Annotated in this window: 54 protein-coding genes, 1 pseudogene and 1 riboswitch (2 of these 56 cut by a window edge); of the genes and pseudogenes, 28 read left to right on the top strand and 27 right to left on the bottom strand. The window is 68.1% G+C overall.

All coding sequences use genetic code 11. The annotated features are described in order from the left end of the window. The 6 genes from AA983_RS13580 to AA983_RS13555 all read left to right on the top strand — a co-directional run. On the top strand, window positions 1–812 hold the end of the coding sequence (locus AA983_RS13580; RefSeq protein ID WP_047312811.1) for a cation-translocating P-type ATPase. It extends 1,459 nt beyond the left edge of the window; only the last 812 of its 2,271 coding nucleotides appear in the window; its start codon lies beyond the left edge, outside the window; it ends in the stop codon at window positions 810–812. A gap of 49 nt (window positions 813–861) precedes the next feature. Beyond that, window positions 862–1,203 carry a hypothetical protein gene (locus AA983_RS13575; RefSeq protein ID WP_047312810.1) on the top strand — a complete coding sequence of 114 codons (342 nt, stop codon included), beginning with the start codon at window positions 862–864 and terminating at the stop codon, window positions 1,201–1,203. Between the two features lie 148 nt (window positions 1,204–1,351). Continuing rightward, window positions 1,352–1,948 (top strand): YdhK family protein, encoded by a 597-nt coding sequence (locus tag AA983_RS13570; RefSeq protein WP_047312809.1) that lies wholly within the window; start codon window positions 1,352–1,354, stop codon window positions 1,946–1,948. A 90-nt stretch (window positions 1,949–2,038) separates the two neighbouring features. Next, window positions 2,039–4,204, top strand: a complete 2,166-nt coding sequence (locus AA983_RS13565) for a heavy metal translocating P-type ATPase (protein ID WP_047312808.1) — start codon at window positions 2,039–2,041, stop codon at window positions 4,202–4,204. An 11-nt stretch (window positions 4,205–4,215) separates the two neighbouring features. Further along, window positions 4,216–4,551, top strand: coding sequence for a metal-sensitive transcriptional regulator (locus AA983_RS13560; RefSeq protein WP_225910762.1), 336 nt, complete (start codon window positions 4,216–4,218; stop codon window positions 4,549–4,551). Window positions 4,552–4,647: 96 nt separating this feature from the next. Next, window positions 4,648–5,310 (top strand): CueP family metal-binding protein, encoded by a 663-nt coding sequence (locus AA983_RS13555; RefSeq protein ID WP_231579616.1) that lies wholly within the window; start codon window positions 4,648–4,650, stop codon window positions 5,308–5,310. Between the two features lie 480 nt (window positions 5,311–5,790). Here the strand turns inward: AA983_RS13555 and AA983_RS13550 are convergent. From AA983_RS13550 to AA983_RS13540, 3 genes and pseudogenes are all read right to left on the bottom strand, one after another. Beyond that, window positions 5,791–6,311 (bottom strand): annotated as a pseudogene (locus AA983_RS13550) (TrmH family RNA methyltransferase); the annotation flags it as partial. Window positions 6,312–6,334: 23 nt separating this feature from the next. Continuing rightward, on the bottom strand, window positions 6,335–7,111 hold the full coding sequence (locus AA983_RS13545; RefSeq protein WP_047312806.1) for a sulfite exporter TauE/SafE family protein: 777 nt from the start codon (window positions 7,109–7,111) through the stop codon (window positions 6,335–6,337). A gap of 99 nt (window positions 7,112–7,210) precedes the next feature. Then, window positions 7,211–7,996, bottom strand: coding sequence for an ABC transporter ATP-binding protein (locus AA983_RS13540; protein ID WP_047312805.1), 786 nt, complete (start codon window positions 7,994–7,996; stop codon window positions 7,211–7,213). 173 nt (window positions 7,997–8,169) lie between these two features. On the opposite strand from AA983_RS13540, the gene AA983_RS13535 reads away from it, so the two are divergent. From AA983_RS13535 to AA983_RS13525, 3 genes are read left to right on the top strand one after another with little or no spacing between them, the layout of a single operon-like run. Beyond that, entirely contained in the window at window positions 8,170–8,811 is a 642-nt protein-coding gene (locus AA983_RS13535) for a GntR family transcriptional regulator (protein ID WP_047312804.1), read from the top strand. A 57-nt stretch (window positions 8,812–8,868) separates the two neighbouring features. After that, window positions 8,869–10,155: an MFS transporter gene (locus tag AA983_RS13530; protein WP_047312803.1), complete on the top strand. Its 1,287-nt coding sequence runs from the start codon at window positions 8,869–8,871 to the stop codon at window positions 10,153–10,155. Window positions 10,156–10,180: 25 nt separating this feature from the next. Beyond that, window positions 10,181–10,942 carry a hypothetical protein gene (locus tag AA983_RS13525; RefSeq protein ID WP_038568232.1) on the top strand — a complete coding sequence of 254 codons (762 nt, stop codon included), beginning with the start codon at window positions 10,181–10,183 and terminating at the stop codon, window positions 10,940–10,942. 64 nt (window positions 10,943–11,006) lie between these two features. On the opposite strand, the gene glgA is transcribed toward AA983_RS13525, so the two are convergent. Next, window positions 11,007–12,218: a glycogen synthase gene (gene glgA, locus AA983_RS13520; protein ID WP_047312802.1), complete on the bottom strand. Its 1,212-nt coding sequence runs from the start codon at window positions 12,216–12,218 to the stop codon at window positions 11,007–11,009. Between the two features lie 63 nt (window positions 12,219–12,281). Here glgA and glgC point away from each other — a divergent pair, with 63 nt between their 5' ends. From glgC to cphA, 4 genes are read left to right on the top strand one after another with little or no spacing between them, the layout of a single operon-like run. Continuing rightward, window positions 12,282–13,535: a glucose-1-phosphate adenylyltransferase gene (gene glgC, locus AA983_RS13515; protein WP_047312801.1), complete on the top strand. Its 1,254-nt coding sequence runs from the start codon at window positions 12,282–12,284 to the stop codon at window positions 13,533–13,535. Between the two features lie 43 nt (window positions 13,536–13,578). Next, a complete protein-coding gene (gene serB, locus AA983_RS13510) occupies window positions 13,579–14,802 on the top strand; it encodes a phosphoserine phosphatase SerB (RefSeq protein ID WP_129663497.1) in 1,224 nt (407 codons plus the stop codon). Window positions 14,803–14,812: 10 nt separating this feature from the next. Beyond that, on the top strand, window positions 14,813–15,703 hold the full coding sequence (locus AA983_RS13505; protein ID WP_047312799.1) for a cyanophycinase: 891 nt from the start codon (window positions 14,813–14,815) through the stop codon (window positions 15,701–15,703). A gap of 30 nt (window positions 15,704–15,733) precedes the next feature. Further along, complete coding sequence (cphA, locus tag AA983_RS13500) at window positions 15,734–18,583, top strand: cyanophycin synthetase (RefSeq protein ID WP_047312798.1); 2,850 nt, start codon at window positions 15,734–15,736, stop codon at window positions 18,581–18,583. 119 nt (window positions 18,584–18,702) lie between these two features. On the opposite strand, the gene AA983_RS13495 is transcribed toward cphA, so the two are convergent. Genes AA983_RS13495 through fabG form a run of 3 tightly spaced genes read right to left on the bottom strand, consistent with a single transcriptional unit; the run spans window position 18,703 to window position 22,185 of the window. Further along, the gene (locus AA983_RS13495; protein WP_231579615.1) at window positions 18,703–20,598 is read right to left on the bottom strand and encodes a Mur ligase family protein; all 1,896 of its coding nucleotides are present in this window, start codon (window positions 20,596–20,598) and stop codon (window positions 18,703–18,705) included. 58 nt (window positions 20,599–20,656) lie between these two features. Continuing rightward, entirely contained in the window at window positions 20,657–21,418 is a 762-nt protein-coding gene (gene fabI / locus AA983_RS13490; protein WP_047312797.1) for an enoyl-ACP reductase FabI, read from the bottom strand. 56 nt (window positions 21,419–21,474) lie between these two features. Further along, the gene (gene fabG / locus AA983_RS13485) at window positions 21,475–22,185 is read right to left on the bottom strand and encodes a 3-oxoacyl-ACP reductase FabG (RefSeq protein WP_047312796.1); all 711 of its coding nucleotides are present in this window, start codon (window positions 22,183–22,185) and stop codon (window positions 21,475–21,477) included. A gap of 135 nt (window positions 22,186–22,320) precedes the next feature. Here fabG and AA983_RS13480 point away from each other — a divergent pair, with 135 nt between their 5' ends. The 4 genes from AA983_RS13480 to AA983_RS13465 all read left to right on the top strand — a co-directional run bounded on the left by AA983_RS13480 (window position 22,321) and on the right by AA983_RS13465 (window position 24,578). Beyond that, on the top strand, window positions 22,321–22,662 hold the full coding sequence (locus AA983_RS13480) for a DUF3099 domain-containing protein (protein WP_052947150.1): 342 nt from the start codon (window positions 22,321–22,323) through the stop codon (window positions 22,660–22,662). After that, window positions 22,634–22,873, top strand: a complete 240-nt coding sequence (locus AA983_RS13475; RefSeq protein ID WP_047312795.1) for a hypothetical protein — start codon at window positions 22,634–22,636, stop codon at window positions 22,871–22,873. The genes AA983_RS13480 and AA983_RS13475 overlap by 29 nt, the downstream gene beginning before the upstream one ends. A gap of 73 nt (window positions 22,874–22,946) precedes the next feature. After that, on the top strand, window positions 22,947–23,795 hold the full coding sequence (locus AA983_RS13470) for an SURF1 family protein (RefSeq protein WP_047312794.1): 849 nt from the start codon (window positions 22,947–22,949) through the stop codon (window positions 23,793–23,795). 12 nt (window positions 23,796–23,807) lie between these two features. Then, window positions 23,808–24,578 (top strand): SDR family oxidoreductase, encoded by a 771-nt coding sequence (locus AA983_RS13465; RefSeq protein ID WP_047312793.1) that lies wholly within the window; start codon window positions 23,808–23,810, stop codon window positions 24,576–24,578. Window positions 24,579–24,727: 149 nt separating this feature from the next. Here the strand turns inward: AA983_RS13465 and AA983_RS13460 are convergent, their stop codons facing one another. Together AA983_RS13460 and AA983_RS13455 are read right to left on the bottom strand one after the other, a co-directional pair. Continuing rightward, the gene (locus tag AA983_RS13460; RefSeq protein WP_047312894.1) at window positions 24,728–26,584 is read right to left on the bottom strand and encodes an ABC transporter ATP-binding protein; all 1,857 of its coding nucleotides are present in this window, start codon (window positions 26,582–26,584) and stop codon (window positions 24,728–24,730) included. 51 nt (window positions 26,585–26,635) lie between these two features. Then, window positions 26,636–28,234 carry an ABC-F family ATP-binding cassette domain-containing protein gene (locus AA983_RS13455; protein ID WP_047312792.1) on the bottom strand — a complete coding sequence of 533 codons (1,599 nt, stop codon included), beginning with the start codon at window positions 28,232–28,234 and terminating at the stop codon, window positions 26,636–26,638. 164 nt (window positions 28,235–28,398) lie between these two features. Between AA983_RS13455 and AA983_RS13450 the strand changes: the two genes are divergently transcribed. Both AA983_RS13450 and AA983_RS13445 read left to right on the top strand, forming a co-directional pair. Next, on the top strand, window positions 28,399–29,367 hold the full coding sequence (locus AA983_RS13450; RefSeq protein WP_047312791.1) for a neutral zinc metallopeptidase: 969 nt from the start codon (window positions 28,399–28,401) through the stop codon (window positions 29,365–29,367). A gap of 113 nt (window positions 29,368–29,480) precedes the next feature. After that, window positions 29,481–29,668, top strand: a riboswitch (cyclic di-AMP (ydaO/yuaA leader). Between the two features lie 4 nt (window positions 29,669–29,672). Next, on the top strand, window positions 29,673–30,146 hold the full coding sequence (locus AA983_RS13445; RefSeq protein ID WP_052947149.1) for a C40 family peptidase: 474 nt from the start codon (window positions 29,673–29,675) through the stop codon (window positions 30,144–30,146). Between the two features lie 183 nt (window positions 30,147–30,329). Here the strand turns inward: AA983_RS13445 and AA983_RS13440 are convergent, their stop codons facing one another. Genes AA983_RS13440 through AA983_RS13405 form a run of 8 tightly spaced genes read right to left on the bottom strand, consistent with a single transcriptional unit; the run spans window position 30,330 to window position 37,017 of the window. Then, a complete protein-coding gene (locus tag AA983_RS13440) occupies window positions 30,330–30,725 on the bottom strand; it encodes a metal-sulfur cluster assembly factor (RefSeq protein ID WP_225910765.1) in 396 nt (131 codons plus the stop codon). Next, on the bottom strand, window positions 30,722–31,204 hold the full coding sequence (gene sufU / locus AA983_RS13435; protein ID WP_047312790.1) for a Fe-S cluster assembly sulfur transfer protein SufU: 483 nt from the start codon (window positions 31,202–31,204) through the stop codon (window positions 30,722–30,724). Before sufU ends, AA983_RS13440 begins: the two co-directional genes overlap by 4 nt. Window position 31,205: 1 nt before the next feature. Continuing rightward, entirely contained in the window at window positions 31,206–32,501 is a 1,296-nt protein-coding gene (locus AA983_RS13430) for a cysteine desulfurase (RefSeq protein WP_047312789.1), read from the bottom strand. A 2-nt stretch (window positions 32,502–32,503) separates the two neighbouring features. Next, the gene (sufC, locus tag AA983_RS13425) at window positions 32,504–33,274 is read right to left on the bottom strand and encodes a Fe-S cluster assembly ATPase SufC (RefSeq protein WP_047312788.1); all 771 of its coding nucleotides are present in this window, start codon (window positions 33,272–33,274) and stop codon (window positions 32,504–32,506) included. Window positions 33,275–33,312: 38 nt separating this feature from the next. Then, on the bottom strand, window positions 33,313–33,642 hold the full coding sequence (locus AA983_RS13420; RefSeq protein ID WP_047312787.1) for a non-heme iron oxygenase ferredoxin subunit: 330 nt from the start codon (window positions 33,640–33,642) through the stop codon (window positions 33,313–33,315). Next, complete coding sequence (gene sufD, locus AA983_RS13415; protein ID WP_047312786.1) at window positions 33,639–34,859, bottom strand: Fe-S cluster assembly protein SufD; 1,221 nt, start codon at window positions 34,857–34,859, stop codon at window positions 33,639–33,641. The genes AA983_RS13420 and sufD overlap by 4 nt, the downstream gene beginning before the upstream one ends. Next, window positions 34,859–36,277, bottom strand: coding sequence for a Fe-S cluster assembly protein SufB (sufB, locus tag AA983_RS13410; RefSeq protein ID WP_047312785.1), 1,419 nt, complete (start codon window positions 36,275–36,277; stop codon window positions 34,859–34,861). Before sufB ends, sufD begins: the two co-directional genes overlap by 1 nt. Continuing rightward, window positions 36,274–37,017 carry a metalloregulator ArsR/SmtB family transcription factor gene (locus AA983_RS13405; protein ID WP_052947148.1) on the bottom strand — a complete coding sequence of 248 codons (744 nt, stop codon included), beginning with the start codon at window positions 37,015–37,017 and terminating at the stop codon, window positions 36,274–36,276. The genes sufB and AA983_RS13405 overlap by 4 nt, the downstream gene beginning before the upstream one ends. A 161-nt stretch (window positions 37,018–37,178) precedes the next feature. On the opposite strand from AA983_RS13405, the gene AA983_RS13400 reads away from it, so the two are divergent. Together AA983_RS13400 and AA983_RS13395 are read left to right on the top strand one after the other, a co-directional pair. Continuing rightward, window positions 37,179–37,931: an ABC transporter ATP-binding protein gene (locus tag AA983_RS13400; RefSeq protein WP_047312890.1), complete on the top strand. Its 753-nt coding sequence runs from the start codon at window positions 37,179–37,181 to the stop codon at window positions 37,929–37,931. Next, complete coding sequence (locus AA983_RS13395) at window positions 37,928–38,698, top strand: ABC transporter permease (protein ID WP_231579614.1); 771 nt, start codon at window positions 37,928–37,930, stop codon at window positions 38,696–38,698. The genes AA983_RS13400 and AA983_RS13395 overlap by 4 nt, the downstream gene beginning before the upstream one ends. Window positions 38,699–38,797: 99 nt before the next feature. On the opposite strand, the gene AA983_RS13390 is transcribed toward AA983_RS13395, so the two are convergent. Further along, window positions 38,798–39,613, bottom strand: a complete 816-nt coding sequence (locus AA983_RS13390; protein WP_052947146.1) for an FAD-dependent monooxygenase — start codon at window positions 39,611–39,613, stop codon at window positions 38,798–38,800. A gap of 11 nt (window positions 39,614–39,624) precedes the next feature. Then, the gene (locus tag AA983_RS15700; RefSeq protein WP_197079024.1) at window positions 39,625–39,945 is read right to left on the bottom strand and encodes a hypothetical protein; all 321 of its coding nucleotides are present in this window, start codon (window positions 39,943–39,945) and stop codon (window positions 39,625–39,627) included. A 60-nt stretch (window positions 39,946–40,005) separates the two neighbouring features. Between AA983_RS15700 and AA983_RS13385 the strand changes: the two genes are divergently transcribed. After that, a complete protein-coding gene (locus tag AA983_RS13385) occupies window positions 40,006–40,950 on the top strand; it encodes a heme A synthase (RefSeq protein WP_197079023.1) in 945 nt (314 codons plus the stop codon). An 84-nt stretch (window positions 40,951–41,034) separates the two neighbouring features. Here the strand turns inward: AA983_RS13385 and AA983_RS13380 are convergent, their stop codons facing one another. Then, complete coding sequence (locus AA983_RS13380) at window positions 41,035–41,997, bottom strand: heme o synthase (RefSeq protein ID WP_255352633.1); 963 nt, start codon at window positions 41,995–41,997, stop codon at window positions 41,035–41,037. Window positions 41,998–42,132: 135 nt separating this feature from the next. Here AA983_RS13380 and tkt point away from each other — a divergent pair, with 135 nt between their 5' ends. From tkt to pgl, 6 genes are read left to right on the top strand one after another with little or no spacing between them, the layout of a single operon-like run. Further along, entirely contained in the window at window positions 42,133–44,283 is a 2,151-nt protein-coding gene (gene tkt / locus AA983_RS13375) for a transketolase (RefSeq protein ID WP_047312783.1), read from the top strand. A gap of 8 nt (window positions 44,284–44,291) precedes the next feature. Then, on the top strand, window positions 44,292–45,413 hold the full coding sequence (gene tal / locus AA983_RS13370; protein WP_047312782.1) for a transaldolase: 1,122 nt from the start codon (window positions 44,292–44,294) through the stop codon (window positions 45,411–45,413). Continuing rightward, the gene (locus AA983_RS13365; RefSeq protein ID WP_047312781.1) at window positions 45,410–47,041 is read left to right on the top strand and encodes a glucose-6-phosphate isomerase; all 1,632 of its coding nucleotides are present in this window, start codon (window positions 45,410–45,412) and stop codon (window positions 47,039–47,041) included. The genes tal and AA983_RS13365 overlap by 4 nt, the downstream gene beginning before the upstream one ends. Continuing rightward, window positions 47,038–48,585 (top strand): glucose-6-phosphate dehydrogenase, encoded by a 1,548-nt coding sequence (gene zwf, locus AA983_RS13360; RefSeq protein ID WP_047312780.1) that lies wholly within the window; start codon window positions 47,038–47,040, stop codon window positions 48,583–48,585. The genes AA983_RS13365 and zwf overlap by 4 nt, the downstream gene beginning before the upstream one ends. Continuing rightward, the gene (locus AA983_RS13355) at window positions 48,582–49,514 is read left to right on the top strand and encodes a glucose-6-phosphate dehydrogenase assembly protein OpcA (protein ID WP_047312779.1); all 933 of its coding nucleotides are present in this window, start codon (window positions 48,582–48,584) and stop codon (window positions 49,512–49,514) included. The genes zwf and AA983_RS13355 overlap by 4 nt, the downstream gene beginning before the upstream one ends. Beyond that, window positions 49,507–50,250 carry a 6-phosphogluconolactonase gene (gene pgl, locus AA983_RS13350; protein ID WP_047312778.1) on the top strand — a complete coding sequence of 248 codons (744 nt, stop codon included), beginning with the start codon at window positions 49,507–49,509 and terminating at the stop codon, window positions 50,248–50,250. Before AA983_RS13355 ends, pgl begins: the two co-directional genes overlap by 8 nt. A 103-nt stretch (window positions 50,251–50,353) precedes the next feature. Here the strand turns inward: pgl and secG are convergent, their stop codons facing one another. From secG to rapZ, 7 genes are all read right to left on the bottom strand, one after another. Further along, window positions 50,354–50,596 carry a preprotein translocase subunit SecG gene (gene secG, locus AA983_RS13345; RefSeq protein ID WP_047312777.1) on the bottom strand — a complete coding sequence of 81 codons (243 nt, stop codon included), beginning with the start codon at window positions 50,594–50,596 and terminating at the stop codon, window positions 50,354–50,356. Window positions 50,597–50,745: 149 nt separating this feature from the next. Then, complete coding sequence (gene tpiA / locus AA983_RS13340; protein WP_047312776.1) at window positions 50,746–51,546, bottom strand: triose-phosphate isomerase; 801 nt, start codon at window positions 51,544–51,546, stop codon at window positions 50,746–50,748. Between the two features lie 102 nt (window positions 51,547–51,648). After that, on the bottom strand, window positions 51,649–52,845 hold the full coding sequence (gene pgk / locus AA983_RS13335; RefSeq protein WP_047312775.1) for a phosphoglycerate kinase: 1,197 nt from the start codon (window positions 52,843–52,845) through the stop codon (window positions 51,649–51,651). A gap of 7 nt (window positions 52,846–52,852) precedes the next feature. Continuing rightward, the gene (gene gap, locus AA983_RS13330) at window positions 52,853–53,860 is read right to left on the bottom strand and encodes a type I glyceraldehyde-3-phosphate dehydrogenase (protein ID WP_047312774.1); all 1,008 of its coding nucleotides are present in this window, start codon (window positions 53,858–53,860) and stop codon (window positions 52,853–52,855) included. 236 nt (window positions 53,861–54,096) lie between these two features. Further along, window positions 54,097–55,074: a DNA-binding protein WhiA gene (gene whiA / locus AA983_RS13325; protein ID WP_047312773.1), complete on the bottom strand. Its 978-nt coding sequence runs from the start codon at window positions 55,072–55,074 to the stop codon at window positions 54,097–54,099. A 141-nt stretch (window positions 55,075–55,215) separates the two neighbouring features. Further along, a complete protein-coding gene (yvcK, locus tag AA983_RS13320) occupies window positions 55,216–56,193 on the bottom strand; it encodes a uridine diphosphate-N-acetylglucosamine-binding protein YvcK (protein WP_047312772.1) in 978 nt (325 codons plus the stop codon). Next, window positions 56,190–56,938 carry the 3' portion of an RNase adapter RapZ gene (gene rapZ / locus AA983_RS13315; RefSeq protein ID WP_225910766.1) on the bottom strand. Its footprint extends 124 nt past the window's final position, so 749 of the gene's 873 nt are visible here — the last part of the coding sequence; its start codon lies beyond the right edge, outside the window; its stop codon occupies window positions 56,190–56,192. The genes yvcK and rapZ overlap by 4 nt, the downstream gene beginning before the upstream one ends.

The following is a 56,938-nucleotide window of genomic DNA, read 5'->3' as shown; positions in this document are numbered from 1 at the left end:
CGATCGCCCAGGCCATCGCCAAGGGCGCGGTCGGGGAGATCGGCCAGCTGCCCTCCCCGGAGGACTTCGCCAACATCGAGGGCAAGGGCGTCCAGGGCGTCGTCGACGGCCGCGGCGTGCTCGTCGGCCGGGAGTCCCTGCTGGCCGACTGGTCCCAGCACCTCTCCGGCGACGTCGCTGCTACTAAGGCCGCAGCCGAGGACGAGGGCAAGACCGTCGTCGCCGTCGGCTGGGACGGACAGGCCCGCGGGATTTTCGTTGTCGCCGACGCCGTCAAGGCCACCAGCGCCGAGGCGATCCAGGGCCTGAAGGACATGGGCCTCACCCCGGTCTTGCTCACTGGCGATAACGAGGCCGTGGCTCGCCGGATCGCCGCCGAGGTCGGCATCGAGAAGGTCATCGCCGAGGTCCTGCCCAAGGACAAGGTCGACGTCGTCACCGGACTCCAGGACGAGGGCAAGGTCGTCGCGATGGTCGGCGACGGCGTCAACGACGCCCCGGCGCTGGCCCAGGCCGACCTAGGCCTGGCGATGGGCACCGGCACTGACGTCGCCATCGAAGCCTCCGACATCACCCTCGTGCGCGGGGACCTGCGGGCCGCGGTCGACGCGATCCGACTCTCCCGCAAGACCCTCGGCACGATCAAGACCAACCTGTTCTGGGCGTTTGCCTACAACGTCGCGGCCATTCCGGTCGCGGCGCTGGGCATGCTCAACCCCATGCTCGCAGGCGCGGCGATGGCGTTCTCGTCCGTCTTCGTCGTCGGCAACAGCCTCCGCCTGCGCGGGTTCCGCAGCGTTGCCAGGCAGTGACGCCGCAGAATCGACCATCATCCGAATACACGAAAGGCATTCACCGAGAATGAGCAACGAAGACCAGGCATTCACCAGCTGCTGCAGCACCTCCCGTGCAACCGAGACATCCGCAGCCGAGGAACCTGTCAGCGACGGTTCCAGCTGCTGCGGCACGACCGGCGCAGAGAACCACGCCGCCGATTCCGGCCATCGCGAAAACCTCCTCGTCGAAGGAAGCGACGACGTGACCACCTGCCCCGTCATGGTCGGCAATCCGGTCAACAAACAGGACGCCGAAGAAAAGGACCTCTTCCGCGACTTCGACGGGCAACGCTACTGGCTCTGCTGCCCAGGCTGCGGACCGACCTTCGACTCCGACCCAGCCAAGTACGCCGCCAACATGGCCTGATCCTTCGACGCCCCGGGGCTGCAGCATCACTGCTGCCGCCCCGGGGCGACTAAAGCATAGCTGAGCGATTCCACGCCCACCGATCGACATTTGACCCATACCCCAGAGGGGTATAATGTTGATCGGGCCAGAATGAATAGGAGATTTTATGCGTAAGCGCCTCATGACCACCGTCGCCGCGGGAGTGCTCGGCGGAGCACTCGTGCTCTCCGGCTGCAGCACCGGAGGGGATCAGGACCAAGCGACCCCCTCGTCGACCAGTCAGCACGAGGGCCACGGGAGCAGTGGCGGCAGTTCTGACAGCGGCGGGATGGAGCATCCGATGGACGGCGGCCCCGCCCCCGAGGGCATCGAGAAGGCTGCGTCGCCGAAGTACCCGGTCGGCACCGAGGTGACGCTCACCGCCGACCACATGGAGGGAATGGACGGCGCACCGGCCACCATCGCCGGCGCTTTTGACACGTATACCTACGCGGTGAACTTCACGCCCACCACCGGCGGGGATCCGGTCAAGGATCACAAGTGGGTCGTGCAGGAGGAGATCGAGGACGCCGGCGACCAGCGAATCGCCGACGGCACCGAAGTCACCCTGGAGGCCGAGCACATGGAGGGCATGAAGGGCGCGAAGGCGACCATCGCCTCCTCCACCGACGAGACCGTCTACATGGTCGACTACGAGTCCGACGGCATGACGATGACCAACCACAAGTGGGTCGTCGAGAGCGAGATCAAGCCGGCCTCCTGAGCCGGTCGCCCCGGGCCCATTCAAGGTCCGCGGCGAGACACGACCCGATCGAAGGAAAGACCGGGGAAGAACGAGGGGAAGCGAAGAGCAATGACGGACCCGAACGCGCACCAACATCACCACGACGCCGTCGCGACCACCGAGCTCGGCCACGGGGACGGCGCGCACGGCGAGCACGAGGGCCACGGCGAGCACGAGGGCCACGGCGAGCACGAGGGCCACGGCCAGCACGACGACCACGCAGCGCACGGCGGCCACGGCGGTCATGCCGGCCACGGTGACCACGTGGGCCAGTTCCGTCGACTGTTCTGGATCAACCTCGTCATCGCCGTCCCGGTGGTCGCGTTCTCCCCGATGTTTGCCATGCTCCTGGGCTACTCGGTGCCCGGTTGGGCGGGCTGGGTCGCCGCAGTCCTCGGCACCGTCATGTACGCCTGGGGCGGCACCCCGTTCCTCACCGGTGCGATCAGCGAGCTGAAGAGCCGCCAGCCGGGGATGATGCTGCTCATCGCGCTCGGCATCACCGTAGCGTTCCTCGCCTCCTGGGCCGCCACTCTCGGGCTCGTCCACCACGAGCTCGAGTTCTGGTGGGAGCTGGCGCTGCTGATCGTCATCATGCTGCTAGGCCACTGGATCGAGATGCGTTCCCTGGCCCAGACGACCTCGGCGCTGGACTCCCTGGCCGCGCTGCTGCCTGACGAGGCCGAGCGCGTCGAGGGCGACGACGTGGTCAAGGTCGACCCCGCCGACCTCCGCGTCGGTGACCTCGTCATCGTCCGCCCCGGCGGCAGCGTCCCCGCCGACGGCACCATCGTCGACGGCCGCGCCGATATGGACGAGTCCATGATCACCGGCGAATCACGCCCCGTCGCCCGCGGCGAAGGCGAGAACGTCACTGCTGGCACCGTGGCCACCGACTCCGGCCTGCGCGTGGAGATCAGCGCCACCGGCGACGACACCGCCCTGGCCGGCATCAACCGGCTCGTGGCCGAGGCGCAGGGCTCCTCCTCCCGCGCCCAGCGCATTGCCGACCGCGCTGCCGCCCTGCTGTTCTGGTTCGCCCTCGGTGCGGCCCTGATCACCGCAGTCGTTTGGACGCTGTTCGGGCTGCCCGACGACGCGGTCATTCGCACCATCACCGTGCTCGTCATCGCGTGCCCCCACGCGCTGGGTCTGGCGATCCCGCTGGTCGTGTCCATCGCCACCGAGCGCGCCGCCCGTGGCGGCGTCCTGGTCAAGGACCGCCTCTCCCTGGAGTCGATGCGTCAGGTCGACGCGGTGCTCTTCGACAAGACCGGCACTCTGACCAAGGGCGAGCCCACCGTCACCGGCGTCGAGCCGACCGGTGCGCTGGATGCCGACCAGGTCCTCGCCCTGGCCGCCGCGGCCGAGGCCGACAGCGAGCACCCGCTCGCCCAGGCCATCGTCGCTGCCGCCAAGGAGAAGAGCCTCGCTATCGAGGCGGCCAGTGGATTCACCTCCTCCCCGGCGGTCGGCGTCACCGCGGCTGTGGCCGGCCAGGAGATCCGCGTCGGCGGACCTCGTCTGCTCGAGGAGACCGGGCAGGACGAGATCGACGCGGCCGACGCGTGGCGGGCCGAGGGCGCGATCATCCTGCACGTCCTCCGCGACGGCCAAGTGATCGGCGGCCTCAAGCTCGCCGACGAGGTCCGGCCCGAGTCCCGCGACGCCGTCGACGCCCTCCATGAGCTCGGCGTTGAGGTCGTCATGATCACCGGCGATGCCGAGGCCGTGGCGAACGAGGTGGGCCGCGAACTCGGCATCGACCGTGTCTTTGCCGGCGTCCGCCCCGAAGACAAGTCCGCAAAGGTCGCCGCGCTTCAGGACGAAGGCAAGAAAGTCGCCATGGTCGGCGACGGCGTCAACGACGCCCCGGCGCTGGCGCAGGCCGACGTCGGCATCGCCATCGGCGCGGGCACCGACGTCGCCATCGCCTCGGCGGGCGTCATCCTCGCCAGCTCCGACCCGCGCAGCGTGCTCTCAGTTATCCAGCTCTCCCGTGCCGCATACCGTAAAATGAAGCAGAATCTGTGGTGGGCTGCCGGGTACAACCTGTTCTCTGTACCGATCGCGGCCGGCGTGCTCGCACCTATCGGCTTTGTCTTGCCGATGTCGGTCGGCGCGATACTGATGTCGATCTCCACCGTCGTCGTCGCGCTCAACGCCCAGCTGCTGCGCCGCATTGACCTCACCCCCGAAGCCAGCACCCGCTCTGTCCTGGAGCGCCAGAAGTGAAGGCCACGCCCATGACCAACGACACTGCAACCGATGAGACCGGCACCGACACCGGGGCCCACCAGCACGGTTACATCAGCGACAAGGACCGCTACCGCAACCGCATGAAGCGCATCGAGGGCCAGGCCCGCGGCATTACGAAGATGATCGACGACGAGAAGTACTGCATCGACATCCTCACCCAGGTCTCTGCCCTCACCCGGGCCCTTCAGGGGGTGGCGACCGGCCTGCTCGATGACCACCTCAAGCACTGCGTGCTCGACGCCGCAAAACAAGGTGATGAGGACGCGGCCATCGCCAAGATCCAAGAAGCCACCGATGCTATCAACCGGCTCGTCCGCTCCTGACGCCATCGGATTCAGCCTCGCGCAGTAGTGAGCTGCGCTTCGCCTTGCCCTCGGCCCCTGGGCGCGATCGCGAAGGCGGAGATCGGGCCTGACGTCATGAACACGATCTACCCGAGAGAAGAGCTCGACATGTTCCCTTCACTTTCCGCACCGAACCGGCCTCCCAGAAGCCGGCAGGGACTCGGCGCGACCATAACCGCGATGGCAGCCAGCGCCGTCCTCCTACTCAGCGGCTGCGCCGGTGCTGACCCCGGTCCCTCTTCTTCCGCAGGATCCGATCAGTCCCTGCTGACCGAGCACGGCCTCGATGGCCTGGACGCCCGGGAAATCATCAAGCGCCTTGACACGATGCCGGTCACAGACCGCTCAACCGAACTCATGGCCTCGATCAAAACCGACGAACTCGTCCTCACCGACAATCAGAACAACCAAACCACGCTGCCGATGCCAAAGGAAGACTTCTACATCTCAGTCGCCCCATATACCGAGCAGACCCACGAGTGCTACTTCCACAGCCTCACTACCTGCCTCGGCGAGCTCGCCAACACTGACGTCGACGTCACAGTGGTCAACGCGGCATCCGGCAAGACCATCCTCGACGCAACACTCACGACTTACGACAACGGATTCATCGGACTCTGGCTGCCCCGCGGCATTCACGCGACGCTCACGGTCAGCACCGAAGACCGCACCGCGAAGCAGGACATTTCGACCCGCCTCGACGACCCCACCTGCCTAACCGCCCTCCAGCTGACTTGAGGTCCGGACCTCGTGCTCCTCGGCCTCGTCGACAGATCAGGCGTCTGGACGGTCCAATCCTCGGTCTTCCCCGAGAGTCTTGCCGACCTGAGGCTCCACCAGAGAGCTAGCTTCAGGGTCGTCGGAAGGCGCGAGCACATCGGGCTGATGCCGCGTCGACCAGGACCAGCCTGTGCTAACTTGAGAGCACTTCATCCCCCACGCCTCTCCACGATGCGCACTTGGGGGATTTTCTCTGGCCATGTCCTCAAGCTCAGACTTGTCGGTGCTGAGCCTTGCCGAGCTCCGCCAGTACCCGGCCTGGATTCTTGATCAGGTCGAACAGGCTGCTCGCCCGGCGCGCCCACCGCGCTGGGTCGTCACCCTCAGCAAATGCGGCAGCCGAGGCGAACTGGTCATGGAGGTTGACTGGCAATCGGTCAGCCAGCTCCGCACCGAGCTCGCCAGCGAGGCCGGCTCGAGGAGACGAGGCCGCAAGAACTGGAAGACGGTCCCCATCGAGGCTCGGATTGCTCGTCGGCACAACGGGTCGTCGCAACGTGGAGTCACGAGGAACGCTTCGACGCCAGTCGCGCGGAGGCATTACGAATTAGAGCACCGACCTTCGTGTGATCGACGATGTCCTCGAGCACCACGACGCGGCGGGCCCCACGGAGCAACTCCGCGGGGTCGGCGAGGGCCGGACGATTCATCGACGCAAGCGCTCCGCGGTGGAGGTGAAAGCCGGTCATCGACTCGATGACGTCGGCCTCCCCCACGTAGACCGGAACGCCTTGGGCCTCGGCGTCGGCGACGACGTCTGCCAGGTCGGTGAGCCAGCGCTCGCCCATGAGGAAGCTGCGAGGAACGTCACCCCGGGAGAGTGCCCGGCGGATGACCTTCTCGCTCTCGGCGATGTAGAGGCCACGCTCGGTCTCGAGCTTCTTGCGCAGCGCGACGTCGGTGAGGCGGAAGTAGTCGGCGACGCGTTCGTCGTCGGGGCTCGTGATCTCGATCGGCACCGCACAAGGGTACGCGGGCGGGATCAGCGCAGGATGTTGACGATCGCGATGATGCCGATGACGGTGATGAGGACGCGCAGGACCCACGGGTTGAGCTTGCGCCCGACGCGCGCTCCCACGAAGCCGCCGACGAGGGCGCCGATGCCGACGAGGGCCGCCACAACCCAGTCGATCTGGTCGGTCGCGACGACGATGAACGTCAGGGCTGCGACGCCGTTGACCACCGTGCCGAGAACGTTCTTGATGCCGTTGATCTCCTGCAGCGGATCAGGCAGGAGAACGCTCATGAGGCCCATGAGGATGATGCCTTGGGCCGCGCCGAAGTAGCCGCCGTACATACCGGCCACGAAGATTCCGACGGCCAGCGCGACGAGGCGGGGCCCCGCGAGCGGACGCGTGGGGTCGGCGTCCTCGTGTGCTTTCGCGGCCTTCTTGTTGAGCCACGGTCCGGCAAGCACGAGGAGCACGCCCAGCGCGATGAGCACCGGGACGATGGCGTCGAAGGCCGACTCGGGAAGTACGAGCAGGAGCAGCGCGCCGACCACGGCACCGAAGAAGGAGAACGGAACGATCCGCTTGAGGCGGGCGGCCTTGCCGCGCAGTTCCTCGCGGTAACCCAGAGTGCTCGTGATGCCGCCGGCCACGAGTCCGATCGTGTTGCTCATATTGGCCGTGACGGCCGGGTACCCGAGGGCGAGAAGAGTAGGGAAGGTGACGAGGGTGCCGGAACCGACGACCGCGTTGATCATGCCGGCAGCCATACCCGCCGCGATGATGGCGAGCGCTTCCCACAGACCCATGTCGACATCCTTCTCACGGCCACGAGGAGGGGCGCGTGGGCACGGTTGGGCCGTGGGTGCCGCACACGGACGAAGGCGGGCGGCCTTCGCACCAAGGGATCAGCGAGCGGCTCGGGCGCTCCAGCGTTCACCGTGCTGCTCGAGTTCGAGCGGCATGCCGAAGGTCTCCGACAGGTTCTCCGCCGTGAGGGTCGACTCGATCGGTCCGGCCGCCACGACACGCCCCTCGCGCAGCATGAGGATGTCGGTGAAGCCCGGCGGGATCTCTTCGACGTGGTGCGTGACGAGGACGAGCGCCGGAGCGTCGAGGTCCTCGGCGAGTGTGCTGAGGCGACCGACGAGATCTTCACGGGCGCCGAGGTCGAGCCCTGCGGCGGGTTCGTCGAGGAGCATGAGCTCCGGGTCGGTCATGAGAGCGCGGGCGATGAGAACGCGCTTGCGTTCACCTTCGCTCAACGTCCCGAAGCGACGCTCGGCGAGGTGCGAGACACCCATCTCCTCGAGCAGTTCCGCAGCACGGCCGTGGTCGAACTCGTCGTATTTCTCCCGCCAGCGTCCGACCATGCCGTAGCTGGCCGTGACGACGACGTCGGAAACCTTCTCCGCGTTCGGAATACGGTCGGCGATCGTGGCGGCCGACAGGCCGATACGCGGACGCAGTTCGAACACGTCCACGGCGCCGAGCACCTCGCCGAGGATGCCGGCCACACCGGCACTCGGGTGCATCCGCCCGGACGCGATGGACAGCAGCGTCGACTTACCGGCGCCGTTGGGGCCGACGACGACCCAACGCTCGCCCTCCTCGACGTCCCAGTTGATGTCGTCGAGCAGCTTATGCGCGCCGCGCGTGACACCGACCCCGGAGAAGGACAACACATCGCTCATACCCGTGACCCTACTGACTCGACGGGGTCGAATGCTACGCGACACGGCACGGATGACGTCGTGGACGCGCCTGACGCCCAGCCGACACGGGTGTAAGCTACAACTTGTATCTATGTTGCGTCGAACGCCTGCAAGCGTGGGCAGCACATCGACCACTTGAACGAGGAGCGAGCATGAGCGAGCCGAAGATCTCCGCGGCCGACGCGGTCTACCGCGAGGTGAAGGGCTGCATCCTCGACGGCTCGATCGCCGGGGGCGCCCTCATCAGCGAGGGTGAGATCTCGGAGCTGCTCGACGTCTCCCGCACCCCCGTGCGCGAGGCGTTCGTCCGGCTGCAGGCCGAGGGGTGGATGACGCTGTACCCCAAGCGCGGCGCGCTCGTGCGCGCCGTTGAACCGCGCGAGGTGCGTGACATCGTCGAGGCGCGCATCGCGGTGGAGTCGCGTGCGGCGCGCAGCGTCGTCGAGGCGCAGGAGCACCGCGACGTCGCCATCGATCTCGGCGAGATCCTGCGCCGTCAGCGCCAGAGCCTCGAAACCGGCGACCACGACGACTTCACCGAGACCGACTGCGTCTTCCACACCCACCTCGTCGCCGCCGGCGGCAACGCCATCCTCACCGAGTTCTACGAGCGTCTCGGGGAACGTCAGCGCCGGATGGCCGCGCGCATCCTGTGGAAGGACGACCGCCGCTGCCGCGACGTCCTCACCGCCCACGCCCGCCTCGTCGACCTCGTCGCCGCGGGAGACGCGACCGGTTTCGAGCAGGAGCTGACGGCGCACCTGCACCACTCCTACGACGGACTGCTCCCCTGAGCCCTCCGACCACACGAGTTTCGCACCACTCACCCACACCCGACGAAAGGCCCCCGCGTGTCACTCGACACCCCGATCCGCACCACCAGCCACGAACGCGTCACGACGAGCGTCGACAGCCCCCAGCGCGCCGGCGCCGGGGGCGCGCGTGCCGCCTGGCTGCCGGTCGGGGCGGCGATGTTCACCGTCGCGTGGGGTGGCAATCAGTTCACGCCGCTGCTCGGGCTCTACCGTGACATCGACGCGCTCTCGACGGGCGCCGTCGACCTGCTGCTCGGTGCGTACGTCCTCGGCATCATGCCCGCGCTACTGCTCGGCGGGCCCGCCTCGGACCGCTGGGGCCGTCGCCCGCTCATGCTGCCCGCGCCGATCCTCGCGATCATCGCGTCGGTGCTGCTCGCCGTCGGCTCCGGCTCGCCGGCCGTGCTCTTCGTAGGCCGCATCTTCTCCGGCCTGGCGCTCGGGCTCGCCATGGTTGTCGGCGGCTCGTGGATCAAAGAACTGTCGAACCCCCCGTTCGACGCCGAGGCCGACGCCGCCGCGGGCGCGCGTCGCGCCTCCATCAGCCTGACGGCCGGATTCGCGCTCGGCGCCGCCACCGCAGCGGCGCTCGCGCAGTTCGCGCCGCTGCCCGCAGAGTTGTGCTACCTCGTCCACCTCGTCATCACGGCGGCGAGCTATGTGCTCCTGACGCGCGCCCCCGAGACGCATGCCGCGCAAGAGATGCCGGGACGCTTCCTCGACGACCTGCGCGTGCCCGCTGCGGGCCACCGTCGCTTCCTGTTCGTCGTCCTGCCGATGGCGCCGTGGGTGTTCGGCTGCGCGGGATGCGCCTATGCCGTGCTGCCCGCCGTCATGGGTGATCGCACCGGCTCGTTCGGCATCGCCTTCTCGGGCCTGCTGTGCCTTGTCGCGCTCGGCTGCGGGCTGTTCATCCAGCAGGTCGGCAAGCGCTTCGACGATGTCAGCTCCGCGCGCGCCATCATCATCGCCCTGACGATGACGCTGCCCGGCCTCGGCATCGCCGCACTTGCAGCGCGCCTCGTCAGCCCGTGGCTCGCGCTCGTCGCGGCCGCCGTCCTCGGTCTCGCCTACGGCATGCTGCTTGTCTCCGGCCTGCAGGAGGTGCAGCGCATCGCCGGTCCCGAGGACCTCGCGGGGCTGACGGCTGTCTACTATTCGATCACCTACCTCGGCTTCTTCGTGCCCGCCGCGCTCGCCGTCGTCAGCCACTGGCTGAGCTACCCCGTGATGTTCGTCGGTGGCGTCGTGCTCGCCGCGCTGAGCCTCGGCGTCGTCCTGATGTTCTCGCGCAAGCACCTTCCGACGGCTCTGGCGCACTGACCCGTCGCCACTAGGCTGGGCGATCGTGTACGAACTGCCTGCCTCCGTGCGTCTGGCCCTGTGGGCCACGCACGCCATCGCCGCCGATCGCCCGCTCAGCGAGGCGATCGGCGCCGCGCTGCCCGACGTCGACGCCGTCGAGGGTGGCCTGCCGCGCCTCGAACTGTGGCGTGACCTCGGCGAACGCATCGTCTGCGTCGACCTGCCCCGCCCGGGGGTCCACGGCGGGTTGCTGCCGCCCGGCGGACCCGCGACTCAGGCTGCGATCGAAGTCGGAGAATGCCTGTTCGTGCCGTCGCTCGGCGGGGTGCTCGTGCCGCGGCTGGAGTATTACGGGCCGGCCGGCGACGAGGGCCTCAAGCTCACGCTCGAACCGCACGACAGCGACCCGGTGCCGATCCACCGCCTCGAGGCACTCGCACTGGCCGACATCGACCGACGCTTCCGCGAGGCGTTGCTGGCGCACGTCGGGGTGCTCGAATCCCTGCACATCGCACCGTTCCTCGGCTCCTCGGCCCGCGAGCGCGTCGACGAACGCCTCGACGGCGCGCGCTGGGCGTTGCCACCGGGCCTGCACCCGCGGGCGATGCGCATCATCACGACGGCCGGCCTCGTCGTCGCCGCCCTCGACGAGGCGCTGACGACGAGCGGCGGCCTCGACGCGGGTAGCGTCGCAGCGCGCGAGCGCACGCTGCGCTCCCTGCTCGACGAGGCCGAACTCGCTCTCGCACAGGCCGCGACGGCGGCTGCCATCGGCCTCGCACACGACGCTGCCCGCCCTCGATGAGGACGGGCAACGTTGATCGCGCGTTGCGGTGTGCTCAGAGCGGAGTGTCTCCGGCAATGATGTATCAGGCCGTAGGGGAGCCTTCGAGGACCGTCGCGTAGACCTGCTGGGTGCGCTCGGCGATCGCGTCCCACCCGAAGTGCTCGACGGCGCGCTGACGCCCGGCTCGACCCCGTCGGCGGGCCTCTTCGACGTCGGAGGTCGCCTCGGTGAGGGCGCGGGCCAGATCGGCGACGAACGTATCGGGGTCGACGGGCGTACCCGTTCCGTCGTTCACCTGCTCGATCGGCACGAGCCAACCGGTCTCGCCGTCCACGACGACCTCGGGGATTCCCCCGGTGGCCGTGCCGACGACGGCCGCCTCGCACGCCATTGCCTCGAGGTTGACGATGCCGAGCGGCTCGTAGACGGACGGGCACACGAAGCAGGTGGCCTGTGACAGCAGCGCGACGACTTCGTGGCGGGGCAGCATGTCGGGGATCCACACGACGCCGTCACGGCTCTCACGCAGTTCGGCGATGAGGCCCTCGACCTCGGCAAGGATCTCGGGGGTGTCCGGGGCGCCGGCACACAGCACGAGCTGCACGTCGGCGGGAACGTCACGCATGGCGCGCAGGAGGAACGGCAGGCCCTTCTGCCGGGTGATGCGACCGACGAACACAATGCTCGGGCGGCCGGTGTCAACGCCGTGGCCGCACACGATCTCCAGCGCCTTCTCGGAGTGATCCGGCGCCCAGGCGTCTGCGTCGATGCCGTTGTGGACGACGTGGACCTTGCTCTCGTCGAGCTGGGGGTAGCTGCGCAGCACGTCGCGTCGCATGCCGTCGGAGACCGCGATGACGGCGGCGGCACCCTCGTAGGCGGTGCGCTCGATGAACGAGCTGAGTGCGTAGCCGCCACCGAGTTGCTCCGCCTTCCACGGGCGCATGGGCTCGAGGCTGTGCGCCGTCACGACGTGCGGGACGCCGTGGAGCATCGAGGTGAGGTGCCCGGCGAAGTTGGCGTACCAGGTGTGCGAGTGGACGATGTCGGCACCTTGGGTGGCCGGCACCATCGTGAGGTCCACCCCGAGTGTCTTCAGCGCGCCGTTGGCCTCGGCCAACTGCGGCAGATCGGGAAATCCGTCGGTGTCGGCCTCCCCCACCGGTTCGCCGAACGCCCGCACCTTGGTCTGCGTGCCTGTCACTCGCAAGGCCTTGACGAGTTCGGCGACGTGGACCCCGGCGCCGCCGTAGATGTTGGGCGGGTATTCCTTCGTCAGGATGTCGACTCTCACGGGACAAGACGGTAGTCCCTCCGGGGGTGTGATGAAAGACACGATCCGCCTATTGTCAGTCGCATGCCAAATCGTGGAGGCCCCAAGGTCCTAGCCATCGTTCTCGCCGGCGGCGAGGGCAAACGCCTCATGCCCCTGACCGCGGACCGGGCCAAGCCCGCCGTGCCGTTCGGTGGAATCTACCGACTCATCGACTTCGCGTTGAGCAACCTCGTCAACAGCGACTACCTCCAGATCGTCGTGCTGACCCAGTACAAGTCGCACAGCCTCGACCGCCACATCACGACGACGTGGCGGATGAGTTCCTTGCTCGGCAACTACGTCACGCCCGTCCCGGCACAGCAGCGCGTGGGCAAGAACTGGTACCTCGGTTCAGCCGACGCGATCTACCAGAGCCTCAACCTCATCTACGACGAGAAGCCCGACTACGTCGTCGTCGTGGGCGCCGACCACGTCTATCGCATGGACTTCGCCGACATGGTCGAGGCGCACATCGCCTCCGGCGCCAAGGCGAGCGTCGCCGCGATCCGTCAGCCCATTTCCCTGGCCGACCAGTTCGGCGTCATCGACGTCGACCCCGAGGACCCGTCGCGCATCCGGGCCTTCCTCGAGAAGCCCACCGACCCCCAGGGCCTGCCGGACAGCCCCGACGAGGTGCTCGCCTCGATGGGCAACTACGTCTTCACGGCGGACGCACTGATCGATGCCGTCACCCGCGACGCGGACCTCGAGGGCAGCAAGCACGACATGGGCGGCGACATCGTTCCCGCCTTCGTCGACCGGGGCGAGGCCTACGTCTACGACTTCAAGGACAACACGATCCCCGGCGCAGAGGACCGTGACCGCGGCTACTGGCGCGACGTCGGCACCATCGACTCCTATTACGACGCGCACATGGACCTCGTGTCGGTCCACCCGATCTTCAACCTCTACAACGACGACTGGCCCATCCACACGACGTCGGGCATGAGCCTCCCGCCGGTGAAGTTCGTCCACGGCGAGCACGGACGCACGGGTACGGGCGTGAACTCGCTCATCTCCCCCGGGTGCATCATCTCCGGCGCCACGGTGAGTCGGTCGGTGCTCTCGCCGAACGTGCGCGTTCACTCGTTCAGCGACGTGGATTCGTCCATCCTCCTCGACGGCGTCGACGTGGGCCGCTCGTGCATCATCCGACGCGCCATCATCGACAAGGGCGTGCACCTGCCCGAGGGCACGCACATCGGCCTCGACCACGAGCAGGACCGCGCTCGCGGGTTCACCGTCACGGAGTCGGGCATTGTCGTCGTCGGCAAGGGCACGGTCATCACGTCGTGAGCGGCGGATGCACGCGAGAGTGGTTCACGCTATGAATGGGGTTGTGACGAACGACAACCCGCGTACCGACCTCATCGGCCTGACGTTCCAGGGCACCGACTTCCCGGGGCTCTTCCACGAACTGGCCGATGCGATGACCCGGTTCGGCGTCGAGATCATCGACGTCGGGCAGGCCGTGCTCGGCGGGAGCATCACGCTGTCCTTCCTCGTCTCCTCCCAGCATCCGGAGGACTTCGAGGTCGAGATGCGCCGCCTCGCCGAACTGCGTGGCCTCTCGCTCACGCTGACGCCCGGCATGGCGGATGACGTGCACCGCCTGCCCGGGCGCGCCGTCGTCACGCTGCTGGCGGACACCGTGCCGGCCGAGGCACTGGCCGAGATCTCCGCCGAAGTCGTGCACCACGGCGGAAACATCGACCGGGTGCGTCGTCTCGCCCGTACCCCCGTGACGGCCATCGAGCTCGATGTGTCCGGTGTCGAGGTCGTCGAGTTGCGACGCCGCGTGGCCGAGGTCTCGGCGGAGAGCGGCTGTGACGCGAGTGTCGCCGCTGCCGGTTTGGCGCGGCGAGGGCGACGTCTCGTCGTCATGGACGTCGACTCGACACTCATCCAGGACGAGGTCATCGAGATGCTCGCGGCCCACGCAGGCCGTGAGGCCGAGGTCGCCGAGGTGACCGAGCGGGCCATGCGCGGCGAACTCGACTTCGCCGAGTCCCTGCACGCACGTGTCGCCGCTCTCGAAGGGCTTCCGGTCGAGGTGCTCGATGACGTCCGCGCCGCGATTCGCCTGACGCCCGGCGCGCGCACGCTGGTGCGCACCCTCAAGCGTCTCGGTTTCACCGTCGGCGTCGTCTCGGGTGGCTTCATCGAGGTCGTGCGCCCCCTGGCCGACGACCTCGGCATCACGTATGCCCAGGCCAACACACTCGAGGTGGCGGACGGCAAGCTCACCGGGCGGGTGCTCGGCGAGGTAGTCGATCGTGAGGGCAAGGCACGCGCTCTCGCGCACTTCGCGCAGAACGAAGGTCTCCCCCTGGAACGCACGGTCGCGATCGGTGACGGAGCCAACGACCTCGACATGCTCGCGCTCGCCGGTCTCGGCGTTGCGTTCAACGCCAAGCCCGTTGTGCGGGCTCAGGCCGATGCCGCCGTGAACGTGCCCTACCTGGACAGTGTGCTGTTCCTGCTCGGTATCAGCCGCGAGGACATCGAAGAGGCCGACAATCTCGACGTGGACTCTGCTGCGATGAGCGGAACGGGCGCCTAACATAGCCCCCATGCCTGAGAACAGCGAGCCCCGTCGATCCCTGCTCATCATCGGTGGGGCCGAGGACAAGATCGGCCGCGTGACCATCCTGCGCCGCTTCGTGCGTCTGGCCGGGGGCCGCAAGTCGAACATCGTCGTCATCCCGACGGCATCGTCGCTGGCGTCCGAGGTCATCGAGGTGTACTCCACCGTGTTCTCGCGCTTGGGGTGCCCCGAGGTCTCGAGCGTCGACCCGCAGACGCGGCTCGAGTCGTCGTCGCCGGAGCTCGTCGAGCGCATCGACAACGCCACGGGTGTCTTCATCTCGGGCGGTAACCAGCTCAAGCTGAGCCAGCTCATCGTCGGCACCCCGCTCGGCGACGCCATGCTGCGCGCCTACGAGCGTGGCGCCGTCATCGCCGGCACGAGTGCGGGCGCCTCGATCATGAGCCAGTTCATGATCTCCATGGGCGAGGAAGGCGTCACCCCTCGCCAGCGTTCCAGCCAGCTCACGCAGGGTCTCGGCCTCGTGCCGGGCGTCATCATCGACCAGCACTTCGACCAGCGCTCGCGCTACGGCCGACTGCTCTCGCTCGTCGCCGGTTCTCCCAGCCTGCTCGGAATGGGCATCGACGAGGACACGGCCGCCGAGATCACGAACGGGCACGAGATGACGATCGTCGGATCCGGTGCCGTCTTCATCGTCGATGCCCGACGGGCGCAGACCGACGCCCATGAAGCCCGCCGTGACGCGCCCTTGCTCGTCACGGGAGCGGTCGTTCACTCGCTCCCGTACGGAGCGACGTTCGACCTGACCACAGCGACCTTGACGGATTTCGTCGAGCAGAACGCCGACGTGGCCGTCACGGCCGCGAAGGATCAGCACGACACCGCCACGGCGGCAGCCGCACTGCGTCACTGAGACGCTGTGCCTTCCACGAGGGAGAACTCCATGACCGTCGTCGAGATCCCGCAAGCTCCCGGGCCCATCGAGCCGAGCCTGCGCATCCGAAGCACGCGTGTCTACCGCGGCCCCAACGTGTGGTCCTACGAGCCGGCGATTCACCTCGTGCTCGATCTGGGCGTGCTCGAGTACTACCCGACGCACGCGCTGCCCGGTTTCACCGAGGCTCTCGTCGAGCTCTTCCCCGGTCTGCAGCGTCACTCGTGTTCGCGCGGGCGTGAGGGTGGCTTCATCGAGCGCCTCCACGAGGGCACCTGGCTCGGTCACGTGGCCGAGCACCTCGCGCTGCAGCTGCAGCAGGAGGCCGGCCACGACGTCCGTCGAGGCAAGACGCGTGGTGTCGAGGACCGCGAGGGCTGGTACAACGTCATCTTCGCCTTCCTCGACGAGAGCGTCGGTCTCGCAGCCGGTGAACTGGCGGTCAACATCGTCAATCACCTCGTGCAGAACAACCCCGAGTTCGACGTCGAGGCAGAGCTCGAGCGGTTCCACAACCTCGTGCAGCGCAAGGCCTTCGGCCCGTCGACGCAGGCCATCATCGAAGAGGCCGTCTCGCGCGACATCCCGTGGACCCGCCTCAACGGCGCCTCCCTCGTCCAGCTCGGTCAGGGCGTCCACGCCCAGCGCATCCGCGCCACGATGACGTCGCGCACCCCCGCCCTCGCGGTGGACATCGCGGGCGACAAGAACCTCACGGTGAAGCTGCTCGGTTCGGCCGGTCTGCCGGTGCCGAAGTCCGACGTCGTGCGCACGATGGAGGGCACCGTCGAGGCGGCCAAGGAGATCGGCTTCCCGGTCGTCGTCAAGCCGCTCGACGGCAATCACGGCCGTGGTGTCTGCCTCAACCTGCAGAACGAGGACGACGTCCGCGAGGCCTACCCGATCGCTCTTGCCCAGTCGCGCCGCGGCGTGCTGCAGGTCGAGTCCTTCGTCACGGGCAAGGACTACCGCTGCCTCATCATCGACGGCCGGATGGCGGCCATCGCCGAGCGCGTGCCCGCCCACGTCATGGGCGACGGCGAGCACACGGTGGCCGAACTCGTCGACATCACGAACGCCGACCCGCGTCGTGGATACGGTCACGAGAAGGTGCTCACGCGCATCAAGGTCGACGACGCCGCCCGCGAACTCGTCGAGGAACAGGGCTACGCGATGGACGCCGTGCCTGAGGCTGGCGTCATGGTGAAGCTTGCCCTCACCGGCAACATGTCGACCGGTGGTATCTCCATCGACCGCACCATGGATGCCCACCCCGACAACGTGGAGATCGCCGAGGAGGCCGCGCGCCTCATCGGGCTCGACGTCGCCGGCATCGACTTCATCTGCCCCGACATCACGGTGCCGGTGCGTGAATCCGGCGGCGCGATCTGCGAGGTCAATGCCGCTCCCGGGTTCCGCATGCACACCCACCCGACGGTCGGGGAACCGCAGTTCATCGCCAAGCCGGTCGTCGACCTGCTCTTCCCGCCCGGCACGCCGTCGCGTGTGCCGATCGTCGCGGTGACGGGCACCAACGGCAAGACGACGACGTCGCGCATGCTCGCGCACGTCATGAAGGGCCTCGGCAAGAAGGTCGGCATGACCTCGACCGACGGCATCATCGTCGACGAACGACTGCTCATCACCCGCGATGCCTCCGGCCCCAAATCGGCCAAGATGGTGCTGCAGAACCCGCGCGTCGACTTCGCCATCCTCGAGGTCGCCCGCGGCGGCATCCTGCGCGAGGGCCTCGGGTACGACCGCAACGACATCGCCGTCGTGACGAACATCCAGAACGACCACCTCGGCATGCGCGGCGTGAAGTCGCTCAAGGATCTGGCCGACGTCAAGCAGGTCATCGTCGAGGCCGTGCCGCGTGACGGTTTCGCCGTGCTCAACGCGGACGACCCGTACGTGCGCAAGATGCGTCGCGTGTGCCGTGGCACCATCGTGTGGTTCTCGATGGACGCCCCGGACAGCCGTGTGCGCCAGTTCATCGACGAGCGTTGCGTGCGCGGCGACCGGGCCGTCGTGCTGGAGCCCACGGACAAGGGCGAGATGATCGTGCTCAAGCAGGGCCGCCGTTCGATGCAGCTCGCCTGGACGCATCTGCTGCCGAGCACGTTCAACGGCGCCGCGCGCATGAACGTGGCCAATGCGCTCGCCGCAGCCGGCGCGGCCTTCGCCGCGGGCGTGCCGCTGCACGACATCCGCCAGGGTCTGCGCACCTTCACGACGAGCTACTACCTCTCCCCCGGGCGCCTCAACCGCATCGAGGTCGACCACGCGGAGGTCTTTGTCGACTACTGCCACAACCCGGCGGGGCTCGAACTGCTCGGCGAGTTCGTCGACCGGTACGTGTCGGGCAAGAACCGTGCCCAGACGGTGCGTCGCACCGTCGTGGTCGGGGCAGCCGGTGACCGTCGTGACCAGGACATCCGTGAGATGGGTGAGCTGGCCGCCAAGTGGTTCGACACCGTCATCATCCGCGAGGACGAGAACCTGCGCCGCCGTGCCCCCGGTGAGGCGGCGAAGCTGATCGAAGAAGGTGCGAGGGCCGCCGCGGAAGCGGGTGGGCGCGCCACGAAGATCATCACCGTCCTCGACGAGCTGGAGGCGACCAACGCGGCGCTCGACGCCGCTCGTCCCAACGACGTCGTCGTCATCTGCGCGGACAAGCACGCGCGCGTCATGGCGACGGTGGAGGAACGTACACACCTCGCGGCCCCCGGTGCGCACACGCAGGACGACCAGCCGGGTGATCCTGACTTCAGCCCGGACGAGCGGTTCGCGAGCGCCGACGTGGATGACCCCGCGGGTGACGTGGTGCCCCCCGTCGCCACCGACACCCAGGGCTGAGCCCAGCCCACGGAAGAAGCCCACGCCCACCGAGTGATTGGTGGGCGTGGGCTTAGGGCGTCAACGGCACGACGGCACGAAAGCACGACGGGCAGCGCCGAGGCGCCGCCCGTGCGTGGTCAGGGCTCGCGATGCGGCAGCGACGTGAGCAACTCGAGCGCGTCGACGAGGGCTGCGGGCGCATGGCCGGCACGCGTCACCTGACGAAGCGCGGCGACCGCGTCGCCGATGTGCCCCTGGACGTCGTCCGGCAGGCCGCTGGTCTCGACCTCCTCGGTGGCGACCCCTCGCGCGGCGCGCGCCTTGCGGTCGATGGTGCGGGCGTCGTCCATGAGGGCGCCGGCCTCGGTGAGCCAGGCGTGGATCTCGGCCTGGTGGCTGTGCGTCATGACGGCGACGACGTCGTCGGCGTGGGCTGCCTCGAGCAGGCCCTGCAAGCCCTCGAGCTCGGTGGGATGACTGGCCTCCGGGCTCACCCCGACGCGCGCGAGGCCGTCACGCAGGTGCCCTTCGAGGTTCTCCATCGAACGACCGCGCAGGTAGTGCTCCTTGTGCACGACGTGCACGAGGTCGGCTCCGCGCCCGGCCATCTCACCGAGGTTGACGAGGATCTCGTCGCTGCGGTCGCCGCCGGTGCCGAGGCCGAGCAGCAGACGCCCACCGGGGGCGACGAGGCCGCGGCCGACGGTCAGCAGAGCCTCCAGACCTCCCTCGTTGTGCGCCATGTCGATGATGACGGTGACCTTCTCGTCGGCCTCGCCCGACTTCGGGGCGGAGTAGACGTTCATGCGGCCGGGGTTGAGTTCGGCGTCCGGCGAGAAGGAGCGCAGGCCCTCGACGACCGCACTGCGCGGCAGGCCGAGGGCAAGGGCGCCCGCCGCTCCGGCGAGTGCGTTGGCGATGTTGTGCGACGAGAGACCCGCCATCGTCATGGGTACGTCGTCGAGTGAGGCGAGCGTGTCGACACCGGCGTCGTCGATGCAGACGATCTCGTTGTCGATGACGGTGAACGCCTTGCCGTGTGCGGCGCGCGCCTCCCGGATGCACGGAGCATCGGGGTCGAGCGTGAAGGCGACGATCTGGGCGGGCGTGCCGACACGCATGGCCCACACGCGCGGGTCGTCCCCGTTGAGCACGCACCATCCGCTCGGGCGGGTGACCTTGGTGATGATGGCCTTGACCTCGGCGAGCTGGTCGACGGTGTCGATGCCGCCGGTACCGAGGTGGTCGGGCGACACGTTCGTCACGACGCTGACGTCGTTGTACGGCACACCCATTCCGCGGTTGAGCAAGCCGCCTCGCGCGGTTTCGAGGACGGCGACCTCGAGGCCGGGGGTGGCGAGCACGGTGCGAGCACCCGAGGGTCCCGAGTAGTCACCCCTCTCGACGTGTTCGCCCATGACGAGCACACCGTCGGTGGAGCTCCACGCCGTCTTGCGCCCTGCGGTCATCGAGATGTGCGAGACGAGGCGCGTGGTCGTCGTCTTGCCGTTCGTTCCGGTGATCGAGATGACCGGAACCTTCGGCTTGGACATGGTTCCGGCGGGGCCCGGTTCGGAGGCGAGAACCGCGTCGGCGGCACGTCGAACGGCGTCGGAGGAGGACACCGGGTCGAGCAGATCGGTGAGAGCCGCAGCCACGGCGCGGCCCAACGCGCGGCCGCGTTCGAGGTGCTTCCAGGGGAAGGCCACGACGTACTCCGAGGGTTCCTCGCCGTGGCGAACCCGGACACCGAGCTGACCCGTGCCGCTCGCAGCGGCAACACGACGCGTGACGACCTCGACGAGGCGCATGACGGCGCGGTCGCGGACGGCAGAACCCTCGTCGCCGAGTCGCGGGCGGCGCGCGCGAAGCAGGGCGAACGCTTCGCTCAGCTGTTCCGGTTCACTGCTCAGCCACCCCGAGACGTCGATCGTCGTCTTGATCGCGGGGCGCGGGAAGTAGAGGTTCGGGCCCTCGAGAACGCGGTTGCCGAGCAGGCGGACACCTGCGGCCTGCGTGCCGTCTGCAGTCATGAAATTCACCCTAGAACGGGTGTGCTTCACCTGCATCCGCCCGACACGGGCTGGACGCCTACTGACCCATCGCGTGGACGCCGCCGTCGACGTGGACGATCTCGCCCGTCGTCGCCGGGAACCAGTCGGACAGCAGTGCCGCGCAGGCGCGCGCGGCGGGCACCGCGTCGGAGACGTCCCAACCCAGCGGAGCACGGTTGTTCCAGGTCTCCTCGAACTGCTCGAAGCCCGGGATCGACTTGGCCGCCGTGGTGCGGATCGGGCCGGCGGCGACGAGGTTGCAGCGGATCCCCTGCGGGCCGAGGTCACGTGCGAGGTAACGGTTCGTCGATTCGAACGCAGCCTTGGCCACGCCCATCCAGTCGTAGACGGGCCAGGCGAACTTCGCGTCGAACGTCAGCCCGACAACGGCGCCGCCGTCCTTCATGAGGGGCTCGGCAGCCTTCGCGAGGGCTTTGAGGGAATACGCCGAGGCGTGCAGTGCCGTCGAGACGTCCTCCCACGTGGCGTCCATGAAGGTGAACGCGCCCTGCGGTGCGAAGCCGATCGAGTGCACGACGCCGTCGAGCGAACCGATGATCGGCTTGAGGCGCTCGGCGAGGGTCTCGAGGTGCTCGGTGTTCGTCACGTCCAGTTCGACCACCTCGACGGGCTCGGGCAGCCGACGGCTGATCGTCTGCGTGATCTTCATCGTGCGGCCGAAGCTCGTGAGAACGACCTCGGCGCCCTCCTCCTGGGCCAGGCGCGCCACGTGAAAGGCGATCGAGGAGTCCATGAGGACGCCGGTGACGAGGAGCTTCTTACCTTCGAGCAGACCCATGGTGGTGCCTTTCGTGCGGGGCGGAGCGGAGTGGAGGATGCGGGCTGGGTCAGTGGTCAGTGGCCCATGCCGAGGCCGCCGTCGACGGGTACGACAGCACCGTTGATGTAGGCGGCCTCCGGCGAGGCGAGGAACGTGACGGCGGCTGCCACCTCATCGGGGCGGGCGAAGCGCCCGGCGGGGATGGCGTCCTTGTAGGCCTTCTGCCGGTCCTCCGGCAGCGAGGACGTCATTTCGGTCTCGATGAAGCCGGGCGCGACGACGTTGGCCGTGATGCCACGGCCCCCGAGTTCGCGAGCAACGGAGCGGGCGAGACCGACGAGACCGGCCTTGCTCGCCGCATAGTTGGCCTGGCCCGGAGACCCGTAGAGTCCGACGACGCTCGAGACGAAGATGAGGCGCCCGCCCTTGCGGCGGATCATGCCGGTCGTCGCGGCGCGGGCGCAGCGGAACGCGCCGGCGAGGTTGGTGTCGATGACACGGTCGAACGACTCGTCGCTCATGCGCATGAGCAAACCGTCGTCGGTGATACCGGCGTTCGCGACGACGACGTCCATGGGGCCGCCGAGCTTCTCCTCGGCCTCCTTGAACGCCTTCTTCACCGAGTCGGAGTCGCTGACGTCGCCCGCAACCGCGGGCATGCCCGCGACGTCCTCACCGGCGCGCGAAAGGATGACGACGGCGTCCCCCTGGTCACGGAACCTCTCGGCGATGGCCAGACCGATACCTCGGTTGCCTCCGGTCACCAGTACGTTGCGGCTCGTCATCCACCCTGTCCTTCGTTCGCAGCATGTCGTGTGGTCGGGCGCGGGCGCGCCGGAAATCAACCTTGTTCAGCAACGTATCCACTACCCCCGGGTACTCCAATTGGGACGAATCGTGGTGAGTCGTAGGCTGGAGCCATGGCACGAGCAGCTTCCTCGCGGACGGGCAAGGGCGAACAGCCCCGCCTCTCGGCGACGAGCCTGCCCGAGTCGGCCGAGGACGACCAGAACCGCCGAATGCGTGGCTACCTCATTTCGATGGCCATCCGGACGGTCTGCTTCATCGCGGCCGTGGCCACCTGGCAGGTCAGCCGCCCGCTCAGTGTCGTGTGCTTCGCTCTCGCTGCCGTACTGCCGTACGCGGCCGTCGTGTACGCCAACGCGACGGGCAAGCGGCGCATCGACCGCATGGGTGCCGTCACTCCCCCTCCGGTGCCTCACAAGGAGATCCATGGATCTGCGGACCGCTCTTCGCGATGACCCCGCCGAGCTGATCTGCAGCGCGAAGGGGTGCCGACGCCACGCGACGTGGGCTCTGCGGTGGAACAACCCGAAGCTGCACGACGCGCAACGACGCAAGGTCTGGCTCGCGTGCGACGAGCACGAGGTGACGCTGCGCGAGTTCCTGTCTCTGCGCGGCTTCTACCGGGACAGCGTCCGGCCCGACGCCCTGGATCCGAACGACGGCTGAGGCGCCTCACGAGAACCTGCTCGTCCCTGGTGCCCGGCGTCAGGGCGGCGAACAGCCCTACTAGGCTGGTGGGGTGTTTCGACTGCTCTCCACCAAACGCTGGCTCACGTGGTTGCTCGTCGCGACGCTGTGGGCCACGATCTGCCTCGTCGCAGGGCGCTGGCAGTGGAATCGCTGGCAGGAGAAGTCGACGATCCAGGAGCGGATCGACACGAACTACGACGCCCGACCCGTCCCGTTCGGTGACGTTCTCGAGGACGGCCGGGCCCCCGCCAAGGATGACGAGTGGAAGCAGGTTCGCGGAACCGGCACCTATCTCGGTGATGTCCGCATGGTGCGCAACCGGCCGGGCCCCGGCGGCGATTTCGGCTACGAGACCGTGGACGTCTTCGCCGTCGACGGCATCAAGGTGCTCGTCGACCGCGGGTGGGTGACCAACGGCTCGAGCGCGGCGAAGCCGAGTTCTGTTCCCGCGTCGCCGCGTGGCCAGGTGACGGTGACCGGTTGGGTGCGGCCGAGCGAGAAGAGCCTCGGCCGTCCGCCGGTCGAAGGCCAGCTCTCCTCGATCTCGACGGCCGACGCCGAGAAGGCCACGGGTGAGCAACTCGTCGACGGCTACGTCCGCATGCGCACCGAGTCGATGCCCGACGGGACGACTCCCCCGCGACCGCAGGCCCTGGAGCGGCCGTCGCAGGGCATGGCGGCCGGCATCAATCTGAGCTACGCCATCCAGTGGTGGCTCGGCATCGTCGCCGGATACGCCTTCGTCCTGATGCGCGCCCGGCGTGAGTACCTCGACGGCCTCGAGACGGCCGATCCCGCGTCCGCCGGCGAGGTGCAGGCACACGACGGCGCGACTGCCGCGCGTCCGAGGCGCGAGAAGAAGCGCAAGCAGCGGATCTGGGACGAAGAGGACGAGTGACAGGATGAAGCCATGGACTGTGGACTGAACGGACGGACGTACATCGTCACCGGCGCCTCCGGCGGCCTGGGCCTCGCGACGGCGAAGGTGCTCGCGGCGGACGGCGCTGACCTCGTCATCGCCTCACGCGACCAGGAGCGGATCGCCGCGGCGGCCGAGCAGCTCCCGACGGGCGCGAACGTGCGCGCGGTCGCGGCTGACCTCGCCGACCGGCAGACCCCCGCTCGCCTCATCGCCGTGGCCAAGGAGAGCTTCGGCCGCCTCGACGGCGCCGTCGTCTCCGTGGGTGGCCCGCCCGCGGGCAAGCTCGGTGACACGACCGAGGAGCAGTGGCGCGCAGCCTTCGACAGCGTGTTCCTCGGCGGTCTGCGCATGGCACGCGCGGTGCTCGACGAACCCTTCGAGCCGGAGGCTCAGATGGCCGTGACGATGGTGCTGTCGTCCTCGGTGAAGTCGCCGATTCCGGGGCTCGCCATCTCCAACGGTCTGCGTCCCGGCCTCGCCATGGCGGCGAAGACGCTGGCTGACGAGTACGGCCCGCGCGGTGGCCGCGTCAACGTCCTGCTCCCGGGGCGTATCGACACCGACCGTGTCCGTTCGCTCGACGCAGGCAGCGGTGACGCCGAGGCCACGCGTGCGAAGAACGAGGGCGCGATTCCGCTGGGTCGCTACGGCACGCCGGAGGAGTTCGGCCGCGTCGCCGCCTTCGTCACCAGCCCGGCGGCGTCGTACCTGTCCGGCATCGCCCTACCGGTGGACGGCGGATCTCTGCGCACCCTCTGACGGCGCTTCCCCGCCTGGGGCCGGCGCCCCCATGGCGGGTCGTTGGCGAGCCGCGAACCCTCGTTGCTCATGGGCGGTGGTCATGACGGCCCCGTCACCACCGGGTGAAGGCGTACGCGGCAAGATGCCCGGGCGTCGGCGACCGGCGTTCAGTCGTCGCTGAACTGCGTGGCGTGCAGGTCGGCGTACAGGCCGCCCGCGGCGAGCAGTTCGGCGTGCGTTCCCTGCTGCACGATGCGCCCGCCGTCGAGCACGACGATGCTGTCGGCGCGGCGAATGGTGGAGAGGCGGTGGGCGATGACGAGCGCCGTGCGCCCCACGAGCGCGTTCGCCAGCGCCGCCTGCACCGCGCGCTCGGACTCGCTGTCGAGGTGGGCCGTCGCCTCGTCGAGCACGACCACGTCGGGGGCCTTGAGCAGCAGCCGGGCGATGGCGAACCGCTGCTTCTCTCCCCCGGACAGCCGGTGTCCGCGATCGCCGACGACGGTGTCGAGACCGTGCGGCAGACGTTCGACGAGGGCCCAGACGTGCGCCGCGCGAAGGGCTTGCTCGAGATCGCGGTCGGTGGCGTCGGGGCGTGCGTACAGGAGGTTGGCCCGCACGGTGTCGTGGAACATGTGCGCTTCCTGAGTCACGACGCCGATGCGCTGGGCGACCGACTCGAGGCTCACCCCGGTGAGGTCGAGGTCCCCGACCAGGACGCGCCCCTTCGTCGGGTCGTACAGCCGGGGTACGAGCGAGGTGAGCGTCGTCTTTCCGGCACCGCTGCGACCCACGAGCGCCACGACGCTGCCCGGTGCGACGTCGAGGTCGATGTCGCGCAGCACGAGCTCACCGGCGTCGCGATCACCGCTCGAGGTCGTCTCGAGCGATGCGAGCGACACGTCATCGGCGCTGGGGTAACCGAACGAGACACCGTCGAAGCGGACGCCGAGCGGGCCCGGCCCGAGGGCGACCGCGTCATCCGCCTCACGGACGAGCGGAGGCAGGTCGAGCACCTCGAAGATCCGCTCGAAGGAGACCATGGCCGCCATGACGTCGACGCGCACGTTCGACAGAGCGGTGAGCGGGCCGTACAGCCGTCCGAGCAGGGCGGCCATGGCGAGCAGCGTGCCGACCGTCATGGTGCCGTCCACAGCGAGCAGACCGCCGACGCCGTAGACGAGTGCGGTGGCGAGCGACGCCATGAGCGTGAGGGCGACGAGGAACATGCTGCGCTGCGTCGCGATGGACACGCCGATGTCGCGCACGCGGGCGGCGCGGGCGTCGTACTGCGCCGATTCGTCGCTGCGCCGGCCGAAGAGCTTGACGAGCAGGGCGCCGGCGACGTTGAAGCGCTCCGTCATCCGTGCGCCCAGTTCGGCGTTGAGAGTCATCTGTTCGCGGGTCAGACCGGCGAGACGACGGCCCAACAGGCGCGTCGGGAGGAGGAACAGCGGCACGAGCACGAGCGCCGCCACCGTGAGCTGCCACGACAGGGACGTCATGGCGACGAGGAGCACGGCGAGGCTGACGACGTTGCTCACGACCGTCGACAGCGTCGTCGTGAACGCCTGCTGAGCGCCCACGACGTCACTGTTGATGCGCGTGACGAGCGCACCCGTCTGGGCGCGCGTGAAGAAGGCGATGGGCTGGGCGAGCACGTGCCGGAAGACGTCGGCGCGCAGGTCGAAGATGAGTCCTTCGCCCAGGCGCGCGGACAACCATCGCTGCACGACGGTCACTCCCGCGCCGAGGACTGCGACGGCCGCCACGGCGAGCGAGAGGGTGACGACGACCTGCCGATCGCGCGGCACGACACCGTCGTCGACGATGTGCTTGAGCAGCAGTGGCGTCGCGACGATCATCACCGCGTCGACGACGACGAGAACGAGGAAGACCGCGATGGTCGAGGTGTATCGCGTGGCGTATCCGCCGACGCGACGCACCGTGCCCGGAGCCAGGCGCTGGTCCTTGACCGTGGCGTCCTTCGACATCGAGCGCATCATCTGCCAGCCCGGGCCCATCATCGACACGGCGCGGCTCCTGACCTCAGCATGCGAACGGTCTCACGTCGATCAGGCGAGGGAGACGAGGTCGGCGTAGTCCGGACCCCACAGGTCCTCGACACCGTCCGGCAGGAGCAGGATGCGTTCGGGGTTGAGGGCCTCCACGGCGCCGTCGTCGTGGCTGACGAGCACGACGGCACCCTCGTAGTTGTTGAGTGCGCCGAGGATCTCCTCACGGCTGGCCGGGTCGAGGTTGTTCGTCGGTTCGTCGAGCAGCAGCACGTTGGCGCTCGAGACGACGAGCAGTGCCAGGGAAAGGCGGGTCTTCTCCCCGCCGGAGAGCACCCCGGCCGGCTTGTCGACGTCGTCACCGGAGAACAGGAACGAACCGAGCACCTTGCGCACCTCGGTCTCGCCCAGCTCGGGCGCCGCGGACTTCATGTTGTCCAGCACGCTGCGGTCGACGTCGAGGTTCTCGTGCTCCTGAGCGTAGTAGCCGATCTTGAGGCCGTGGCCCGGCAGGATGCGCCCGGTGTCCGGGGCGTCGACGCCCGCGAGCATCCGCAGCAGCGTCGTCTTGCCCGCGCCGTTGAGGCCGAGGACGACGACCTTCGAGCCACGATCGATGGCGAGATCGACGTCGGTGAAGATCTCGAGCGAGCCGTACGAGCGCGAGAGCCCCTCGGCCATGAGCGGTGTCTTGCCACAGGGCGCAGGCTTCGGGAAGCGCAGCTTGGCGACCTTGTCCTGTACGCGCTCGCCCTCGATGCCGGCGAGCATCTTCTCGGCGCGGCGGGCCATGTTCTGGGCCGCGACGGCCTTCGTCGCCTTGGCACGCATCTTGTCGGCCTGGGCGAGCAGCACCCCGGCCTTCTTCTCGGCGTTCAACCGCTCGCGCTTGCGGCGCTTCTCGTCGAGTTCGCGCGCCTGCAGATAGGCCTTCCAACCGACGTTGTACTGGTCGATCTCGCTGCGGTTGGCGTCGAGGTGGAAGACCTTCGTCACGACGGCGTCGAGCAGTTCCACGTCGTGGCTGATGACGATGAGCCCGCCGCGGTAGGTCTTGAGGTAGTCGCGCAACCAGATGATCGAGTCGGCGTCGAGGTGGTTGGTCGGCTCGTCGAGAAGCAGGGTCTGAGCACCCGAGAAGAGGATGCGTGCCAACTCGATGCGTCGGCGCTGACCACCGGACAGGGTGCGCAGCGGTTGCTCGAGGATGCGCTGCTCGAGCCCGAGACTGGAGGCGATCGACGACGCCTCGGACTCGGCGGCGTACCCGCCCTGGGCGTCGAACTCGGCATCGAGACGGCTGTAGCGACGCATCGCGCGCTCGCGCACGTTGTCATCGTCGCTGGCCATCGACGCCTCGGCCTTGCGCAGATCGGCGACGATGGCGTCGAGGCCGCGCGCCGACAGGATACGGTCGCGCGCGAGGACATCGAGGTCACCGGTGCGGGGATCCTGCGGCAGGTATCCCACTGCCCCGGAGCTGACCACCTTGCCGGCAGCGGGCAGACCCTCACCGGCGAGCACCTTCGTCAGGGTGGTCTTACCGGCACCGTTGCGCCCGACGAGTCCGACACGGTCACCGGCGGCCACCCGGAACGTGGCGCTCTCGAGCAGGATGCGCGAGCCGGCGCGCAGTTCGATGCCTTCGGCGGTGATCACAGGGCAGGGCTCCTCGAAAGAACGGTGAAGGGGTGTACGGCTCCGACACGCCGGACGGGAGCGCTCGGCTCGCGTTACATACGGCGAGACGCGTGAAGCCCCAGTAGTCTACGAGAGATGAATCGGGGTGGACGACGCCGTCCGCCTTCACAACGGAGGTTCTCTTGACGTTCAACGACAACGCGCAGCTGGACACGTCGCAGGTCGAATCCGGTGGTTCCGGAGGCTTCGGCGGTGGCCGCGGCGGGATGGGCGGAGGTACGGCCGTCGGCGGTATCGGCGGTCTCATCCTCATGCTCATCTTCGCGTTCTTCGGCATCGACATCACCGGCAGCGGTGGCGGGAGCAGCTACCCCGGCGGCGCGAGCGGCCTCAACCAGTACAGCCAGGACACGCAGGACGTCTCCGGCTCGAACGACCGGGTCTCCCAGCAGATCCAGGCCTGCAAGACGGGTGCTGACGCCAACGAGGACGACACCTGCCGCGTGATCGGAACGGTCAATGCCGTTCAGGCCTACTGGGACCAGGCGCTCCCGGACTTCACCGGCGGTCGCACCGAGTACGAGTACGCGCCCACCAAGCTCTACAGCGGCCAGACGTCCTCCGGTTGCGGCACCGCGAGCTCGCAGATGGGGCCGTTCTACTGCCCGAACGACCGGAAGGTCTACATCGACACGAGCTTCTTCCAGGAGCTGACGAGCACCTACGGCGCCGACGGCGGCAACCTCGCCCAGATGTACGTCGTCGCACACGAGTACGGCCACCACATCCAGGACCTCCTCGGGGCGCTCGGTCGCGCCCAGCAGGACCCGCAGGGGCCGGAGTCGGGATCGGTGCGCACCGAGCTGCAGGCCGACTGCTACGCGGGCATCTGGGTCAACCACGCCACGGAGGCCAAGGACAAGAACGGCACCACGCTGCTCCAGCCGGTCACCGAGGCCGACATCAAGTCGGCGCTGTCGGCCGCCTCGGCTGTGGGCGACGACCGCATCCAGCAGAAGGCCCAGGGTCGGGTGACTCCGGAGTCGTGGACGCATGGCTCGTCCGAGCAGCGCCAGAAGTGGTTCCTGACCGGTTTCCAGAGCGGCCAGTTGAACTCCTGTGACACCTTCAACGCCCAGGATCTGGGCTGAGAATCGCGGCGGATTCACGAACATGTGGGTTACCTGACAACTTGGTGCACGCTCGATTTGTATCGCTCGTGATCAGTCTGTAACCTTGCAGGGTCGCACCGAAACGGTGCGGCCCTGCTTCGTCGCTGAGTCCCGTCACGAAGGCCAGGTATCACTTCGCATGATGCGGAGCGACGGGAACGGTGCACCCAGCATCCGGGCCACTTCGGTGGTTCTTGGGGTAAAGCTCACTTCGGTGGGCCGAGAATCTAGGATCTCGAACCCGACAGGTCATGCCTCGTAAGCGCTCCTGGAAATGAATCGACATGAAGAACATGTCCCGCCGCTCCTTCATGGCCAACACCTCCAAGGTTGCCGTCGGCACGGCTCTGGCCTCCTCCGCTCTCGGCGCCGTCTCGGTTGCCAGCGCCTCGAACGCCAGCGCCGTCACGGCCGCGTCCGCGCGCCGCGCCGTGGCCAAGGCTTCGAGCCGTCGTGGTGCGCCCTACGTGTACGGCGCTTCCGGCCCGTGGCGCTTCGACTGCTCGGGTCTGACGAGCTGGTCCTACCGCCAGGTCGGCCGCTACCTGCCGCGTACGGCCAACCAGCAGTACCGCTCCTCCTACCGCGTTTCCCGCGCGTACGCCCGTCCGGGCGACCTGGCGTTCCTCACCTCTGGTGGTTACGCCTACCACACGGGTATCTACGCCGGTAACGGCATGGTGTGGCACGCTATGCGTCCGGGTACGCGCGTGTCGCTCTCGCGCGCCGGTGCCAGCTACCGCTTCGGTCGCGTCTGATCCCGCGCGGATCTCGCGAAGTTCGCGAAACGGCCCTCGTCCCTACGGACGAGGGCCGTTTCGCGCTCCTCCCCTATCCCCAATCGCCGCATCGTGGCAACGCAAGAGGGCCCTCGCCGTAAGGCGAGGGCCCTCTTGGTGCGTCGGGCGCGGCCGGCCGAGCTGCGCCGGATGACGTACGCGTCAGACGTTGAAGCCGAGCGCGCGAAGCTGCTCGCGACCGTCGTCGGTGATCTTGTCCGGGCCCCACGGCGGCATCCACACCCAGTTGAGGGTGTGGCCCGTGACGACATCGAGCAGGGACGTGGCGACCTGCTCCTCGATGACGTCCGTGAGCGGGCAGGCCGCAGACGTCAGCGTCATGTCGATGACGGCGTGCTTGCTCTCGTCGACGGTGATGCCGTAGACGAGGCCCAGGTCGACGACGTTGATGCCGAGCTCGGGGTCGACGACGTCACGCAGGGCCTCCTTGACCTCCTCGACCTCGACGCCGGAGTCGCTGACTCCCTGCGCCTGGGCGCGCTCGGGCGCCTCGGCCTCGTTGGCGGTCACGTCGGCCGTGATCTCGTTGTCGGTCATGCCTTGGTCTCCTCCGTGGTGGATGCGGCGCCCCCGGTCAGGTCGAGACCGAGTTTGCCGAGCGAGTCCTGCAGTGCGGACCACGACAGCAGGGCGCACTTGACGCGCGCGGGGTACTTCGAGACTCCGGCGAGGGCGATGGCGTCGCCGATGACTTCCTCGTCACCGGCAGCCTGGCCCTTGCTCGTGAGCATCGTGCGGGTGGCACCGAAGACCTCCTGGGCTTCACGCAGCGTGAGCCCGATGAGGTTCTCGGCAAGCATTGACGCCGACGCCACGGAGATCGAGCAACCGATCGAGTCGTAGCTGACGTCCTTGATGACGGCGTCGTCGCCCTCGCCTTCGACGTCGACACGCAGGGTGATCTCGTCACCGCAGGAGGTGTTGACGTGGTGGCTCTCGGCGCCGAACGGCTCGCGCAGGCCCGCGTGCTGCGGGCGCTTGGAGTGCTCGAGAATGAGCTCCTGGTACAGATCCATCTCAGACCTCCAGACCGAAGATGTTCGGCACCCGGTCGAGCGCCGTGAGGAACGCCTCGACGTCGTCGGCCGTGGAGTAGACGTTGAAACTGACACGGCTGCTCGCCACGGCGCGAAGACGTCGGTGCAACGGCCACGCGCAGTGGTGACCGGTACGAATGGCAACACCGGCGTCGTCGAGAATCTGCCCGACGTCGTGCGGGTGCACCCCGTCGACGACGAACGCGACCGCACCGAGCCGGGCACCTGCGTCCTGGGGGCCGAGCACGCTGACCCAGGGACGCTCGGCGAGGCCGTCGAGCGTGAGTTGGATCAGATCCTGCTCGTGACGCAGCACGTTGTCCATGCCGAGCGCCTCGAGGTAGTCGCACGCGGCGGCGAGACCGACGGCCTGGGCGGCGTTCGGCGTGCCCGCCTCGAAGCGCTGGGGCGGGGGCGCGAACGTCGTGCCTTCGAGCTTCACGATCTCGATCATCGATCCGCCGGTGAGGAACGGAGGCATCGCCTCGAGGAGTTCGTGTTTGCCCCACAGCACACCGATGCCGGTGGGACCGAGCATCTTGTGGCCGGAGAAGGCGAGGAAGTCGACATCGAGCTGTGCCACGTCGACGGGCATGTGCGGCACCGACTGGCACGCGTCGAGAACGACGAGTGCCCCGGCCTCGCGAGCGATCGTTGCGAGGTCATTGACGGGGTTGATCGTGCCCAGCACGTTGGAGACGTGGGTGAAGGCGACGACCTTGGCCCGCTCGGTGATGACCTCACGCGCCGAATCGAGGTCGACGAAACCGTCGTCGGTGATCTCGATCCAACGGAACGTGGCGCCGGTACGACGTGCGAGTTCCTGCCACGGCACGAGGTTCGCGTGGTGCTCCATCGCCGTGACGACGATCTCGTCACCGGGGCCCAGCGCGAACTTCGAGGCGATCGCCTCATCGACGCCGTCCATCGCGCCGGGCGCGCCGGCGTTGCTGAAGGCGTACGCGACGAGGTTGAGAGCCTCGGTGGCGTTCTTGGTGAACACGATGTCGTCGGCTCGCCCACCGATGAAACGGGCGATGGTCTCGCGCGCGCCTTCGTAGGCGTCGGTGGCTTCCTCGGAGAGCTGGTGGGCTCCTCGGTGCACCGCAGCGTTCACGGTGCGGTAGAAGTCGCCCTCGGCGGTGATGACCGACTCGGGGCTCTGCGACGTCGCACCGGAGTCGAGGTAGACCAGCGGCTTGTCGTCGCGGACGCGGCGCGCGAGCAGCGGGAAGTCCTCGCGCACGCGCGCCGCGTCGAACGATGCGTGAGCCATGATCAGGCCTTCGCCTCCGCAGCGGCGTTGACGTAGCGGTCGTAGCCCTCGGCCTCGAGGCGGTCGGCCAGCTCGGGGCCACCCTCCTCGGCCACCTTGCCGTTGACGAACACGTGGACGTGGTCGGGCTTGATGTAGCGCAGGATGCGCGTGTAGTGCGTGATGAGCAGGACGCCGCAGTTCGTCTCGTCCTTGGCGCGGTTGACGCCCTCGGAGACGATGCGCAGCGCGTCGACGTCGAGGCCGGAGTCGGTCTCGTCGAGGATCGCCATCTTCGGCTTGAGAAGCTCCATCTGCAGGATCTCGTGGCGCTTCTTCTCGCCGCCGGAGAAGCCCTCGTTGACGTTGCGCTCGGCGAAGGCCGGGTCCATCTTGAGGTTGCCCATGGCGCCCTTGACGTCCTTGACCCACGTACGCACCTTCGGTGCTTCGCCGTCGATGGCCGTCTTGGCCGTGCGCAGGAAGTTCGAGACGGTGACGCCCGGAACCTCGACGGGGTACTGCATGGCGAGGAAGAGGCCCGCACGGGCGCGCTCGTCGACCTCCATCGCGAGGACGTCCTCACCGTCCAGCGTGACGGTGCCCGACGTGACCGTGTACTTGGGGTGGCCGGCGATGGAGTAGGCCAGCGTCGACTTGCCGGAGCCGTTGGGGCCCATGATGGCGTGCGTCTCGCCCGAGTTGATCGTCAGGTTGACGCCCTTGAGGATCTCCTTCGTGCCGTTCTCCGTCTCGACGGTCACGTGAAGATCGCGGATTTCCAGCGTTGACATGCTTGTTCGTCCTTCTGTCAGGAAAGTTTCGGGGGTGCTCAGGCGGGGATGCCGACGAGGATGTCGTCGCCCTCGAGCTTGGTCGGATATACGTTGACCGGCTGCGTGGCCGGCAGGCTCATCGGCTCGCCGGTGGCGTAGGCGAACTTCGAGCCGTGCAGCCAGCACTCGATGCCGTCGTCCTCCACCTCGCCCTCGGAGAGGGAGACTGCGGCGTGCGAGCACGTGTCGTCGAGCGCGTGAACGTCACCGGCGGAGTCGCGCGCGATGCAGATCTGCAGGTCGTCGATGTCGACCTTGATCGCACCCGGCGTACCGATGTCGCTCAGCTGCGCCAGCTTGACCCACTCGACGTTCGCGTCGCTCATGCCTCGGCTCCTGCGCTCTCCACGAGCTCGGCCGTGGCGGCGAGTTCCTCGTCGATGGCCTCCATGAGGGGCTCGACGACCTCGGCGACACCGATCTTGTTCACGATGTCGGCGAAGAAGCCGCGCACGACGAGACGACGTGCCTCGTCCTCGGGGATGCCACGAGCCTGTAGGTAGAACAGCTGCTCGTCGTCGAAGCGGCCGGTCGAGGAGGCGTGACCCGCACCCTCGATCTCGCCGGTCTCGATCTCGAGGTTCGGCACGGAGTCGGCACGGGCCCCGTCGGTGAGCACGAGGTTGCGGTTGAGCTCGTAGGTCTCGATGCCCTCGGCCTCGGCGCGGATGAGCACGTCGCCCACCCAGACGGTGCGGGCCGTCTCACCCTGCAGGGCACCCTTGTAGGTGACGAGGGAGGTGCAGTTCGGCGCGTTGTGGTCGATGAACGAGCGGTGCTCGAGGTGCTGACCGGAGTCGGCGAAGTACACGCCGAGGAGCGTCGCCTCTCCCCCGGGCCCGGCGTAGCGGACGTTCGAGTTCATGCGCACGATGTCGCCGCCGAGCGTCACCGCGATGTGGCGGTAGCGCGCGTCACGGCCGACGAGTGCGTCGTGCTCGGCGAGGTGGAGAGCGTCGTCCTCCCAGCGCTGCACGGTGACGACCGTGAGGTCGGCGCCGTCGCCGGTGACGATCTCGACGTTGGCCGTGACCTGGGCCGAGCCGGTGTGCTCGAGGATGACGAGCGCCTTGCTGTGCTGCTTGGCCTCGATGACGAGGTGAGCGTTGGCCCGCTTGTCGCCACCCTTGCCGTCGACCGCGATGCGCACCGGTGTGGCGAGCTCGGCCTCGGCCGGGATGACGACGTGGTCGGCGTTCGGCGTCAGGGACGACGCGAGAACCGAACCACGGTCGCTCGGCACGAGCACGGTGCCGCGCGGAGCCTCACCCTCGGCGAGCGTGCCGGACTCGAAGCCCTCGCCCGTCACGGTGACCGTGACGGCCTCGGGGTCGGTCTGCTTCTCGGCGAACAGCGGCGAGAGGCGGTCGACGGGCGTGAAACGCCACTCCTCCTCGCGGCCGCTCGGGACACCGAAGGCACCCAGGTCGAAGGACTTGCGGCGCTCGGCGCGCGACTGGTCCGGGATCGTGGCCCCGTGGCTGTGGTCACCCGAGAGAGTGGCCTTGTCTGCCTTGCCCATTTCTGGCGTGACGGCGGTCATCAGCCGACGGCTCCTTCCATCTGGAGTTCGATGAGGCGGTTGAGTTCGAGTGCGTACTCCATCGGCAGCTCACGCGCGATGGGCTCGACGAAGCCACGCACGATCATCGCCATGGCCTCCTCTTCGCTCAGGCCGCGGCTGCGCAGGTAGAACAGTTGGTCCTCGGAGACCTTGGAGACGGTGGCCTCGTGACCCATCTGCACGTCGTCCTCGCGGACGTCGACGTAGGGGTAGGTGTCCGAACGCGAGATCTGGTCGACGAGCAGGGCGTCACAGACGACAGAGCTCTTCGAGTGCTCGGCGCCCTCGAGCACCTGCACGAGACCGCGGTAGGAGGTACGGCCGCCGCCACGGGCCACGGACTTCGACACGATGGTCGAGCTCGTGTTCGGCGCGGCGTGGACCATCTTGGCGCCGGCGTCCTGGTGCTGGCCCTCGCCCGCGAACGCGATCGACAGCGTCTCGCCCTTGGCGTGCTCGCCCATGAGGAAGACGGCCGGGTACTTCATCGTCACCTTGGAGCCGATGTTGCCGTCGATCCACTCCATCGTGGCGCCCTCTTCGCAGGTGGCGCGCTTCGTCACGAGGTTGTAGACGTTGTTCGACCAGTTCTGGATCGTCGTGTAGCGAACGCGGGCGTTCTTCTTGACGACGATCTCGACGACGGCCGAGTGCAGGGAGTCGGTCTTGTAGATGGGGGCGGTGCAGCCCTCGACGTAGTGAACGTAGCTGCCCTCGTCGGCGATGATCAGCGTGCGCTCGAACTGGCCCATGTTCTCCGTGTTGATACGGAAGTAGGCCTGGAGCGGGATGTCGACGTGGACGCCCGGCGGCACGTAGATGAAGGAGCCACCCGACCACACGGCCGTGTTGAGCGCGGCGAACTTGTTGTCACCGGCGGGGATGACGGAGCCGAAGTACTCCTTGAACAGGTCCTCGTGCTCACGCAGACCGGAGTCGGTGTCGACGAAGATGACACCCTTCTCCTCCAGGTCCTCGCGGATCTGGTGGTAGACGACCTCCGACTCGTACTGCGCGGCGACACCAGCGATGAGGCGCTGCTTCTCGGCCTCCGGGATGCCGAGCTTGTCGTAGGTGGCCTTGATGTCCTCGGGAAGCTCGTCCCACGTGGTGGCCTGCTTCTCCGTGGACTTCACGAAGTACTTGATGTTCTGGAAGTCGATGCCCGTGAGGTCGCTGCCCCAGTTCGGCATGGGCTTCTTCTCGAAGAGGTTGAGCGACTTCAGTCGAAGCTTCTTCATCCACTCCGGCTCGTTCTTGCGGTCCGAGATGTCGGTGACGACATCCGGCGACAGGCCGCGCTTGGCGGATGCGCCGGCGGTGTCGGAGTCCGCCCATCCGTACTCGTAGCGGCCGAGGTCGGCGAGACCTGGGTTGAGCTCCTCGATCGTGCTCATCGCTGCTCCTCCTCGTGTGGGGCGGCATTGTTTCGGTCGGTGGTGATGGTGGGGATGAACGTGGTGCACACGTGGTCGCCGTGCGCGAGCGACGCGAGCCGCTGGACGTGGACGCCGAGAACCTCGGAGAACACCTCGGCTTCCGCTTCGCAGAACTGGGGGTGGTTGGCCGCCACATGCTGTACCGGGCAGTGACCCTGGCACAACTGGACGCCCGCGAGCGGCGTGCCCTGCGCCACCGGGCGTGTGGACGCTGCGAAGCCCTGGCTGCTCAACGCGCCTGCCAGGGCGCGGGCGCGGGCGTTCGGGTCGTCACCGGCGGCGTCCACGAGGGGCTTGACCGAGTGGGCGATCTCACGGGCGCGCTCACGAGCGACAGCCTCGACGGCCTCGTCTCCCCCGACGCGCACGAGGTGCCCGAGAACCTGGTTGGCGAGCGTGTCGTACCCGGCCGTCATGGCGGCGTGGCCGGCGTCGGTGAGGACGTAGGCGCGTGCCGGCCGGCCGCGGCGCTTGGCTCCCGACGACGGGGCCTCCCGCTCGGCGATGAGACCGTCCGCGACGAGCGCGTCGAGGTGACGGCGCATGGCGGCCGGAGTGAGGCCCATGCGCTCGCCGAGTTCGGCGGCGGTGACAGGGCCGTGTTCGGAAACGGCGAGCCGGACGCGTTCGCGCGTCGGCACACTCTGGGGTGCAGCAGGACTCGCAGCGGCTCCTGGGTTCACAGGCTCCGGCGTCATCGCCTCGCACCTCCTTCGATCGCTTCGTCGACGTGGCCACGTCGAATCTCCATCGAAATTAACAACACCCATGTTGCGTAATTCGATTCCCTGGCGAAACTGAGGTTCACCTCACTTCGACCGCCGGGAGACGCCGTGTGGCCCCCGAGTACGCTGTTTCGGTGCCTCATCCCCCGTCGCCCGCAGTGAAACGACCCGAACCGGCCGAACACGCCGTTGTCGTCGACGGTGTGTCGCACGCTTACGGCGGTGTGGAGGCATTGCGCGACCTGTCGTGGCACGCGCCGGCCGCAGCCATCACGGCGCTTCTCGGGCGCAACGGCGCGGGCAAGACGAGCGTCGTCGAGATGGCCGAGGGACTTCGCCGACCGGACTCCGGCTCCATCCGCGTGTTGGGAGCCGAGCCGTGGAACGCGGACGCCGCCCACCGTGCGCGTGTGGGCGTCATGCTGCAGGACGGCGGCCTGCCAATGGGGACGAAGCCCCTCGCGCTCCTTCGCCATCTCGCGTCGTTCTACGCCGAGCCCCGTGACATTGACGAACTCGCCGGTGCGCTCGACATCCCCACGTTCAACCGCACCTCCGTGCGGCGCCTCTCGGGCGGTCAGCGCCAGCGCGTGGCTCTCGCGGCCGCCATGATCGGACGACCCGAGGTGCTCTTCCTCGACGAACCGAGTGCCGGCCTCGATCCGCACGCTCGCCGCGACGTCTGGGATCTCGTCGAAGCCGAGCGGGAGCGCGGCGCGAGTGTTGTCGTCACGACCCACTCGTTCGAGGAGGCGGAGCGCCTCGCCGACCACGTCGTCGTCATGAACGAGGGCCGGTGCGTCGCGCAGGGTTCCCTCGCGGACGTCACGGACGGCCGTTCGCTCGAGGACGTCTACTTCGACCTCACCGGGAAGGGAACGCCGTGAACACTGCCGTGGAACGAAACGCGAATCCGGCCGCACCCGCCCCGGCTCGGGTTCGCGCACAGGCCCTCTTCGAAGGGCGCACGCTGCTCTCCCACGGCGAGCAGCTCATGGTCTCCGTCCTGCTTCCGGCGTTGGCGTTGCTCGGGCTGCACTTCAGCTCCACGCCGGACCTCGGGCCGGGACGACGCATCGACCTCGCCGTTCCGGGCGTGCTGGCCCTCGCGGTGGTCTCGACGGCATTCACCGGTCAGGCGATCGCGACGGGCTTCGATCGTCGTTACGGGGTGCTACGTCTGCTGGGGGTGACGCCCTTGGGCAGCCGCGGTCTCATGCTCGCCAAGGCTGCCGCTGTGGCCGGCGTGGTTCTCGTGCAGACCATCGTGCTCGGTGGCCTCGGCTTCGCCCTGGGCTGGCAGCCGCGCATCGACGGTGTTCTTCCGGCCGTCCTCTTGTTGGCTCTCGGGTGCTGGGTGTTCGTGGCCCTCGCCCTCACGGTGGCCGGTCGGATCCGCGCCGAGGGCGTTCTCGTCGTCGCCAACCTTCTGTGGGTGCTGTTCGCCGTCGGCGGCGGCCTGCTCATGCCCACCTCGCGCTACCCCGACGCCTGGGCAGCTGTCGTGAAATACCTCCCGACGGGCGCGCTGGGTGACGGTCTGCGCGGCGCGTTGACCGGCCAGGGAAACACCGTGGTGCCGATGCTCGTCCTCGTGGTCTGGGGCGCCCTCCTGACGTTCGTGGCCGCGAAGGCCTTCCGCTGGAGCGACTGAACCTCACCGTGAGGGTGAGCCCTCTCGGGCCTGGACACGGGTCTGGCCCCCCACCACAAGGGTGAGGCGCCCGACGCGTGTGGGTCGGCCCCCCGAGCCTCAGAGCTCGTCCAACTCGCCCTTCGCGTACTTCGTCTGCATCTCTTCGAACTCCCCCGACTCGGCGAACTCCTTGAGCTCGTCCTGCGTCTTGTTCGCGATGCTGCGCTCGGTCTTGTTGAGCTTGCGGTTGGCCATCACCACGTCGTTGGTGACGGGGCGTCGCTCGTCCTCGTAGGCCCGCAGCGCGGTGTCCACGGCCGCACCGTCCCTGAGGTCGACGCCGGTGAGGTGCTCGGCGATCGCCTGGCCGTCGAGAATGGCCTGTGAGCCCCCGTTCGCACCGATGCGGTGCATCGGGTGGCCGGCGTCGCCCATGAACGTCACGCCGCCTTCGCCCCACGAATGCAGCGGCTCACGATCCGTCATCGGGTAGCGCAACACGTCGGTCGACTCGGCGACGAGACCTTCGATGTCGAGCCAGTCGAATCCCCAGCCCCGGAACGTCGGGACGACGTCCTTCGGGTCGGTCGGCTCGTTCTTCGTGTCGTCGCCCGAGATCGTCCGGGAGTCAGCCTCGGGCACCATGGCCACCCAGTTGATGAGTTCCTCACCCTCGTTCTCCACGTCGCGGGAGATCGGGTAGGCGAGGAAACGCTTCTCCTCCTCGCCGTCGATGAGCGTCATGGTCGCGCCGTCGAGGAATGGCTCCCGCACTGCGGTGCCGCGGAACATGCGCGTGCCCTCCCAGTGGAAGGACGGGTCGGGGTGCAGTTGCTGACGCACTGATGTGTGGACACCGTCGGCGGCGAGGAGGACGCGCGCTGTGACCTTCTCCGCCTGTTCCGAGTCGCGGTCGGTCACTGTGACGTTCACGACACCGTCGCTCAGCTCGAACCATCGACGCGCTGACCGGTGCGCACCGCGTCGGATCCGAGGCGCTCCAGAACGGTGTCGAGCAGCATGTTCTGCAGTTCGCCGCGGTGCACAGCGATCTGCTGCTCTTCCGGCGATAAGGTGCGCTCGGCGAGCAGCGCTCCCTCGCGGGTGAGGTAGCGCGCCGACGACGTCGGAGGTGGTTTCGGGTGAAGTGGACACCTCGATCCTTTCCGTCGGACACGTTCGGAAGGTACGGAAGACGCCCGGAGCTCCATAGCGTCGCTATTCGCGGCAACCGTTGAACGTTCGTTCACATACCCGGTGCGCATGTGACGCACTCGCGTCCGACCGGTGGCGGGGGCGTGACGGCGTCCGACTACCCTGGAGAGGTGACCACCTCCCCCGCTTTCGTCCCACCTCCGGCCGAGCCTCGCGAGGGTGTCCGAGCCGACAAGGCACCGGTTCACCCGTGGCTGCGCCGTCTGTTCTGGCTCAACCTCGCGGTCGAGATCGGCATCGTCATCACGGGTGGTCTCGTCCGCCTCACAGGCTCCGGGTTGGGCTGCCCCACCTGGCCGCAGTGCGTGCCCGGCTCGTTCACGCCCGTCGAGCACCAGGAGCAGAGCTACCACAAGTACATCGAGTTCGGGAACCGCACGCTGACCGGTCTCGTCTCGGTGGTCGCACTCGCTCTCCTCATCGGCATCATCAAGTGGGCGCCTCAGCGCAAGGGGCTGCGCGTCCCTGTAGCGGGTGTGCTCGGTGGCATCGCCCTGCAAGCGATCGTCGGTGGCATCACGGTGCACATGGAGCTCAACCCCTTCATCGTGGCGCTGCACTTCCTCATCTCGATGCTGCTCGTCTCCGCTTCGGCCTGGCTCATCTGGCGCGGCCGCGAGGGCGACGGCGAGCGTCGCCTCCTCGTCGTGCGGCCCATCGAGGTCACCGCGTGGTTGACGACGGCCGTGGCCTTCGTCGTTCTCGTGCTGGGCACGATCGTCACGGGTTCGGGCCCGCACTCGGGTGACGCCGTCGCGCCGGCCCGCACTGGATTCGACCCGCGTTCGGTCTCCTGGCTGCACGCGGACGCCGTCATGCTCTTCGTCGGCCTCGTCATCGCCGTTCTCCTCGCGCAGAAGGTGACGAAGGCATCGCAGCAGTCCGTGAAGATGTGGACGGGCCTCCTCGTCGTCACGCTCGCGCAGGGCGCCATCGGATACGTCCAGTACTTCACCGGGCTGCCCTGGGTCATCGTGCTCGTCCACATGTTCGGCGCGGCACTGCTCGTCACCTACATGACGTGGGCGATGTGCTCTCTGCGCGAGCGCATCTGACGCTTGGCACACACAAACGCGAACGCCCGCCCTGCACGAAGCAGGGCGGGCGTTTCGTCGTTGTCCGCCGAAGCGGACAGCGACTCAGCCGGTCACCGCGAAGTACCACAGCGGGTCGAGGGCCACACCGATGAACAGCAGCGTGAGGTAGCTGATCGAGTAGTGGAACAGGCGCATTGGCTTGAGCACCGAGTACGGCGCACCCTCCTTGGCACGCTTGAGCAGCATGTGAGCCTCGAAGAGGAAGACGCCACCCGAGATGACGGCGATGGCCGTGTAGATCCAACCCATCGGTGCGATGGGGATGAGGGCGAACGACGTCAGGACGGTCACCCACGAGTAGGCGACGATCTGCTTGCCGACGGCGAGGTCCTCGGCGACGACCGGCAGCATCGGCACGCCGGCGTTGGCGTAGTCGTCCTTGAAGCGCATCGACAGCGGCCAGTAGTGCGGCGGCGTCCAGAAGAAGACGACGAGGAACAGGACGACGGCGGCCCAGGACAGCGAGTCCGTCACGGCGGCCCACCCGATGAAGACGGGCATGCAGCCGGCGACACCGCCCCAGACGATGTTCTGCGACGTGCGGCGCTTGAGCAGGACCGTGTAGAAGCCCACGTACAGGGCGATCGCCGCGAGAGACAGCAGCGAGCTGAGCCAATTGACGAGCAGACCGAGCCACAGCGTTGCGGCCACACCGAGCACGATGCCGAAGATCAAGGCGTTGCGCGGCGAGATGGCACCCGTCACGAGGGGGCGACCCTCGGTGCGGTGCATGAGCTTGTCGATGTCACGGTCGAGGTAGCAGTTGAGCACGTTCGCCGACGACGCCGAAAGCGTGCCACCGATCAAGGTGGCGATGATGAGCCACGCGTTCGGAATGCCGCGCTCCGCGAGAAACATGACCGGGAAGGTCGTGATGAGCAAAAGCTCGATGATGCGCGGCTTGGTGAGCGAGACGTAGTCACCGATGACCGTCTTGAGGGGACGCTTTCCACCCGCGGCGCCATCAGGGCGCGAGGTGTCGGTGTCTGGTTCGAGCGCTGTCACGACGTCCTTCACGAATGCTCTCGGGGGTGACGGGCAAGACCCCGTCTTGGGGCCAGTCTACTCAGCGTGACTGCGCCCCTCGAAGAGGACTAGTGTCGGGGTCGAGAACGAATCCGATGCGAAGGAGCATTCCCCGTGACGACGGAACAGCCCACCACCACGTGGCAGCGCGACGAGTCGCTCGCGTCCCCCAAGGCCGACAAGGTCGGTTGGTCCGACGTCGACAAGCGAGCGGTCGACACCGCGCGCCTGCTGGCAGCCGACGCCGTTCAGAAGGTCGGCAACGGCCACCCGGGTACGGCCATGAGCCTCGCGCCCGTCGCATACCTGCTCTACCAGAACGTCATGACCTACGACCCGTCCGACACCGAGTGGATGGGTCGTGACCGTTTCGTCCTCTCGTGCGGCCACTCCTCGCTGACGCAGTACACGCAGCTCTTCCTCTCGGGCTCCGGCCTCGAGCTCGACGACCTCAAGGCGCTTCGCACCTGGGGCTCGAAGACGCCGGGTCACCCGGAGGTCCACCACACCAAGGGTGTCGACATCACCACCGGCCCGCTCGGTTCCGGCCTGTCCTCCGCCGTCGGTATGGCCATGGCACAGCGTCGTCAGCGGGGCCTGTACGACCCGAAGGCGCCGGCCGGCGAGTCGCCCTTCGACCACCATGTCTACGTCATCGCCTCCGACGGCGACATCATGGAGGGCGTCGCCTCCGAGGCCAGTTCGCTCGCCGGCCACCAGGAGCTCGGCAACCTCACCCTCATCTACGACGAGAACTACATCTCGATCGAGGACGACACGAACGTCTCCTTCTCCGAGGACGTTGCGAAGCGCTACGAGGCCTACGGCTGGGACGTGCGCATCGTCGACTGGCGTGGCTCGGCCAAGAACGGCCCCTACACCGAGGACGTCGACGCCCTCTTCGAGGCGATCGAGGCCGGCAAGAAGGTGACGGACAAGCCGTCCATCGTCGTGCTGCGCACGATCATCGCCTACCCGGCTCCGACGAAGCAGAACTCCGGCAAGGCCCACGGTTCGGCCCTCGGTGACGAGGAGATCGCCGCCACGAAGAAGCTGCTCGGCTTCGACCCGGAACAGACCTTCCAGGTCGACGACGAGGTCATCGCGCACACTCGCAAGGCCGTCGAGCGTGGCCAGAGGGCGCACGCCGCCTGGCAGGAGAAGTTCGACGCGTGGAAGTCGGCCAACGCCGACGCCGCAGCGCTGCTCGAGCGCGTCGTCGCGAAGAAGCTTCCGGACAACCTCGCCGAGTCCCTGCCGGTGTTCGACGCCGACGAGAAGGGCATCGCCACCCGCGCTGCCTCTGGCAAGGTGCTCAATGCCCTCGCCGATGTCGTGCCCGAGCTGTGGGGCGGAAGCGCCGACCTCGCCGGATCGAACAACACGACGATGGACAACCAGCCGTCGTTCATCCCCTCGGACCGCTCGACGGACACGTGGACGGGTAACCCCTACGGCCGCACGCTGCACTTCGGCATCCGTGAGAACGCCATGGGCATGATCCTCAACGGCATCGAGCTCGAGGGCCTCACGCGCGCCTACGGCGGCACGTTCCTCGTGTTCTCCGACTACATGCGCCCCGCGGTGCGTCTCGCAGCCATCCAGCAGCTCCCGTCGATCTTCGTGTGGACGCACGACTCCGTCGGTGTCGGCGAGGACGGCCCGACGCACCAGCCGATCGAGCACCTCACCGCGCTGCGCGCCATCCCGAACCTCGCCGTCGTCCGTCCGGGCGACGCGAACGAGACGGCGCAGGCGTGGAAGAAGATTCTCGAGACCACCGACCGCCCGACCGGCCTCATCCTGAGCCGTCAGGAGATGCCGACGCTGGACCGCTCCGAGTACGCCTCGGCCGACGGCGTAGCCAAGGGCGGTTACGTCCTCGCCGACTCCGAGGGCGAGCCCAAGGTCATCCTCGTGGCCACCGGCTCCGAGCTCGGCCTCGCCGTCGCGGCCCGGAAGGAACTCGAGGCCAAGGGCGTTGCCACCCGTGTGGTCTCGATGCCGTGCCGTGAGTGGTTCGACGAGCAGGACGACGCCTACAAGGAGAGCGTCCTGCCGAAGAACGTCACGGCCCGCGTCGCCGTCGAGGCGGGGCACCCGATGAGCTGGTACGACATCGTCGGCACGCACGGTCGTGTCGTCGGTATCGACCACTACGGTGCCTCGGCCGACGCCAAGACCCTCTTCAAGGAGTTCGGCTTCACGCCCGAGAAGGTTGTCGAAGCCGCTGAAGCCTCCATCGCAGCAGTCGAAGGAAAGTGAGTACTTCCATGACTCGGAACACGAACACCCAGGCCCTCTCCGACGTCGGCGTCTCGATCTGGCTCGACGACCTCAACCGTCCGATGGTCACCGGTGACGAGCTCAAGACGCTCGTCGAGACGAAGAACGTCGTCGGTGTGACCTCGAACCCGACGATCTTCGCCTCGGCGCTGTCGAACGGCTCGGCCTACAACGAGCAGGTCGCCGAGCTCGCCGCCTCCGGCAAGGGCGTCGACGAGGCCGTCTTCACCATCACCACCGAGGACGTCATCTCCGCGTGCGACATCCTGCGCCCGGTGTACGACGCCACGAACGGCGAGGACGGCCGCGTCTCGATCGAGGTCGACCCGCGCATGGCGCGAGACACCGACGGCACGATCAAGATGGCCAAGCAGCTGTGGGAGACGATCGACCGCCCCAACTGCATGATCAAGATCCCGGCCACGGTCGAGGGCCTGCCCGCGATCAGCGCCACGCTCGCCGAGGGCATCAGCGTCAACGTCACGCTGATCTTCTCGCTCGACCGCTACCGCGGCGTCATGAACGCCTTCCTCACGGGCCTCGAGCAGGCCCGCGAGAACGGCAAGGACCTGTCGACCATCCGTTCGGTCGCCTCGTTCTTCGTCAGCCGCGTCGACACCGAGTTCGACAAGCGCCTCGACGCCATCGGCTCCGACGCCGCGAAGGAACTCAAGAGCAAGGCGGGCATCGCGAACGCCCGCCTCGCCTACCAGGCGTTCGAAGAGGTCTTCGGCACGCCGCGTTGGCAGACCCTCGCGGACGACGGCGCCCACGTGCAGCGTCCGCTCTGGGCCTCCACGGGCGTCAAGGACCCGAACCTGTCCGACACGCTGTACGTCGTCGAGCTCGCTGCGCCGAACACGGTCAACACCATGCCGCCGAAGACGCTCGACGCGCTCGCCGACCACGGCGAGATCGCGGGTGACCGCGTGAGCGGCTCATACGGCGAGGCCAAGGCCACGATGGATGCCCTCGAGCAGGTCGGCGTCTCGTACGCCGACGTCGTCGAGCAGCTCGAGACCGAGGGTCTCGAGAAGTTCGAGGCCTCCTGGGAAGAGCTCCTCGGCTCCGTCCGCTCCGAGCTGGAGAAGGCGGGCGACAACAAGTGACCTCCTCCGGTGTCAGCCTCGGCACCGTGGGTGCCGGGACGGCAGCGATCGACACTGCCGTCCCGGCGCTCGTTGCCGAGAAGTTCGCAAGCCGTCTCTTCGACCAGGACCCGACGTTGTGGGGCACCGCGGCCGAGTCCGAATCCGCCAAGCGCCTGTCCTGGGTGACGCTGGCGCGTTCGTCGCGCCCGCTCGTCGGCGAGGTCTCCGCTCTGCGTGAGAAGTTCGCCGAGGCCGGCCTCAACCGTGTCGTCCTGTGCGGCATGGGCGGCTCGTCCCTGGCTCCCGAGGTCATCTGCGCGACGGCGGGCGTTCCGCTCGTCGTACTCGACTCCTCGCAGCCCGACATGGTGCGCGACGCCCTCGCGGAGGACCTCGAGCACACGGTCGTCGTCGTCTCCTCCAAGTCGGGTTCGACCGTGGAGACGGACAGCCAGCGCCGCGCCTACGAGAAGGCGTTCGAGGACGGCGGTATCGACCCACGTGAGCGCATCGTCATCGTCACCGACCCGGGTTCCCCGCTCGACAAGAGTTCGCGCGAGGGCGGCTTCACGGTCGTCAACGCCGACCCCAACGTCGGCGGACGCTACTCGGCGCTCACGGCGTTCGGTCTCGTGCCGTCCGGCCTGGCCGGCGCCGATATCGAGGCGCTCCTCGACGAGGCCGAGTCGGTCACGGATCTGCTCGCTGCGGACGACGAGGCCAACCCCGGCCTGCGTCTCGGCGCGGTGCTCGGTGGCACGCAGCCGCTGCGCGACAAGATCCTGCTCGCCGATGCCGGTACGCAGATCAAGGGCTTCGGCGACTGGGCCGAGCAGCTCATCGCCGAGTCCACCGGTAAGGACGGCAAGGGTCTGCTCCCGGTCGTCGTCGGTGACTCCGAGCCCGACGAACTCGCCGCTGACGAGAACCTCGTCCTCCTCACGGCCGAGGACGACGAGCGTGCCCCCGAGGGTGAAGCCGTCTCGACGGTCTCCGGTTCGCTCGGGGCTCAGATGCTCCTGTGGGAGGTCGCGACCGCCGTCGCCGGCCGTCTGATCGGCATCAACCCGTTCGACCAGCCGGATGTCGAGTCGGCGAAGTCGGCCGCTCGTGACCTGCTCGACAAGGGCATGGACGCCGGTGCGGCTCCGGCCTTCACCGACGGCTCCGTCGAGGTCCGTGCCGAGGGGCCCGACTTCCTCGGTGACGCCTCGACGCTCGACGACGCGCTGAGGGCCCTCGTCGACCAGCTCGGTCCGCAGGGCTACCTGGCGGTCATGGCCTACCTCGACCGGTTGCGCGATGCGTCGCTCGCCGACGTCCGTGCTCCGCTGGAGCGCACGCTCGAGCGTCCGGTCACCTTCGGCTGGGGGCCCCGTTTCCTCCACTCGACCGGCCAGTACCACAAGGGTGGGCCCGCGATCGGTGTCTACCTGCAGATCACGACCGAGGCGAAGGAAGATCTGGCCGTGCCGGGTCGTGACTTCACCTTCGGCCAGTTCTGCGCGGCTCAGGCCGGCGGTGACGCCGCCGTCCTCGCCGACCACGACCGTCCGGTCCTGCGCCTGCACCTGCGTGAGCACGATGCCGGCCTGGCCCAGGTCACGTCGGCCCTCGAAAAGCTTGCAGGAGGCGACGCTCGGTGACGCCACCGGTCGACATCACCAAGGACCACAACCCCCTGCGTTCGCCCCTGGACAAGCGTCTTCCGCGCATCGCCGGACCGTGCAGCGTCGTGCTGTTCGGCGTCACCGGTGACCTCGCGCGCAAGAAGCTCATGCCGGCGATCTACGACCTGTTCCACCGCGGTCTGCTGCCGCCCGGCTTCTCGCTCGTCGGGTTCGCCCGACGCGACTGGGAGGACCAGGACTTCATGCAGATCGTCAAGGACGCCGTGCGCGAGCGTGCTCGCACCGGGTTCGACGAGAAGGTCTGGACCAACCTCGCCGACGGCATCCGGTTCGTGCCCGGCACCTTCGACGACCCCAAGGCGTTCGAACTTCTCGCGACGACGCTCAAGGAGCTCGAGGAGACGCGCGGCACCGAGGGCAACGCGGCCTTCTACCTGTCGATCCCACCGGGCTCGTTCGCCCAGGTGTGCGAGCAGCTGGAAGCCGCCGGCCTGACCGAGCCGAAGGGTGACGCCTGGCGTCGCGTCGTCATCGAGAAGCCGTTCGGGCACGACCTCGAGAGCGCACGCGAACTCAACGACATCGTCGAGGGCGTCTTCCCGGCCGACTCGATCTTCCGCATCGATCACTACCTCGGCAAAGAGACGGTGCAGAACATCCTGGCGTTCCGTTTCGCCAACGAGATGTTCGAGCCGATCTGGAACGCCAACCACGTCGACCACGTGCAGATCACCATGGCCGAGGACATCGGCATCGGTGGTCGCGCGGGGTACTACGACGGCATCGGCGCAGCACGCGACGTCATCCAGAACCACCTCCTGCAGCTTCTCGCCCTCACGGCGATGGAGCAGCCGCTCTCCTTCGACGCGAAGGATCTGCGGGCGGAGAAGGAGAAGGTGCTCGCCGCGGTGAAGCTGCCGGGCGACCTCGCCGCGGCGACGGCTCGTGGACAGTACGCCGAGGGTTGGCAGGGCGCGGAGAAGGTGCCCGGCTTCCTCGCCGAGGAGGGCATCGACCCGCAGTCGCAGACGGAGACGTACGCGGCCGTGAAGCTCGGCATCAACACCCGTCGCTGGGCCGGGGTGCCGTTCTACCTGCGTACGGGCAAGCGTCTCGGCAAGCGCGTCACGGAAATCGCCGTGGTGTTCAAGAACGCTGCGACGCCCTTCGACGCCAACCAGACCGAGGAGCTCGGCCGCAACGCCGTCGTCATCCGTGTTCAGCCGGACGAGGGCGTGACGATGCGCTTCGGCTCTAAGGTCCCGGGTTCGAACTCCTTCGAGGTGCGCGACGTGACGATGGACTTCGGTTACGGGTCGGCCTTCACCGATTCGAGCCCTGAGGCCTACGAACGTCTCATCCTCGATGTGCTTCTCGGCGATCCGCCGCTCTTCCCCCGGCACGAGGAGGTCGAGCTGTCCTGGCGCATCCTCGACCCGATCGAGCAGTTCTGGGCCGAGCAGGAGTGCCAGCCCGAGCAGTACGAGTCGGGCACGTGGGGTCCGCGTACCTCGGACGACATGATGGCCCGCGACGGACGAGTCTGGAGAATGCCGTGATCGTCGACCTGGAGAAGACCTCGGGCGCCGACATCTCGAAGAAGCTCGTGCAGCTTCGCAACGAGGTCGGTTCGATGACGTTGGGTCGCGTGATGACCCTCGTTGTCGTCAGCTCTCGTGAGCACGTGGACGAGTCGCTGCGGGTGGCCTCGGAGGCCACGCGTCTGCACCCGAGCCGCATCATCGCCGTCGTCGACGAACCCGATGCCGGCGACGACGACCTCAACGCCCAGATCCGCCTCGGCGGGGATGCGGGCGCGAGCGAGATCATCGTTCTCGGGCTGCGCGGTGAGTTGGCCGAGCACGGTGCGGCGGCGATCACTCCGCTGCTCCTGCCGGACTCCCCCGTGGTCGCGTGGTGGCCGATGCAGGCCGACGAGAACATCGGCGAGACGCAGATCGGCCGGATGGCGCAGCGTCGGATCACGGACGTCTCCCTGTCCGACGACCCGCGCGGCGAGATCCTGCGCCGGGCGATGTACTACACGGCCGGTGACACCGACATGGCGTGGGCACGCACGACGCGCTGGCGCGGGCTGCTCGCCGGCGCGCTCGACCTGCCGCCGTACGAGCCGGTGCAGCGCATCGTCGTCAAGGGCGCGTCCGACTCCGCGTCCACCGACCTCCTCGGTGGCTGGCTGTCGGTCGAGTTGGGGTGCCCGGTGCAGCGCGAGCTGACCGAACCCGGGCTCGGCCTCGTGGCCGTCGAGCTCCACCGCGAGAGCGGCGTCATCTCGCTGCTCCGGGACGGCGAGCAGGCGATCCTTCGTCAGCCCGATCAGCCGGATCGTCAGATGGCGCTGCCCCGTCCCGACGCCGTCGCGTCGTTGGCGGAGGAACTGCGTCGTCTCGACAGGGACGAGATCTACCGGGACGCACTCGTGCGAGGGCTGCCCAAGATCGTCGCGGACGACGAACACGATGAGTGACGTCGAGCGTCGGGTACGCCCCGACAAGGCGACACTCGCCGACGCCGTCGCCGAGCGCTTCCTCGCCGTCGTCACCGAGGCCGTCGAGAAGCGCGGTGTGGCGCACGTCGTCCTCACCGGCGGGTCGATGGGCACGGCGTTTCTCGGAGCGCTCGGACGCTCGCCGAACGAGGTGCCGTGGGCCTCGCTCCACCTGTGGTGGGGTGACGAGCGATTCCTGCCCGAGGGCGACGGCGAGCGGAACGTCACACAGGCGCGCGATGCCCTTCTCGACAACCTCGCCGTGGCCCCTGCCGGGATCCACGTCATGGCGGCCTCCGACGGGGCAGCCGCCGGGGACGTTGCCGCGGGTGCCTCTGCCTATGCCGCCGAACTCAGCGAAGCGTTCGGTGACGCTCTCGTTCAGGGCGAGGTTCCCGCGTTCGACGTCGTCATGCTCGGCATGGGGCCCGACACGCACGTCGCGTCGTTGTTCCCCGGTCACGAGCAGACGCGCGCCGACGCCGTGAGCGTCGCCGCGGTGACGAACTCCCCCAAGCCGCCGCCCGAGCGCATCACGATGACGTTCCCCACCTTGAACAGCGCCCGTGAGGTCTGGCTCATGGTCGCCGGCGAGGACAAACGGGATGCCGTGCGTGCAGCGTCCGGCTCCGACGACCGGGTGGCTCATCCGGCTTGTGGAGTCCACGGGCAGGTCGCCACGGTGTGGTGGCTCGACGAGGCCGCCGCCGGCTGAGCGAACCCCGAAGCCCTTCCCTGGAACGACGAAAGAGCCCCTCACCGCTACCGGTGAGGGGCTCTTTCAATGTCGAAGCCTGTGTTCGGCTCGCGACGAGGTGTCAGTTGAACCGCTCGACGAGACCGAGTCCGATGATGGCCGCGAACCAGAGGCCAGCCGCGCCGACCGTGATGCGGTTGAGGTTGCGTTCGGCCATCGAGGAGCCACCCATCGTGGCTCCGGAGCCACCACCGAACATGTCGGAGAGTCCGCCGCCACTGCCCTTGTGCATGAGGATGAGCATGGTCAGGAACAGACTGCTCAGCACGAGCAGAACCTGCAGAGCGATCTTCAGAATGTCCACGTAGAAATCTCACCTCACGACGACGCGAGCTGACGCCCGCACAATTCGCCCAAGCCTATCGCGTCGGACACCGTGCCCATGTCAGCCCCCGACGCGCGCCGAGCGGCACGACCTCGGTGGCCGGTGGGTCCGGCGTGCGACGCGCAGGATCACTGCCCGGCGTGCTCCTTGTAACGGCAAATGCCGGCGAAGTCGTCGACGACGAGCGACGCACCACCGACAAGGGCGCCGTCGACGTCGTCACCGGCCATGATTTCCGCGACGTTGCCCGGCTTGACCGAACCGCCGTAGAGAACGCGGACCTTCGCGGCGACATCGCCGTCGAACACGCGGGCGAGGGCCTCGCGCAGCGCGCCGCAGACCTCCTGCGCGTCCGCCGGCGTGGCGACCTCACCCGTACCGATGGCCCACACGGGCTCGTACGCCACGACGAGGCTCTCCGCCTGCTCCCGCGAGAGACCGGCGACGGCCGCCTCGAGCTGAGCGACCGTGTGCTCGACGTGCTGACCGGCCTTGCGGACCTCGAGCGGCTCGCCGACGCACAGGATCGGCGTCATGCCGTGGCGATAGGCTGCCTCGACCTTGGCGCGCACGATCTCGTCCGTCTCGTGGTGGTACTCGCGACGCTCGCTGTGGCCGACGCACACGTACGTGCAGCCGAGCTTTGCGAGGAACGCACCTGAGACCTCACCGGTGTAGGCGCCCTCGTCGTGCTGCGAGAGGTCCTGGGCGCCGTAGACGAGCTTCAGCTTGTCGCCGTCGACGAGCGTCTGCACCGAACGCAGGTCGGTGAACGGCGGCAGCACGGCCACCTCAACGTCGGCGAAGTCGTGGCGCTTGTCCTCGAGGGTCCACGTGAGCTTCTGCACGAGGTGCGTGCCCTGCAGGTGGTCGAGATTCATCTTCCAGTTGCCCGCCATGAGCGGCGTGCGGGTGGTGGTCGAAGCCATGAGGCTCCCCTTTCCCTTGAAGGTTCGAGGTGGTGGAACGAGAACGAGCCCCGCTCCCGCCGGACGACGGAAGCGGGGCTCGTGACGTGCGGGACGTCGGCGTCAGCCGAGCACCTCGATGCCGGGCAGGTTCTTGCCCTCGAGGTACTCGAGGCTGGCGCCTCCGCCGGTGGAGATGTGACCGAACTGCTCGTCGGCGAAGCCCAGCTGACGCACTGCGGCGGCCGAGTCGCCGCCACCGACCACGGTGAGAGCACCGTTCTTGGTGGCTTCGACGAGCGCCTGGGCGACGGCCTTCGTGCCCGCGGCGAACGGCTCCATCTCGAATGCGCCCATCGGGCCGTTCCAGAACACCGTCTTGCAGTCGGTGAGCTTCGACGCGTAGAGCTTCGCGGACTCGGGACCGATGTCGAGACCCATCTGGTCGGCCGGGATGGCGTCGACCGCGACGACCTCGCTGCCCTTGTCGGCAGCGAACTCGGGCGCCACGACGACATCGACCGGCAGGACGATCTCGACGCCGGTCTCCTTGGCCTTGGCGATGTAGCCCTTGACGGTCTCGAGTTGCTCGTCGTCGAGAAGGCTCTTGCCGACCTCGTGGCCTTCGGCCTTGAGGAAGGTGAAGACCATGCCGCCACCGATGAGAAGACGGTCCGCGGTCTTCATGAGGTTCTCGATGACCGCGAGCTTGTCAGCGACCTTGGCGCCGCCGAGCACGACGGCGTAGGGACGCTGCGGCTCGTCCGTGAGGCGCTGCAACACGTCGACCTCGGCCTGCACGAGACCACCCATGGCCGACGGCAGGAGTTCGGCGACGTCGTACACGGACGCCTGCTTGCGGTGCACGACACCGAAGCCGTCGGAGACGAAGACGTCGGCGAGATCGGCCAGCTGCTGGGCGAACTCGCGGCGCTGGGCATCGTCCTTGCTCGTCTCCCCCGCGTTGAAGCGCAGGTTCTCGAGCAGGGCGACGTCGCCGTCACCGAGGGACTCCACGACCTCACGGGCCGAGTCGCCGACGGTGTCGGAGGCGAACTTCACGTCCTGACCGAGCAACTCCGACAGACGGGAGACGACCGGCTCGAGCGAGTACTTCGCCTCCGGCTCACCCTTGGGACGGCCGAGGTGGGCCACGACAACGACGCGGGCGCCTGCCTTCGTCAGCTCCTGGATCGTGGGGACGGACGCGCGCACACGGCCGTCATCCGTGATCCGGGAACCGTCGAGCGGCACGTTGAGGTCACTGCGCAGCAGAACCTTCTTGCCCCTCAGATCACCGAGGTCGGAGATCGACTTCATCGACGCCTCAGAGCTTGGAGCCGACGAGGGCGGTGAGGTCGACGAGGCGGTTGGAGTAACCCCACTCGTTGTCGTACCAGCCGACGACCTTGACCTGGTTGCCGATGACCTTCGTCAGGCCGGAGTCGAAGATGCAGGACGCCGGGTCGGTGACGATGTCAGTGGAGACGAGGTCGGCCTCGGAGTAGTTGAGGACGTCCTTGAGCGGGCCCTCGGAAGCGGCCTTCTTGACGATCTCGTTGACCTCTTCGACGGTCGTCTCGCGGGAGGCGGTGAACGTCAGGTCCGTGGCCGAACCCGTGGGAACAGGCACGCGCAGCGCGTAACCGTCGAGCTTGCCCTTGAGCTCCGGCAGGACGAGGGAGACGGCCTTGGCCGCACCCGTCGACGTGGGAACGATGTTGATGGCGGCGGCGCGGGCGCGGCGTGCGTCCTTGTGCGGGGCGTCGTGAAGGCGCTGGTCACCCGTGTAGGCGTGAACCGTCGTCATGAGGCCCTTCTCGATGCCGAGGCCGTCGTTGAGGGCCTTGGCCATCGGGGCGAGGCAGTTCGTCGTGCACGACGCGTTGGAGATGATCGTGTGCTTCTCCGGGTCGTACAGGTCGTCGTTGACGCCCATGACGATGGTGATGTCCTCGTTCTTCGCCGGGGCGGAGATGATGACCTTCTTCGCGCCGCCGGCCAGGTGGGCCTTGGCAGCCTCGGCCTCGGTGAAGAAGCCGGTGGACTCGACGACGATGTCGGCGCCGACGGAGGCCCAGTCGAGCTTGGCCGGGTCCTTCTCTGCGAAGGCGGCGATCTTGGCGCCGTCGACCGTGATGGAGGTGTCGTCGAAGGTGACGTCGCCGTCGAAGCGGCCGAGGATCGAGTCGTACTTGAGCAGGTGGGCCAGCGTCTTGTTGTCGGTGAGGTCGTTCACCGCCACGATCTCGACATCTGCGCCCGACGCCTTGACGGCGCGGAAGAAGTTGCGGCCGATGCGGCCAAAGCCATTGATACCAACGCGGACGGTCACTTTTGGACCCTGCCCTTCCCTAGGAATCGAGTGCTCGCGTACCCGCTGGCGGGCACGCGGTCTTTCACACGTCCACCCTATGACAAGGGGCCCCACGCGTGGCGAAGCGGTGGGAGGTTACCGGCCAGTGCATGAGACCCGCAGAGCCGCACGGTGGGCCCGTGTGGGGTTTTCGTCGAGCACAGATCGACGCCCGCCGCGGGCGTGCGGTGGGCGTCGGCGAAGTGTGGCGAGGGTCACTCGTCCTCGAGCATGTCCGGCGTGAGGTTGGCCTCCGTGCCAGGAATGCCGAGTTCCGCCGCACGCTTGTCCGCCATGGCGAGCAGACGACGGATGCGCCCGGCAACCGCGTCCTTCGTCATGGGCGGGTCGGCGAGAGCGCCCAGCTCCTCGAGGCTGGCCTGCTTGTGCTCGATGCGCAGTTCACCGGCCTGACGCAGGTGACCGGGCACCTCGTCGCCGAGGATTTCCATGGCGCGAGCGACGCGCGAACCGGCGGCGACGGCCGCGCGGGCCGAACGGCGCAGGTTGGCATCGTCGAAGTTCGCGAGGCGGTTGGCGGTGGCACGCACCTCTCGGCGCATACGGCGCTCCTCCCACACGAGGCGCGCGTCCGCGGCGCCCATGTGCGTGAGCATGGCCCCGATGGCCTCCCCGTCACGGATGACGACGCGGTCGACCCCACGCACCTCACGTGCCTTCGCGGCGATGCCGAGGCGGCGGGCCGCTCCGACGAGGGCGAGAGCCACCTCGGAGCCGGGGCACGTGATCTCCATCGACGACGAACGTCCGGGTTCGGTGAGCGATCCGTGAACGATGAAGGCTCCGCGCCACGCGGCGGCGGCGTCGTCGACGGTGCCGTTGACGATCTTCGGGGGAAGCCCGCGTACAGGACGTCCCTTGGCGTCGACGAGACCCGCCTGAACGGCGAGCTCGGCCTTCGGAACACGCACGACGTAGGACGTGGAGCGACGAATGCCACCCGGGCGCATGACGACGAGTTCGCTCGAGTGGCCGTAAAGCTCGGTGATGGCGGTGCGCAGGCGTCGCGCGGCAACCCCCGTGTCGAGCTCCGCCTCGACGCTCACGCGGCCGCCGACGAGGTGCAATCCCCCTGCGAAACGCAGCATCGCGGCCACCTCGGCCTTGCGCGTCGCGTTCGTCGTGACGACGACCCGGCTGAGCTCGTCCTTGACCGTTGCGGTCATCGCCATGGCGCCATGTCCTCTCCAGAAACGACCGCTCCAAGGCTTGGCTGCCGTGAAGCGGAGTTCTCATTTTGCCTGCTCCAACGCGAGAACCCAAACGCTGTTGGTGCGAAATAGTGACCTGCAGGCGTGCGTACGCCCCCTGACTCATTGATGCCGCGGACCACGGGAGGAACGCTCCATGACGTCTCGATAGGCCGTGGCGAGGCGCAACGTGTCGTGCACCCCGGCCGTGTCCGGGTCGGCCACGTGCTTGTAGACGACCTCCGCGCCGAGGGCGGCAGCGGACGTCTCGAGTGCGTGGAGGGCCCGCTCGTCGTCACCGATGACACCGGGGTCCGCGAGGACCGCATCGAGATGCAGTGCAGGCGCGTGGGCGCGCAGCACCTCCAAGTGGTCGCTTGCCGAGAAGCCAGCGGTTTCGCCCGTGTCCATCTGCACGTTGAGGGCGAGCATGCGCTTCGCCTTGGTCATGACGAGGGCGTCGAGCAGGTCGGGCACGAGAAGGTGTGGCATGACGGACGTGAACCACGAGCCCGGTCCGAGAATGACCCAGTCGGCGTCGAGAACGGCGTCGACGGCCTCCTTGCACGGCTGAGGAGGGTCCGGGAACAGGCGCAGGTTGAGCACCTGTCCGGGCGTCTGCGCGACGGCGACCTGACCGGATACCTCCTGCACTTCCTCCGGCTTCTCGGGGTCCGCGCCACGCACCGTGGCGTCGATGCGCAACGGTTGCATCGACATCGGCAGGACGCGACCGCGCGCGCTCAGCAGGCGCCCCACCATGTCGAGACCCTTGATCGGGTCACCGAGGGAATCCCACAAACCCGCGATGATGAGATTGCCGAGCGCGTGGCCGCCCATCGGACCCTTACCGGGGAACCGGTGCTGCAGCGCGTCACGCCAGGCGATGCCCCACTCGGAGTTGTCACACAGCGCCGCCAGGGCCATGCGCAGGTCACCAGGCGGCAGGATGTCGTACTCCTCCCGGAGGCGTCCCGACGATCCCCCGTCATCGGCGACCGTGACGATGGCCGTGATCTGGTCGGTGACGAGCCGCAGGGCTTCGAGGGAGGCGAAGAGACCGTGCCCTCCCCCGAGCGCCGCGACAGCGGGCCGCTTCACTCGCGCCCCAGGTCGCGGTGTACCACGAGGGTGCCGAGACGTTCGGAACGAAGCTGCTTCGCAAGGGCCTCGGCCATGGCGACGCTCCGGTGCTTGCCCCCCGTGCACCCGACGGCCAGCGTCACGTAGCTACGGCCCTCACGCAGGTAGCCCTCGGTCATCGGTTTGAGGAGTGACAGGACGCCGTCGAGGAACTCCTTCGCACCCGGCTGGCCGAGCACGAAGTCGCTCACGACCTCGTCCTTCCCGCTGAACGGACGCAACTCCGGATTCCAGAAAGGGTTGGGCAGGAAGCGCATGTCGAAAACGAGGTCGGCGTCCAGCGGGATGCCGTACTTGAAGCCGAAACTCATGACGGCGATCCGCAGATCCGGGCCTCCCTTGTCACCGACGAGCTCCTGCACCTTGGCCGAGAGCTGGTGGACGTTGAGGCCACTCGTGTCGATGAGGATGTCCGCGTTCGAGCGAAGATCACGTAGCAGCTCACGCTCGCGCGTGATGCCGTCGAGCATGCGCCCCTCCCCCTGCAGCGGGTGAGGGCGACGCACGGATTCGAAACGGCGCACGAGCGATTCGTCCGTGGCGTCGACGAAGACGACGGAGGGACGCCAGCCGTTGTCGCGCAGCTGCTCGAGGCCTGCGCGGAAGTCGGTGAAGAAGGCACGGCTGCGCACGTCGACGACGGCGGCGACGCGAACGTCGGACTCGCCGCTCTTGTCGACGAGGTCAGCCAGCTGCGTGAGTA

The sequence above is a fragment of the Dermacoccus sp. PE3 genome (genome assembly GCF_001021715.1).
GTDB lineage: Bacteria > Actinomycetota > Actinomycetes > Actinomycetales > Dermatophilaceae > Dermacoccus > Dermacoccus abyssi.
This window is presented reverse-complemented; position numbering and strand designations above follow the sequence as displayed.

What these genes read in the sequence shown, in the direction of transcription:
- AA983_RS13575 (WP_047312810.1), top strand. Translation starts at nt 862, where the DNA reads ATGAGCAACGAAGACCAGGCATTCACCAGCTGCTGCAGCACCTCCCGT.
- AA983_RS13570 (WP_047312809.1), top strand. Translation starts at nt 1,352, where the DNA reads ATGCGTAAGCGCCTCATGACCACCGTCGCCGCGGGAGTGCTCGGCGGA.
- AA983_RS13565 (WP_047312808.1), top strand. Translation starts at nt 2,039, where the DNA reads ATGACGGACCCGAACGCGCACCAACATCACCACGACGCCGTCGCGACC.
- AA983_RS13560 (WP_225910762.1), top strand. Translation starts at nt 4,216, where the DNA reads ATGACCAACGACACTGCAACCGATGAGACCGGCACCGACACCGGGGCC.
- AA983_RS13555 (WP_231579616.1), top strand. Translation starts at nt 4,648, where the DNA reads ATGAACACGATCTACCCGAGAGAAGAGCTCGACATGTTCCCTTCACTT.
- AA983_RS13545 (WP_047312806.1), bottom strand. Translation starts at nt 7,111, where the DNA reads ATGGGTCTGTGGGAAGCGCTCGCCATCATCGCGGCGGGTATGGCTGCC.
- AA983_RS13540 (WP_047312805.1), bottom strand. Translation starts at nt 7,996, where the DNA reads ATGAGCGATGTGTTGTCCTTCTCCGGGGTCGGTGTCACGCGCGGCGCG.
- AA983_RS13535 (WP_047312804.1), top strand. Translation starts at nt 8,170, where the DNA reads ATGAGCGAGCCGAAGATCTCCGCGGCCGACGCGGTCTACCGCGAGGTG.
- glgC (WP_047312801.1), top strand. Translation starts at nt 12,282, where the DNA reads ATGCCAAATCGTGGAGGCCCCAAGGTCCTAGCCATCGTTCTCGCCGGC.
- AA983_RS13505 (WP_047312799.1), top strand. Translation starts at nt 14,813, where the DNA reads ATGCCTGAGAACAGCGAGCCCCGTCGATCCCTGCTCATCATCGGTGGG.
- cphA (WP_047312798.1), top strand. Translation starts at nt 15,734, where the DNA reads ATGACCGTCGTCGAGATCCCGCAAGCTCCCGGGCCCATCGAGCCGAGC.
- AA983_RS13495 (WP_231579615.1), bottom strand. Translation starts at nt 20,598, where the DNA reads ATGACTGCAGACGGCACGCAGGCCGCAGGTGTCCGCCTGCTCGGCAAC.
- fabI (WP_047312797.1), bottom strand. Translation starts at nt 21,418, where the DNA reads ATGGGTCTGCTCGAAGGTAAGAAGCTCCTCGTCACCGGCGTCCTCATG.
- fabG (WP_047312796.1), bottom strand. Translation starts at nt 22,185, where the DNA reads ATGACGAGCCGCAACGTACTGGTGACCGGAGGCAACCGAGGTATCGGT.
- AA983_RS13480 (WP_052947150.1), top strand. Translation starts at nt 22,321, where the DNA reads ATGGCACGAGCAGCTTCCTCGCGGACGGGCAAGGGCGAACAGCCCCGC.
- AA983_RS13475 (WP_047312795.1), top strand. Translation starts at nt 22,634, where the DNA reads ATGGATCTGCGGACCGCTCTTCGCGATGACCCCGCCGAGCTGATCTGC.
- AA983_RS13465 (WP_047312793.1), top strand. Translation starts at nt 23,808, where the DNA reads ATGGACTGTGGACTGAACGGACGGACGTACATCGTCACCGGCGCCTCC.
- AA983_RS13460 (WP_047312894.1), bottom strand. Translation starts at nt 26,584, where the DNA reads ATGGGCCCGGGCTGGCAGATGATGCGCTCGATGTCGAAGGACGCCACG.
- AA983_RS13445 (WP_052947149.1), top strand. Translation starts at nt 29,673, where the DNA reads ATGAAGAACATGTCCCGCCGCTCCTTCATGGCCAACACCTCCAAGGTT.
- AA983_RS13440 (WP_225910765.1), bottom strand. Translation starts at nt 30,725, where the DNA reads ATGACCGACAACGAGATCACGGCCGACGTGACCGCCAACGAGGCCGAG.
- sufU (WP_047312790.1), bottom strand. Translation starts at nt 31,204, where the DNA reads ATGGATCTGTACCAGGAGCTCATTCTCGAGCACTCCAAGCGCCCGCAG.
- AA983_RS13430 (WP_047312789.1), bottom strand. Translation starts at nt 32,501, where the DNA reads ATGGCTCACGCATCGTTCGACGCGGCGCGCGTGCGCGAGGACTTCCCG.
- sufC (WP_047312788.1), bottom strand. Translation starts at nt 33,274, where the DNA reads ATGTCAACGCTGGAAATCCGCGATCTTCACGTGACCGTCGAGACGGAG.
- AA983_RS13420 (WP_047312787.1), bottom strand. Translation starts at nt 33,642, where the DNA reads ATGAGCGACGCGAACGTCGAGTGGGTCAAGCTGGCGCAGCTGAGCGAC.
- sufD (WP_047312786.1), bottom strand. Translation starts at nt 34,859, where the DNA reads ATGACCGCCGTCACGCCAGAAATGGGCAAGGCAGACAAGGCCACTCTC.
- sufB (WP_047312785.1), bottom strand. Translation starts at nt 36,277, where the DNA reads ATGAGCACGATCGAGGAGCTCAACCCAGGTCTCGCCGACCTCGGCCGC.
- AA983_RS13405 (WP_052947148.1), bottom strand. Translation starts at nt 37,017, where the DNA reads ATGACGCCGGAGCCTGTGAACCCAGGAGCCGCTGCGAGTCCTGCTGCA.
- AA983_RS15700 (WP_197079024.1), bottom strand. Translation starts at nt 39,945, where the DNA reads ATGCGCACCGGGTATGTGAACGAACGTTCAACGGTTGCCGCGAATAGC.
- tal (WP_047312782.1), top strand. Translation starts at nt 44,292, where the DNA reads ATGACTCGGAACACGAACACCCAGGCCCTCTCCGACGTCGGCGTCTCG.
- pgl (WP_047312778.1), top strand. Translation starts at nt 49,507, where the DNA reads ATGAGTGACGTCGAGCGTCGGGTACGCCCCGACAAGGCGACACTCGCC.
- tpiA (WP_047312776.1), bottom strand. Translation starts at nt 51,546, where the DNA reads ATGGCTTCGACCACCACCCGCACGCCGCTCATGGCGGGCAACTGGAAG.
- pgk (WP_047312775.1), bottom strand. Translation starts at nt 52,845, where the DNA reads ATGAAGTCGATCTCCGACCTCGGTGATCTGAGGGGCAAGAAGGTTCTG.
- whiA (WP_047312773.1), bottom strand. Translation starts at nt 55,074, where the DNA reads ATGGCGATGACCGCAACGGTCAAGGACGAGCTCAGCCGGGTCGTCGTC.